Source organism: Providencia huaxiensis, from assembly GCF_002843235.3.
Lineage (GTDB): Bacteria > Pseudomonadota > Gammaproteobacteria > Enterobacterales > Enterobacteriaceae > Providencia > Providencia huaxiensis.
Genome location: NZ_CP031123.2, coordinates 3171938 through 3229608 on the forward strand (window position 1 = coordinate 3171938; position 57671 = coordinate 3229608).

A 57671-nucleotide genomic window follows, 5' to 3' on the forward strand; every position below is an offset into this window, starting at 1 on the left:
TCAAGGGCTGGCACCTCAAATGAAACACAGTGTGAATAAATGGTTTGGTAAAGATAATAAATTTATCATTGGGTACTTTTTAGACAAAAATGAAACACAATTTTATTACGTAGCTGGTTTTTCCTTCCCCTACTGGCCTCGAGGTATTTCTGTTCAACCCGCTGCTTTACATGATGTTTTGAAAATATTTAATGAATTTCACGATGTACCAAAATCAATGCTGTCATTAACTAAAAGCGTGACACTTTGGCCATTACACGAAAGAACAGCTGATTCAACGTGGAATAAAGGTAGGATAGTACTTATCGGAGATGCATGTCATCCGATGCGACCTCATATGATGTCGGGTGCTTCGATGGCAATTGAAGATGCGGCTATATTAGTTAAATGTCTACAACAGTACGGCATTGATAATTATTCATGCGCTTTTAATCAATATCAGAGTTACCGTATAGAACGCGTAGCGCTTGTACAAAAGTTATCAAGTACAAATACATGGCTAAAAAAGAAGACGGATACAGACTGGTTATTTAAATATAACGCGATAAGCCCCGAGCTACGCCTTTAACGCTTTTCCTTTCACCAAGTGAAACCCAGACTATTTAAATATGATATTTGTTACCACCTACAAGAAAGCTAATCGAACTTACTATTGGGTTTGAGTGTGCAAATATAAAGTGGGGAATTAATTGAGCTGAGTAGTAAGGCTTTGTCATTAAGCTTTTGTGCATTAAGAAATAGCCCATCATGGCTATCTGACATTTCCCGCATAAAATAGTCAAATATCACATCTGGCGATTCATCAATAGAAGAAGCGCTCGCTTCCCACTGACTAATAATATAATGACGTTCTATTGGGGAAACTCGTTTTGTCGTGTAACTAAATTTCACATAACGCTGCAAATACAGCCAGCCCGCTTTAGAATCAGTATAGCCTTCCACCACAATTGAGCCCTTTCCATTCGCGCCAAAATTGAAGTGAATATTGCCATTAACGTTTTCATCTTGCATATTCTCAAAACGCATAATGCCTTTTGTCGAGCACACTAATAAACCATCTTGTTTATTGGAAAAGAAGACCGACTGGGTATAAATCGTAACAATAATGAATAACAAAAAACTCAGTAAGCATAATACTTTTCCTGATATCTTCATGATGGTTTCCAAGAATAGTAAAAGTAGTTATCGCAATAGCTAAATGGGTTATCTTCATTGACTGCACAATGTGCAAGAAATACTCGACCCAATCCATTAGTCTGCAGTTTGTCCCCATAGAAAAAAACAAACCGTTCTTTCTCAACACACTCTAGATTTAAGTTATTTCTAACTTTATCAAAGTTTTGCACATAGTTTAGTGCGACAGTGTTATTGATCATTTTTTCATTCGATAATACATCACAACCAGAGTGCTCAAGCACCGTCATGTCAATTGGCACTGACGGTTGTTTTGATAAATAAGCCATGATAGCTAATAAAATAGAACATAATAAAAAAGCACCACTCGCAAGATACCAACAGATCTCTTTTTTTTCTGGCGTCAGTGCTGAATCTATTTTTTTGGGATCTGTAGGGACAGAGATAGGTTTGGAAGCTGGAGATAAAACAACCGCTGTTTCTTCTACGTCACTTAAGCTAGTTATTAATTCAGTTGGAGAAATTTTGATATCATCAATTAATTCAAGGGAAACATCGGAATTAAACTCTAATCGACCCCGAGCGACTGTCACAATAATATTTTCAATACCATATGGACGAAATGCTTTTCGTAATAGGCTGAGATATTGATTTAAATTACTGTTTGATGAGACTAACCCATTATCATCCCAAACTGCTTTTAATACCTCATCTCGAGAAACAACACCTCTGTGCTGAATAAAGTAAAACAATAATGCATTGGCAGTTATCGACAGCTGTGTATCCACCTCATCTTCTTTTAAAGATAAAGTGCCATCAACCGCATCATATAGAATGAAAGCATTGATTTTATATTTCACTATCGCCTCATGTGCTTATTTTATGAATAAAATTGCACTACCGTTATTATTGCTATTTTTACTTATGCGTTATTTTTACTTATGGAATTTGTTCAAATGATATTGTCGTTAACCGACTCACAATCGCATCACGCTCTTGCTGTGATAACGTTTCTCCCTCAGTCAATGACGAAAGCCACAACCCATCAGCCGCATAACGCACTAACGCGCCTAAATAACTGTTATCGAACTCATCCCCCTTTTCCAAATGGTTAATTACCCAATCTCGCCAGCACTGACGTAACACTGGCTCGGTTGGCATGGCTAAGGACAATAACGCGAGCTGAAAACTTTCATCAGATTCTTTTAATTCGCCAATATAGTGCAAATAAGCACGAGAAAAACGCCCGTAGGGATTTGGGTCATTATCCATAATGGTATGTATTCGCTCATCCATAATCCCCAACAATTGCAAAAACAGCGCATGAATAAGCTCTTGCTTCGTTGGGAAGTGATGCATCAACCCACCTTTGCTAACACCCGCTTCCCTTGCCACCGCATTAAGTGAGAGTGAAGAGATCCCTTCTCTGCCAGCAATAATGCGAGCAGCTTTCAATAGCTCCACTTGAAGCTTAATAGGATCTTTTTTTCTATGCTGAGCAGACTTATTCATGCGATGAATGATACCGACCAGTCGGTATGTTTCATTTTGACTAAAATCAAGTAACCCTGATTTGTTCATGGGTAAATCTAAATAGTGTAAGAGGACTCACAATATCGAATTATGATAAGTTGCAACTCCATAATTAATTTAAAAATATCAAATATTTTTGATGTTTAGTTATCTATATTAATTTCACTTAGTTTTGCACATCCTCAGATTATGATGTTTAATAGTGAGAGTGAAACAATGCTCTATTCAATAAATAGTGGTTTGCAGTATCCCTAATTAACTCCCCGTGAAAGAGGTTTTATCATGTCAAATCAATACAATATTGGTGTCATTGTGGGTAGTTTGCGCGCTGATTCATATAATTTAGTTGTCGCTAAGGCCATGACTAAATTATTCCCCACAAATTTCACGTTTAAATTTATCAATATTGGTGAACTCCCTCTCTATAACCAAGATGCAGACCAAAATGTGCCTCCTGTTGTGGCTAATTTCAAATCTCAAATTAAAGCCTGTGATGGCATTATTTTCGCCACCCCAGAATATAACCGCTCGGTACCTGGTGTATTGAAAAATGCAATAGACCAAGGCTCTCGCCCATGGGGAGATAACTCGTGGAATGCCATTCCAGCAGGTGTTCTTGGTGTTTCTATTGGCAATATCAGTACGGCAATTGCCCAACAGCACTTACGCAATAGCCTGACATTTTTAAACATGCCAACCATGAACCAGCCTGAATGTTTCCTAAAATGGTATGACGGTATGGTGGATGAGCAAGGCAATATTTCCCCAAAAAGCAAAGATTTCTTACAGCCGTGGGCCGATACCTTTGCCAAATTTGTTGCCCATAATGCAGTGAGTAAATAAGTCGCTGAGCAATAATGACGCGTATAAAAAAGGGCACTTCATTCTCAATCAGTGCCCTTTCTAGGAAACGTAAACGTAATGCTCAAGTCATTAACGCCCGGCTTTTAGCTTCTGAAAATACTCTTCGTACAAAATATTCGTGTTCCCAACATCGCTTTGCCATTCGCCTTTTTGGAGAACTTCTTCACTTGGGTAAAGTGATGGGTCGTTAGCAATTTCAGCCGGCAATAATTTTTTAGCTTCTAAGTTTGGAGTTGGGTAGCCAATAGATTCAGCTACTTGAGCCGCAATTTCTGGACGCAATAAGAAATTAATTAACTTATGGGCCCCTTCCACATTTTTGGCATTAGCAGGAATGGCTAAGCTGTCCATCCAGAAAATTCCGCCTTCTTTAGGCCACACCACTTCAATCGGCAAGCCAGCTTGCCTTGCAACGAATGCGGAGCCATTCCATAACATACCGACATCCACTTCCCCTTCAATAAAAGGTGTCGCTGGGTTGTCAGAGTTAAAGGCCAAAATATTTGGGCGTAATTTTTGTAGTTCTTTATACGCCTCTTCAATTTGTTTCGGGTCAGTGGTATTGCCTGAATAACCTAATTTATTGAGGGCCACTTGGAAAACTTCCCGTGCGTCATCCATCATCAGCAGGCTATTTTTATATTCAGGTTTCCAGAAATCAGCCCATGAAGTAACAGATTGTGGGTCAATCGCTTCACCATTAATACCAATCCCTGTCGCCCCCCAAATATAAGGCACTGAATAATCATTATTCGGGTCAAATTCTTTATGAATTAAATTTGGGTCAAGGTTTTTAAAATTGGTTAATTTACTTTGATCAATCTTTTGTAGCATCCCTTCTTTACTCATTTTGGCAATAAAGTAAGTAGAAGGCACCACCAAATCATAAGCACCGTCTTTATAGGTCTTTAGCTTGGTATACATGCTTTCGTTTGATTCATAGGTGGAGTAAATCACCTTGATGCCAGTTTCTTTGGTAAATTGCTCTAATAAACCGGGGGGAACATATTCTGTCCAGTTATAGAAATACAGTACGTCTTTGTTATCGTCAGCGGCAGTCGCCGTGCCAATACTTGCAGCCATTAAACCCGCTGCCAGTAGATAGGACCATTTTTTCATTACTGAGATTCCCTCAACAAAGTGTTTTTTATCCCTTAATGCACCAAGCAGCCGCTTGAATGATTTCGGGGTTATATCTAATAGGCTCAGTTGGAGCCCACCCTCTCGCCGAATGGCACTGAAAAAAGATGTTGCCCGATAAAAATGGGCAGCACCGTCGTTTAACGTATTACTTAGTTTTTTTTGAGTATTTATCCCGCATCACCCACTGGCTTAAACACACCAGTAAGAGGGACATAATCAACAGCACCGTTGCCAATGCGTTAACTTCTGGGGAAACCCCAACTTTTACCATGGAATATATTTTCAATGGCAAAATTTCATAACTTGGCCCCGTGACAAATGAGGAAACCACCACATCATCCATCGACAAGGTAAAACTGAGTAGCCAGCCGGCAACAACCGCAGGTAATGCCAAAGGTAAAATAATTTTACGCAAAATGGTAAATTCACCCGCTCCAAGGTCGCGCGCTGCTTCTAACATCTTCACATCAAAATCTTTCAGCCTTGCATAGACCGTCACCACGACAAACGGCAGGCAAAAGGTAATGTGCGAAAATAATAACGACCAAAAACCGAGCGAAACCCCAAGGATCATAAATAGAACCAATAACGAAATCGCCATAACGATATCCGGGGACATCATGACCACAAATAACATGCCACCGACGAAAGGTTTTCCTCTAAAACGATAGCGAAATAATGCGACGGCAGTGAGTGTGCCAATGGCTGTCGCGAAAGTCGCTGACAAAACCGCCATAGTTAATGAATGCCCCGCAGCTTCTAATAGGCTATCGTTATTACTCAGTAATTCATACCATTTAGTTGAAAACCCTTGCCACTGAATACCAAAACGTGACTCATTAAAGGAATTAACAATCAAAATAATGATTGGAATATAAAGATAAGCGTAGATGATGGCCATAAAGCCACCACGGAGAGTACGTCCGATCATTCTTCATATGCCTTTTTATTCAGAAGCTTAGCTGCTCGGTAATAGACATACAGCAATAACCCCATCATCGCTGTGAGGAAAATGCTGGTTGCGGCCCCGAATGGCCAATCACGAATATTTAAGAACTGGCTCTTAATCACGTTACCGATCAGTAGATTTTTCGCACCGCCCATTAAATCCGCTACATAAAACAGCCCCATTGCGGGTAATAAAACCAGCAAACAGCCTGCAATAATTCCTGGCATCGTTAACGGAATGATGATTTTCACAAACCGCTGAAATTTATTCGCACCGAGGTCTTTTGCAGCCTCTATATATGACTTATCCAATTTTTCAATACTTGAATACAGCGGCATCACCATAAATGGCAGCAATATATAGATAAGGCCTAATATGACGGCCTCCGGTGTATACATAATTTTCAACGGTTTATCGATAACACCAACCCACAGTAAAAAGTCATTTAAGTACCCTTTGGTACTGAGAAAAACTTTTAACCCGTAGATACGGATCAATGAATTGGTCCAAAATGGCACAATTAACAGAAACAGCATCAAAGGTTGTACCCGTTTAGGTAACCTTGCCAATATAAAGGCAAATGGATAGCCAATTACTAAACAGAAAAAAGTTGCGATCACCGCCATGTTGAGTGAGTGCAACATCACTTCTGCATACATCGGGTCAGACAAGCGAATGTAGTTATCCCACGTAAAAACTAAGTCAACTAAGTTGGTGTCGCTACGCGTCAAAAAGCTGGTGCCGATAATCATAATATTAGGCAAAAAGACGAATAGCAGCAGCCAGGCGACTACCCCGGTGATAATAACGTTCTGCAAAATTTTATGTTTACGAATGATCATCCAGAACTACCTCCCAGCTTTCAACCCAAGTCACAGCAACTTTTTGGTTAAGGGAGTGGTCGACATCGGGGTCATCTTCATTGAAGAATTCGCTCACCATGACAATTTTGCCATCTTCCATTTCAACCACTGAGTCTAACGTCATGCCTTTATAGTTACGTTCACGAACGTAGCCAATCAGCCCTGGATGGTTATCTGCATCATTTACTTCTTCAACGCGCAAGTCTTCAGGACGTAATAACACACTAACGTGTTGCCCTTCGTTGACAGAGAGCTCAGTGAAAATATCACATTCATGACCTTCAACATTGGCACGAATACGTTTATCATCAATGCGATACAATACTTTCGCATCAAAAATATTAATTTCACCAATGAATTGAGCAACAAATAGGTTTTTCGGTTCCTCATAGATTTCACGAGGTGTGCCGTCTTGCTCAATTCGCCCTTCACGCATCACAATGATCCGATCAGACATGGCTAAGGCTTCTTCTTGATCGTGAGTCACAAAAATAAACGTGATCCCCAGTTTTCGTTGAAGGGCTTTTAGCTCATTTTGCATTTGTTTGCGCAGTTTATAATCAAGCGCAGACAATGATTCATCCAGCAGTAGGACTTTCGGGCGATTCACTACCGCACGGGCTATCGCCACACGCTGTTGTTGGCCACCAGACAGTTGGTTGGGTCTACGCTCAGCAAAATCTTCTAGCTGCACCATACGTAAGGCTTGGTCGACACGCTTTTGAATTTCAGCCGCAGGCGTTTTTTGCATGCGTAGGCCAAAAGCAACGTTATCGAAAACCGTCATATGAGGAAATAAAGCGTAGCTCTGGAACACAGTGTTCACAAAACGCTGTTCTGCAGGAATATCTGTAATATCTTGACCATCAAGAATAATTTGACCGTCATCGGCATCTTCTAACCCAGCAATAAGACGTAAAACCGTCGTTTTGCCGCAACCAGAAGGCCCAAGAATGGTCAAAAACTCACCGTTCTGAATGGTTAAGTCAAGCTCAGAAATAATTTGTTTGCCATCAAAACCTTTACTTAAAGATTTTAATTCAATGAGTGGTGTCAGAGAGGTTGTCTCAGTCATTTATTTATACACTCTATCCCTAGGAATAATGCAGATAGAACCGCCACCGTTAAAGACTGTATAAGCTTGTCGGAGGTTTACTCTGTCGACTTAACGTGACATAAGCAAATTATTTTCCCCAGCAAAGCCCAAAACCAGTAGCGCCATTTAAACTTCATAAGGCATGCATGATAAACACTGTTTTTGTAAATTGAAAGCCATTTTCACAACTTCGTTTGCCTTTCATTATGAATTCTCAATAAATAAAACAGATTTTTGAGAAAAATAAGCAACATAGCGATATATAGAATTAATCCGCCTATATCTATAGATTTACATGATGCATTAGAGGGTGAAACTTAAGTCAAATACACTAAAATTCATAGGGTTATTACAATTCACAATAAAAATAATAATTATAAAATTAATAGTTTTTATTATTTTAAATTTTTTAATTAATGTATTCAGTGATATAAATCTTACTATTAGATGCACAAGAAAAATACAATAAAAACCGTATAACAAAATTATCAAGTTATGATGGTAATTATATTCAATAGGTATATATCGTGATTACACATGAAAAAATCAAATAACCGGTAACATCTATAACAAATAATTAAAGTTGCAGTTAATAATATTATTATGTGATTTAAATCTAATTTTCATTAATCCTTATCTTTTATCTCAATAAATTTAACCAACATCATATTATCCCCTGCATCCCTTTGAATATAATAATCAAATTAGTATAATCCCAAGCTGAACTGTAACTTTTAGTGATTTATTTTGTGATTTTTGTTTCATTATTGCACCTATAAATTTTACTTTGTATCTTTCGCGTTAAACCAATTAAAGAATAAACATAAGCCTGCGGGTGACTATTTTTGGAAATTCCACTGAAATTAATATGTGAGTGAGCAAAATGGCTAATAAAGAGTTTTTTTACCAAGAACCTTATCCATTATCTGAGGATAAAACCGAGTATTTCCAAGTCTCTGATAAATATGTTTCTGTAGAACAATTTGCGGGAAAGCAAATTTTAAAAGTTGAACCTGAAGCATTAACCCTCCTTGCCGAACACGCAATTTATGAATCTCAGTTTTTTTTAAGAGCCGCGCACCAGAAACAAGTCGCTGCTATCTTACATGACCCAGAAGCCAGCGAAAACGACAGATATGTTGCATTGCAGTTACTTCGCAATGCTGAAATTTCGGCAAAAGGTATATTACCAAACTGCCAAGATACGGGCACTGTCGCGGTTGTTGGGAAAAAAGGTCAACAAGTTTGGACAGACTGCGACGACGAAGAGTACCTCTCTCGAGGGATTTATAACGTCTTCCAACACGAAAACCTACGTTTTTCTCAAAATGCCCCGCTAGATATGTTTAATGAAGTCAATACTGGCACAAACCTACCTGCTCAGTTTGACATTTTTGCGACCACTGGCGATGAATATCATTTCCTGTTTGTTAACAAAGGCGGCGGTTCAGCAAATAAATCAGCACTTTACCAAGAAACAAAAGCAACATTAACTCCAGCTAAGTTAAAAAATTTCTTAATTGAAAAAATGCGGAATCTAGGCACAACAGCTTGCCCGCCTTATCATATTGCCTTTGTTATCGGTGGTACTTCTGCAGAAACAACCCTGAAAACCGCCAAACTTGCCTCTGCAAAATACTACGATAATCTGCCAACCACAGGTAATGAGTATGGCCGTGCCTTCCGTGATATAGAGCTAGAAAATGAGTTATTAGAAGCTTCACGTCATCTTGGTTTTGGCGCACAATTTGGTGGTAAATATTTTGCTCACGATGTTCGTGTTGTTCGTTTACCTCGCCACGGTGCCTCTTGCCCAATCGGCTTAGCTATTTCTTGCTCTGCTGATAGAAACATTAAAGCCAAAATAACCAAAAGCGGTTTATGGCTTGAAAAAATGGAGCACAACCCAGCCCAATACATTCCTGAGTCTATGCGTAATCAAGCTGAAGGAAAAGTAGTACATATTGACCTCAACCGCCCAATGAAAGACATTTTGGCTGAGCTGAGTAAACACCCTGTATCAACACGTGTTTCCCTCAGTGGGCCACTTATTATTGCTCGGGATATTGCGCATACGAAATTGAAAGAGCGTTTAGATAGCGGCGAAGAACTGCCTCAATACTTTAAAGATCACATGGTGTATTACGCAGGCCCAGCGAAGAAACCTGAAGATATGGTTTCCGGTTCTTTGGGCCCAACAACCGGTAATCGGATGGATCCTTATGTCGATCTATTCCAGTCCCACGGTGGCAGCATGCTAATGTTGGCGAAAGGTAACCGAACTCAATTGGTGACAGATGCCTGTAAAAAGCATGGTGGGTTCTATTTAGGCAGTATTGGTGGGTCCGCAGCAATACTTGCTCAAGAATATGTGAAAAGCCTAAATTGCCTTGAATATCCAGAACTTGGAATGGAAGCAATTTGGAAAATGGAAGTTGAAGGGTTACCTGCGTTCATTTTGGTTGATGACAAAGGAAATAACTTCTTTGAGCAAGTGCAAAATGAAACTTGCGGCAAATGTGTTAAATAGAGTTAGCCACTCTAGCGCAAAGGAGTGCGCTAACTTTCGTTAGCCGGTATGACGATGTAGCATAGCCATGCTGTTACACAATCATACAGTTACATAATCGCACAGTTATATAATCACACAGTTATATAATAAAAGAGTGGGCCAAAAGCCCACTCTTTTACTATCATTTTATACTATCATTTTAACTATCACTCACATCGATATATTACTGATATCAATAATAGTTAATTCGAACAATGGTTGAGGCGTTAAATCCACCCGTTTTCACCGTCCCCGCCTTTTTAATTGTTGCACTGTAATCACGGGTTACTGAAGTACTTCCTTGCGGTAGGCTACCAAAAAACTGGAAGTAATTGAATTTTATATTATTACTTTTATCGTCCATAATTATTAAGTTGGTGCCATTTTTTAAATCAATCGCATATTCACCATTCAGTGGATCAGTCGTTTCAAAATTGATATTCATAGAGAAATTATCAAGACAACCTCTTTTCACCGCTTGAACTTGAAAATCCTTTTTAAACTCTTTCCCTTGATTCAAGTCTGTAATCATTAGCTGGCCAAAATCAATTTGCTGTGACTCAGGGAAAACTTTAATATCTGCGCCGCACTTTAAGAAACGGATCCCCCGTAATCCAGATATCGAGTAGCGTAAGTTTTTCGCCCCTGGTGTCGTATTGATCCCACCGCTCCCATCAAATTGGAAAACTGTAAATTGATTATCACCCTCATAGTTACCTGATGGCGGTACAGTCCCTGTCACTTTGATATACAGTGTAAATGTCACCGTCACTGTCACGTTTTCGTTGCCACTGATTGGTTTTGTACCTAAACTCACTTTTTGTTTATCTCTCTCAAGCTGTTGGCCTTGATAGTTCGCACCGAGTAGTAAGCCAGTACCTAACTTTTGAGATGTTGGGTTAAAATACATATGAACAACGTCAACCATATTTCCAAGCACGTTGTCGCAAAAAACGGTGACTGTCAGTGGGTCAGATTGCCAAATAATTGTTCCGTCTGGTGTATCTGCCGGAATAGCTAATTGGCCAACAGGTACTGCAGGTTTAATAACCACTCCGGTTCCGGCTTCCACACAATCTAATGCAAAGGTTTTTGGGCTAATAAAAACGAATAGAAATACAATATAAAAACCATATTTTTGAATAAACCTGTGTATCATGATTTATACACCTTATAGGTAAGTAATATTTAAGGTAATTTGCGTTTTAATATTACCCACTGTTAATTCATTTCTGGGTAGATAACTCTCTAGCATGGAATAAATCGTAATTTGCTGGTTATCATCAAAATAGATTGGATAACTACGATATTCGCCATTAGGAACAATATTGCTATCTTTATCCATTAAGCGAATGCCGTAGCCATTTAGAATGGTTTTACCACCAAATAAATTGCGGTCTGTACTTGCAGTTGGCTCTGAAATAAACATGATCCTGACAACTGGATCCCTATCATCGCGATCGCGTTTTGGGAAAATGCAGTCATCAAATTTTAATTTGATTTCATGCTTAGGGCTTCTATCCCCAATTTCATTAAAATAATTCAGAGATATTGGGCCTAATTCAATATTTTGATCTATAGAGTAAAATGAAATTTTACAAGGCAATGCCACTACATTACCTGTAAAATTAAGATCACCTCTCATCATGCTACTATCTGCATAGCTTTGGCTTCCACATAGAGATAGCATGAAAAGACATATTGAAAAGTAGCAATTTCTCATATCTAAAATCCTATTGGCTCTCTTTTGACAGCTGGCAGGTCGACGCAGCGCATTGGTAAGTCAACATTTTCATCCCACCGTAATCATCCATATAGCCGGTATATAATTGATTAAAACCGCTTGTCGGCACGGAGACACTTTCCTTAGAAAGCGGAGCAATCATCACACTTTCAAAACCAGGGAAATTTTTCTGGTTGTTGTTACTAAGGTAACCCAGTGTCACGTAATATTTAGTTGGGTTTTCAATTAATAATTGTCCACCTGTATGCGTATATTTCAGCTCTTTAGCCCATACTTTGTCGCTATTATTTTCGATTTGAGGTGGCCGATAAAACATTTTTAGACGGCTTTGAATCGCAATCTGAACAACATTTTCTTTATCTGCAACAGGGGGAATTTCGCGTACATTTAAATAGAACAGCGATTCTCTATCTTGTGGAAGAGCATCAATTCCCTCTGTTTTAATAATTTTTATTTGGTTTTTAGCATTAGGCTCAACACGTTGCATCGGTGGTAAAACCGTAAAAGGTTCAGAAACCTTATTCCCTTTTTCATCTTCCATCCAAGATTGAGCTAAATAAGGCATTGTTTTACTTTGATTATTAATAACCAGACTTATTGATTTATCTTTGCCTGGAAAAATAATTCGTGTACGGTCAATATTGATCGCAGCAGACGCAACTTGCATGCCGACAAAAACTAATGAAAATCCTAAAGCTACTACATACTTTTTACTCATACATCATTCCTTTATTGGCAAGGGATCAGGACTTTACCCTGATTTTTTTCGGCAATATTAGGTAAATTCAAACTACATTGGTTTGCGCCCGCAGCCCATTTCACTATGTAGCTTTCTTCTGGATCCACACCCGTTAAATACGCAACGCCGCTATCAGCAATAATTCCAACTTCTCTTCCTGTGCTTGATTCAATCACACTGGTGCCAAGCGGTGGATAATTTCCATTATTCAAACGGATAATTGCTAAAATACGTTTTCCTTGATTCGCTTTTATTCTCTGATAACCAATTGACCCCTCAGTCAGGGTTTTACCAATAATGTTGTCATTGACATCTACATCATCAGGTAGTGTATTCATATCAATGTAAACATCTGAATTAGAAAAACTATTTAAGCTTGTCGCTACACCAATCCCAAATCGGTTTGTGACTGATTCGCCATTATCAATCGAAATCCCTGCAACATTGTCACTATCAATCATCACACGAGGCTCGTTGTTAGTCCCGTTGCGGTGCATGGCCGCACCGTATTTCGTTGCTGTCATGGAACCATACCAACTACCACCGACAGCACGATATGAGTTCACATTTTCAGTCGCATTAACATTTAATACGCCATAAGGTGATGAATATTGATAACTACCACTGATATTTGGTTCTGCGCGTCCAAGTTTGTGCTGATCACCACCAACACGCATACTCCAATAGTTGTTATTCTCGTTTGCACTGTAATAACCCACAGATTGACCAAAGCTATGGTCATTGTCTGCATACTGAGCGTCATAACTCACTGAAGCGCCATTTTCGAGTGGCACGGAGAAAGATAGATAAATTTGATTATCATCCGTCTCTTCATATTTAATTTTATTGAGTGATAATGTGCCGGAAATATTTTTAATTTGCCCAATACTAAATAACTTACTAAAACTCATCCCAAAGTTTGTTGTTGATTCACTATTCCAAAATTGGCGATGAGAAGCATTAAAATAGACAGTTAAATCCAGTGGGCTAATGTATTGATTAAAAGACGCGGTATAGACGTTTTTGTCACGTCTAAAATCAAGCACACCGTTAGCTGCATCAATGTATTGAGGCATCGTTAAGAATTCTTTTTCAGAAAATTTATAGCCTGCGAATGTTATCTGTGAATTAGTAGATTCAAAACGTTTAGAATAATTTAAACGATAGCTATTACCTGAATAAGATCCAAAATTATCTAAATTTGCATGGGTGCGAGTGATATCAACAGAGATAGCACCAAACATATTCATGTTTTGCCCTATCCCCAAGTTCATCGCTTGATAATTGTTATTATCTACCGTTGCAATTAACCCACCAAAGATGGATGTATCACCAAATAAACCATAGGAAACTTCTCCTACAATAAACTTAGGATCAATTTTCTGTGAGCGACCAAATGGGTCGGATTGCCCCATGGTAAATTTATAAAGTAGCTGCCCCTGACGCGTTAAAAATGGCAACGATGCCGCTGTCACTTGATAAGTGGTTTTTGAACCATCTTCTTCCTCAATGGTTACATCTAAAGTACCTTGTACCGCTTCAGTGATATCTTGAACATTAAATGGCCCTGGAGCGACTTTAACTTGCTTAATCACACGCCCATTCTGTGAAATAATCACCATCGCATTCGTTTTCGCAATACCGGTAACCTGAGGTGCATAACCGCGTAATGAAGGTGGAAGCATCCTGTTATCACTAAAAATAGACGCCCCTATAAAGCGAAAACTATCAAATAAGTCAGTCTTCAAATAAGACTCACCAAGTAAAACCTTTGCACCCATTTGAGGTAAAGCACGAAAAGCGTATAACTGAGTCCAATCAAACCGCTCATTCGTTTTACCTTGAGAACGATTATATTGATATTGATAGTCAGCACGAAAACGCCAAGCTCCTAAGTTAACACCAGCGGTACCGTTACTACTACCACTGAATGTTTCACTGTTATTTTTAGGCGCTGAGTAATTGACAAACAGGTTATAGTCGAGAAATGCGCCCGTAATCCCATTTTCCCATTGGGAAGGTGGAACCCAATACGGGTCATCATATTCAAGCCAAGCTTGAGGGATAGAAAATAAGATATTCTGATTCGCTTTATCAAAGCGATAGGTAATATCTAAATTTTTAGATAGTTCAACACACTGGCCATTATTATTTTGCAGAAGTTCTTCCTTTACCTTCTTTTTTAATGCAAAAATATTTACCATCTCTGGTGTAATACAGAGTGTTGAAGTATCTTTACTCTCTTCAATGAATTTAATTAAATACTGCCCAAATAACTTTCTACCATTCAATGTAATATCTGTTAAATATTCACCAGCAGGAATAAAATCGGGATTAGAAAACTGACTCAAATCAATATTATCTCTGTCCTTAGCATCAATAATATTCATATTAAATTCCACTGCATTCGCTATTCCCGAAACGGAAAATGCCAAAGCAATTGAAAATAATATTTTATTTATTTTAAACTGAGGCAATAGAGACATGATGTTCCCTGTCAAAAAATAAAAAAAGGAAAATAACAGGCAAATATATGCCTGTTATTTAAAATAAAAAATTACAGGTAGTTTAAAGCGTAAGTTGCTTGAGAAATAATGCTACCAGTTTCAACTTTGCTACCATTTGCTTCAACACGTGCACTGAATGCTAATTTATTTGGACCATCCGCTAATGGCATCTCAACGCTGGTATCACCAACTTTCATTGTTGCGCCATCTGCGTTGATTAAACGAACACCCACACCTTTAGAAGTACCAGTATTTGCCAGCAATTCTTTAGCTGTAGTATCTGGAGTACCAGTGAACGTTACTTTAACTTTGCTAACCGCAGGGAAGATAACTTTGTTGTCAGCATCTGTCACTGCACCTAAATCACAGTTTTCTAACTGGATATTGTATTGAACGCTTTGGCTATATTTGTTACCAGTTTCCAATACTTTATTTGCAACTTGGCCAAGGTCAACGTTGATTGTACCATCACCAGGGATTGAGCAAGGTGCATTAATCACTTTACCAGTAAAGTTGATGATGCCACTTCCTTGATCTACAGGTGCTGCGTGTGCAATACCAAATGAAGAAGCGATAATTGTAGCTAATGCAATTTTAGTTAATTTCATTTATATTTTCCTATAAAAAGACGACAGATGTACCAATCACCTAATAATCAATAAATTATTAAGTTGATATTTATTTACTGAGAGTGTAATGATAAATAAAATACAAGATCTAGGTTTTTACTAGATAAAAGTAAAAACACTACACCTTTATTAATTTAAATTATTAATTAATTTAAAAACATATAACTTTATTAATTTAATCTTGTAACCAGATTATTCTTATTTTTTAAATTAATTATTTTCTTTATTGATAAAAACATCATCGATAAAAAAACAAATCATTTCAGTTTCTAACGCATTAGCAAGCACGTGCAAATTCTCAATATTAATATTACACTCGCCTCTTTCATAGCGGGAAATTTGCTGCTGACTAACGCCAACAAGATTCGCTAATTCAATACCTGAAAGCCCTAAGTGCTTTCTTCTTTTTCTAATCTCTCTGCCTACTATCCGATTTACATTTATCATTAACAATAGCCCAAAATAACCTAAAATATTAAATGGCTAAATTATATTACAGATCAAAATCTTTAACATAATAAACTGCACTGATTATACACCGCTTATATATCCAAATCAAAATAGCAAGAACCAATTAAAACACGAAATTTGAGTTAATTATAGTTTTCAATATATAAAAGTAAAACTGTTTATAACGATCAATATAATAAATTAAAGCCATTGAAACCTATCAATATTTCATTATTTAAGCTTTGATTATCTTATAAGATAAAAATCACATTGTTCATATTAGTTACTATTTTTTATAAAACGAATTACACCATCTCAAGGTGTTGATTTTAAATCAAAAAAAATAATAACCATCACCAATGGTAACATCGGGAAATATGCCGTAAATTTAATTTCCAATAAAATAAAGGCATTTACTGTTGATTTAATATGGTATTCATTGATTAATAAGTATTTTTATGTATTTATTTTTATAAATTAATTTAATTTTTACATTTTTAATGTTTACTTCAAAAAAACAACTGACAATGGTTTTTTTTATTTTTATCATTTATTATGATTAGATTAATAGCAATTTTAACTTACTCACATTAAGGGTTTAGAATATAAAAAACTGAAATACCCTTTAAATTACTACTATTTAATCATGAATAGAGCAAGTTACTCATAATTAAAGTAAAAAAATGTCGATAGCCTTCATTAACACATATTTAGAGTAAAATAAAACAATTTATGACATAAATAACCTTTAAATAACAACAAGTTACATTTATTTCAAATTGTAACAAATCACAAATGTATATTGCAATTTTATAGAGTTAAAATGGAAAATAACAAAAATAAAACATAATAATATTAGCCTGGAGCATTACAAAATGAGTAATACAAGCATTTCACTTCGCAATTTCCCCAATAAATAGTCAAAATGACAAGAAAGACACCTATCATTATTACATTTTGCGCTCATAGCTTAAGTTAGTTTCTTGCCTTTAATGCTAAGAATAAAGGTTACTTACATGGCTAATTCACTAAATAAAGACACTTATTAAGATAAAATCACCCAAGCACCTTTAAGCAAAGTTGATAATATAAGAATATTAAAGCTAAATTAAAGATTTTTTTCGCATAATGTAACTATGAATCATCTTTTTAAGTTAACTTACCCGAAAAAAACACCTGTAACGAGTTAGTTAAACATTATATTCAACAACTTATAATAATAAAATACAAAAATAACTCATTATTTTTTGTTCGAACGACATATTTTTATCTCCTTAACCTAAGGAGATAAAAAGAATGCAAAGATACCCCCTACTTCACGCTGCAACAGTTCAGTTTCGACATCGCCCTAATGATAAGACCTATAACCTAGACCGTATTCATAACTTTATTACCCAAGTCGAACAACAAGACGTGAAAATAGTGGTGTTGCCTGAGATATGTATTACTGGTTATTGGCATGTGCCAAAGTTACCAGATGAGGCTTTTTCATGCCTTAAGTGAAACTTTAAGCTCAAATGACACTCGCTCAACATTGTGAACAAGCCCAATGGTGTATTGATGTGGTATGGCAGACTTCATTGCCTAAATTATGGCAAAACACCATCAATGAATTGATTGATGAAGTTTATAAAACATTTTCAAGAGAGAGCGAATAAGAATAATTCCGTAATTCCTCTCCGTAATTCCTATATATTAAATATTTGAACTCTGATATTTATTGTCATTATCATCGCAAGATAGGCACATATTGATATGTCTGGTAACCAGTCAATAACCCCCCTAAAAATCATTGCTTCTGGAGTTGCACTTCCTGAGCATAAAATTTACTCATCCATGTTGGATGAAAAATTAAATAAACCAAAAGGGTTTGTCGAAAAACATTCAGGTATCGAATACCGCTTCCATGCAACTCATACCGATTCACAAGCAGTATTAGCCGCACTAGCGATTCAAAATGCATTGCATGCGAACCATATCGCACCAAGCAGTATTGATATGCTAATCAATGCTTCAGCTATCCCAGTGCAAGCGCTACCGTGTTCAGCTGCGCATATCCTTGAACAATCGAATTTAAACCAAGGTATTGCCTGCTTTGATGTCAACTCCAGTTGCATCAGCTTCATCACTGCACTTCAGGTCGCGGCTGGGTTATTAGCCACCAGTACTTACCAACGCATCGCAATTGTTTCTGCAGATATCGCCTCGCGCGGTATTGACTGGCAAGATAAAGAATCATCGCTGATTTTTGGTGATGGCGCAGCTTGTGTTGTTGTGGAAAAAGGAGATGGAAATAGCGGAATTATTTCTTACACCCATACCACCTATACTGCAGGGATCGATTTTTGCGAAATTCGCGCAGGTGGCACAAGATGCAACCCGCGCTCAGGTATGACTGACGATGATTTTCTTTTTCATATGCAAGGGAAAAAACTGTTTCGCCTCGCGTCTTCTTTGATTGAAGATTTTATGCAACAGGTTTTCAGTGAATCGGGTTTACAGCTCAAACAAATTGGTACCGTTATTCCACACCAAGCCAGCCACCTTTCTTTAGAACATATGCGCCAACGTGTAGGCGTGACGACTGACCAACTGATTGATATTTACCGTCACCGCGGGAACCAAGTCGCGGCATCGATTCCTTCAGCACTGCACGAAGCGATTATCACAGGCCGTTTCTATGAACAACAAAGTGCGATGCTGATTGGTACTGCCGCCGGTTTAGCGTTGTGCGCCATGGTGTTGGTGCCATGAAGATCTTGGTAACAGGCGCAACAAGTGGCCTGGGACGTAATGCTAGCGAGTACTTACTTCAAAGAGGCATTAATGTCATCGCTTGTGGCCGAAACCTCCAGGCAGGGGAACAGTTAAGCCAATTAGGTGCAACATTTATTGCCTGTGAATTATCTGAACTTACCGTTCAAGAAGCAAAAATACTCATGGTGGGCTGTGATGCAATTTGGCATTGCGCTGCCCTTTCCTCGCCTTGGGGAAAACGCCAAGATTTTGAGAAAACAAACGTTCATGCAACTCAAATATTGGCTACCGCTGCGGGGGAAGCCAAAGTTTCACGCTTTATCCATATTTCCACCCCTGCCATCTATTTTAATTTCACCCACCAGCAAAATATTCCTGAGTCTACGGTTAATAAACATTTCGCTAACCAATACGCTAGAACAAAATATTTAGCCGAGACTATGATAGAACAGTGTGTTAGGCAGTTTCCAACAACGCGTTACACTATTTTGCGCCCTCGAGGCTTATTTGGCCCTCATGATCGCGTTTTGCTACCGCGTTTGCTTGCCCAAATAAAATCACGAAAAGGAAAGTTGGTCTTACCTAATGGGGGAAATAACCATTTTGACCTCACCTATGTGGGAAATGTGGTTCACAGCATGCAGCTGGCGACGTTCAAAGAAACACTCCCCAGTGGCGCCATTTATAATATTACGAACCAACAGCCTCAAGCACTTAAACAAACATTAAATCAGCTATTTAGTGAACTTAACTTAGATTGTGAAATTCGTTCAGCCCCTTACCCTTTACTGTATGCTATTGCCTGTCTATTAGAGACCATTGGCTATTTAACGGGAAAAGAGCCATTACTGACACGCTATAGCCTTGGAGCTGCCTATTTCACCATGACATTAGATAACCAAAAAGCCCAACAAGAGCTGGGTTACTATCCTTTATATAGCATGCAACAAGGCGTTCATTTAACTGCGAAATGGCTGAAACAACAGGAGAACCCATGCTAACTATTCATCAATATGAGGTGGGTTATTGCACACATCCAGGCTGTGTCGCATTAAAAGGTGCTAGTTTTAAATCCTGTAAATTCCCAGCAAGAGCATGGCTGATTGAAGATGAACACCAACGTTGGCTGTTTGATACCGGTTATGCCACCCATTTTTATGATCATACGCGCCATGGCATTATGCGGCTATACCGAACAGTTACCCCTGTGTATTTCGACAGCAAAGACGCCCTTGTCAATCAATTGGCTAGTGATGGCCTAAAACCTAATGATATCAATGGTGTGATTTTGTCCCATTTTCATGGCGACCATATCGCAGGGCTACGTGACTTCCCCATCATACCCATTATTTGTTCAGGGGATGGTTGGGCTAAAACTCGCCCTTTAACTGGGTTTGCTGCATTGAAAAATGCCTTTGTCAGTGGTCTATTACCTGACGACTTCGAACAACGTACTGTATTTTATGAAGGTTTCCCCAAGGTCGCGTTACCCAATGAATTGCAAGTTTTAGGCGAAGGCTATGCCGTCAATCAGCAGAAAACGTTACTCATTGTCCCTCTCCCTGGGCATGCTGCAGGACATATTGGTTTGTGTGTACTAACTAACTCAGGCTGGATATTGCTCGCAGGCGATGCGGCTTGGTCTCCCACTAATTATCGTGAATTACGCGGCCCTATGGCAATTGCCAATATCATCATGGATGATAAGCAAGCTTATTATGAAACACTAAATAAATTGCATGAGATTGATAAACGCAATGTGGTTATCCAACTGTGCCATGAAGGGGATTTATTGTGATCCTCTCGATGCTCTGGCATTACTGGCGCGCACGCCGTTTAAAATTTAAAACTCGGGATGAACTAGAAGCCCATCAACAACGACATTTGGCACAATTCAAGCGCAACGTATTAACCAAAAGCCCCTATTTTCAGCCTTATATTCATCAAGAGTTACATGATTTCCCCATTATGAATAAGCAAATCATGATGGATAATTTTGATGAAATGAATACCGCCGGGCTTTCTAGTCAAAAACTTCTAGAATGTGCGCAAAAAAGTGAGCAATCTCGGGATTTTGCCCCTAAAGTGGGGCGCTACAGTGTCGGGTTATCCTCTGGAACTTCAGGCCGTCGAGGTCTGTTCGTTGTTAGCCCAGAAGAACAAAATGTCTGGTCTGGCAGTATGTTAGCTAAAATGTTACCTAAAGGCTTGTTTAGTGGTGAACGCGTTGCACTGTTTTTACGTGCCAATAATAACCTGTATGAAAGTGTCAATAACCGTTGGATTTCACTACGTTTTTATGACCTTTTTGCAGATTTTGACCTACAACTCGCTGCGCTTGAACAATATCAACCTTCCATCATCGTTGCGCCAGCCCAAGTGTTATGCGCGATTGCTGATGCCATCAGCCAACAAAAAATTCAATTAAATACACAAAAAGTGATTTCTGTCGCTGAGGTATTAGAGCCTCATGACAAACAAAAATTACAAGGGTGCTTCCCCAATGTCGGGGAAGTCTACCAAGCAACGGAAGGGTTTTTAGGCTGTACTTGTTCCCATGGTACTTTGCACTTAAATGAAGCGTTTGTGCATATTGAGCCTAATTGGCTTGATAATGACCGTTTTTCGCCGATTATCACGGATTTCACCCGTAAAACACAGCCTATTGTTCGCTATCAACTGGATGATGTGTTAGTGGTGAAAAAAAATGCCTGCCCCTGTGGCTCTCCTGAAATGGCGATTGAACGCATTGAGGGCCGCTGTGATGACTTGCTGCAACTTCCAGGCTATAACGGCAAAATTGTGACGATTTTCGCTGATCCCTGTGCTCGGGTTATTGTGAATCACTTACCTGTTACTGCCGATTTCCGCTTAACACAGCAAGGAAACTCATTATATTTACAGGCTGAATGTTCTCCTACGGAGCTGTCCCATTGCCAACAACAACTGGTAAGCTATTTTGCAAACCAACACGTTGATATTACTCAATTAGATTGGCAATTATCATCAGCTGCTATTATGCAAACACTCTCGGTTAAAAAGCGACGCATAACCCGTAAGGAAGCGAAATGAGTAGCAAAGAATTATTCACTCGCTTTATTTATTGCCTGCTCGGCTGGGGAACCGTTGGTATTGTTTATCAATATACCGGGCAAATAACGGGGCAGGCTCATATTTTGTCCCCCAGTGAGATTGATAATGCCGTGCCATTTTCACCCGACGCCATCTGGCTTTATCTCTCATTTTTCCTGTTTATCCCACTTGGGTATTTTCTCAGCCCTCTAAGAAAGGCTCGCTCACTCATGTATGCCATGCAGCTCTGTGCGCTGGTTTCTGGGGCGGTCTATCTGTGGTATCCCACGACCATGCTGTACCACGATTACGACTTTTCAACCTTATCTGGGCGGGTTTTGTCTGCATTGATTGATATTGATAGCCCACAAAATTTACTCCCTTCTCTACATGTCTCATTGACTCTCGTCGTACTGAATGCATTATGGTCAACACAACAAAAATTTCGCACGGTTCTCGCCGTGATTTGGGCCATTGCTATTTGTGTCTCTGTATTGGTGTTAAAACGCCATTTATTTATTGATGTTGTCACTGGCGCACTCACCGCTTGTGGAGCATTAGTGATTGTTCACACTGCGAAGTTTGTCTTAAAGAGAAACACTAATGAATGAATTAACCTTTCCGATTGTTTTCATGTTAGCGGTCGTAGTCGCAGAAGGTTTAGTGATCGCTAAAACACAAAAAGGCACCGTTAGCTGGCAAGAATTGGTATTCAACCTCAATTCCGGCCATATCATGTTATGGTTATTCAGAGGGTTAGAGATTTTCTGTTACGGCTTTGTCGTGACCCACTACTCATTCAACCTCGTTGAAAACTGGCCAACCGCACTGGTGTGGGTGTTTGCGATTTTGGCTTGGGACTTTGGTTTTTACTGGCTACACCGTTTGCACCATACCTACCGTGTTTTATGGGCCGTTCATGTGGTACATCACCAAGGGGAACACTATAATCTATCATTAGGTGTGCGTAATTCTTGGTACTCATCACTGACATCAATCCCATTCTTTATGTTACTGGCGCTAATGGGGATCCCCTTAGAGGTGTTTATCACCGTTTCAATATTGCACTATACCATTCAGTTTTTTAACCACAGTGCGCTGATCCCTCGTTTGGGTTGGTTAGAGAAATTCATGGTAACGCCACAACACCACCGAGTTCATCATGTCAAGGAAGGGCATTATTCCAACCGTAATTTTGGTGGCAGTTTTATTTTTTGGGACAAACTGTTTGGTACATTTTCCAAATTGCCTGAAACTGAGCACCATTTTGGTATCAAAGGGGCTCCCGCATCTGAAAACCCGTTTATTGATAGTAATTTACCTTTTTGGCGTATCATTAAACGCCGCAGTCAGCCCAAGGCAAAACCCGCGCCATTATTTCGTGTAAACCAAATCGCATTAGTAATGGGAACGCTCCTCCTATTTAGCCTAGTTATTGGTTATGTCTATATTTATGGCTATGGTTACCAAGGGACGACTCAACAACAAGTAATTTTATTTATCTTATTAGCCTTAGGTACCGTGGCACTATCCGGTATTTCAGATGGCCGTAAAATTGGCCTGTTGAGCTGGTTTTTCATCGCTTGCTTGCTATTAATTTGCATTTTATTTATTTGGCAATGGACAACCCCATTTTGGGTTATTTTTACCAGTGCTCTGTGGTTGCATAGTTTATTAATGTTAATCGGTATAGGCCGAAAACCCATACAGGTGAGTGATGTCTTCTGAGCCGCTAAGGCCGTTAGGCTACCAACATCGCCATGACCAAGCGTTCCAAAAAGCATTGAACATGGCGGCCAAACACTATTTACAACAGCGGGCTGATCACCGATTCGCTGACACACGTTTTTATTTAAAAAGTCTGGTTTTAATCTTGTGCTGCTTAGGCAGCTACGGCATAGCGTTATGTGTTAATGTGTCTTGGGCGTTTTTTATTTTTTACCCTCTATTTATTTGCTTCGCATTGTTATTGGCGATTAATTTAGTTCACGATGCTTCCCATAATGCGATTTTTAAACAGGCCAAAGCCAATTATTGGCTCAATTTTTGGGTCACTATTCCGTTGGGTTTAGACCCTGAATGTTGGCGAGTCAGGCATATTATTTTTCACCATGCGCACACCAATATTCGCCATTATGATTTAGATATCGAAGAAAATTTCGTCTTACGCCAAACCCCTTATCAGCGCTGGTACCCGTTTATGCGAGCTCAGCATCTGTATTGGCCATTAATTGCCGCAATGACTTTCCCTGCACTGATTTGGTTCTTTGATTGGATGGACAGATTTCATTTGACGCGCGTCGCCCCTCATATGCGCCATCAAGGCCGTCGTGGTATTGGGGCATTTTTATTGGCTAAGTTACTGCATTTGATTGTTGCAATAGTCATACCTGCGTTTGTTATTACTGATATCAGTTTAGGGACCTTGCTGCTCACTTACTTATTTAGCCAAATGTTTGCCTCTCTCATATTTGTTGTATTGATACTTGGCACCCATTGGGCGAAAGCAACTTTTTATACGCCTCCCAAAGAAGGCAATATGCCACATGGTTTTTATACTCACACGTTTTCAACCACTTATGATTGGCAAACCACGCCTCGTTGGCTAACCTATTGGTTAGGCGGGTTAAACTTACATCTTACACACCATTTATTTCCCAATTGGAACCACCGCCATTACCCTGCCCTTGCTAAGATTATTGAGCAAACCGCCAAACAGTTTTCGATGGATTATCATTGTATTAGCGCAAAAGAATTGTTTGTTTACCAACAGCAGTTTTTAAAAGAGATGGGAACGGGCAAGAAAGCGGATGAGCACTGAGCCAAAAACCCAGTGCTTAGTTCACTACATTGATTATCTATCGATAATAATATTTTGATTTATCACGCTTTTTTCACTATTACCCACCATCTGAGCAAATTTCTCTAATGGGTCAGTCCGAAAAGCATACAAACGTTTGAGCGCAAAAGGGTTATCCCCCAATTTGACTTTTCCTTGAATGGTCGTGACGGCAAGGTGTAGCCCCGCATCTTTAGCCGCATCCATCGCTGATTGGTTATAACCACCAAATGGATATGCAAGGTAACGCTGCTCAGGTTCGAAACGACTTAAAACTCTTATCGACCGTTTAAAATCCAACATGATCGTATGTTCTTTCCGGCTAAATAAAATGGGTGAATTATGGTTATCTAAACGATGTAAAAAGTGAGTATGAGATTGGATATTAAAAACGTCTCGACTATCTTTGATTTCTTGCTTATTCATAAATTGCAAGTCATGCGCTGACCATTTTTGTGGCTGTGTTTTGATGCGTGAAGAAATAATAAACAACGTCGCCTGCTGGCGGTTATGCCTTAAAATCGGTAATGCATAGCGATAAACTGATTTTAAACCATCATCAAATGTCAGCACGACGGCTTTACCAGGTAGGTTAGCGGATTTATTCAGATAATCTTCCACATCGGCAAGCGAAAGTGTTTGGTAACCCGCCTGTTTTAAATAATTCATTTGTTCTCGAAATGCTTCTACCGATGTCGTCGTGGATGTTTCACGGAAATGCTTATTTTCACTATCTTTGAGAATATGGTGATAAGTTAAAATTGGAATGCCTTTATCTAATGCGACATCATCTAAACGCACATAACCCAGCCTATCCCCTATACGGATGGTTAGCCAAGCACTCTTTTCTCCTGCTTTATCCGTTTTAATCATCCGAGCTAACACAGGGTAGCGCAGGTTTTCCCATAAAGAGGCAATTTGCTTACGATTACCCTGAGTTGAGTTATATACCGCTGTTTTTTGGTGTGTGACCAAATAATCATAAATAGGATTTTGTAAGTCATTTAGCCTATCTACTTCAGGGACATAACGCGGTTTTTGGTTAGAAAACGATATTGTTTTTACAAATGCGTAGTCATTGCCAAACTGCATCGCGCAATAATCCCCTGAGGGAGAATAAGCGTAAAAACCGTGTTCTGCGTTAAGTTCTGCGACAGCGCGCATTTCTCCAGCAATCATCGCAAAAATAATTTCAGGCTGTTTCGTTTGCACTAGCTTTGGTGGGATGTCTGCCAACTGCCAATCGTCAGCGTTGTTGACGGTCTCAGAAGCCAAAGATTGGGGAAGATAATTCGTAAATAAAATACAAAGCAATAAAAGAAATCGTCTAGACATGTTTTATCCACTATAACGCTGGGTTTCCGTAATTATTCTAAACCGACTCTAGATTGAACCCCATACCCTGATAAAAATTTTTATTATTCCCTGCCACCCATTATTTTCGCCCACCAAGCTGTTATACCAATTTTAAAAATATGACCTAACCTATCACACAGAATAAAGAGATCTAGCTCATATTTATCAGTAAAAAGCACCATACAGGCACAATCTGTAAATCATTTGACAGTTTAATCCATTTCCCGCTGCTAGATTGGCATTCAACCACCTTACAACACCTGGGAACAACAATGAAAATAAAAGAAATTAGTACTTTTATCATGCACGTACCTGTCACTAATGACCTAATTGGTGACTCAACTCACAGCATTACCCATTGGGGGATGCCGGGTGTCATGATCAAAACAGAATGTGGGTTAGTCGGTTATGGCCATACAGGGACACATGCCGACATCACCACTGACCGTTTAATCACCACTATTATGGAAGATGTTTTCGGCCCAATGTTACTCGGCGAAGACCCAACAGAAGTGCGCTATTTACATCGAAAACTCACTCGCAGCTCAACCAATATCTGGGTAGGTCGTGGTGGTTTGATGCAAATGGCGATTTCTGCCATCGATATCGCCCTTTGGGACCTTAAAGCTAAAGCCGCAGAGCAGCCACTATGGCAACTGTTTGGCGGTTCAAAACACAATAAAGTTAACGCCTATAACACTGACTGCGGTTGGTTGGTGCGTAGCCAAGAAGACTTAGTCGATGATTGTAAAAAAATGATCTTCGAAGAAGGTTTCAAAGCAATAAAAATGAAGATTGGCAAACCCGACCCACGCGAAGATCTTCAGCGTATTGAAGCAGTTCGCAACGCAATTGGCGACGATATCGACCTAATGGTCGATGCAAACGGTAAATGGGATATCAGTATTGCCAAGCAATATGGCCACCGTTTAAATGATTTTAATATTAAGTGGTTTGAAGAACCATTATGGCATGATGATGTCGCCAGCCATAAACAGCTTGCCGCTTATATGGACACACCTATCGCATTAGGTGAATTACTTTATCACAATGATTCATTCAAAGAATTTGTCTTGGCGGGTGCCGTTGATTATTTACAGCCTGATGCAACACGCTGTGGCGGTTTAACGGCGGTATGGGAAATTGCTGACTTAGGTATGGCCTTTAATTTACCCGTGACACCACACCATGGCGATATGATGCAGGCACAATTGCATCTGGTAATGGCACATCCAGCTTGTTCTTTACTGGAATTTATTCCATGGACACTGGATTGCTTTGTTGACCCAGTCGAAGTCATTGATGGTGTTTATACCACACCAACCGCGCCTGGGGCAGGTACAACGTTAAAACCTGAAGCATTAGCTAAATTTAACGTGAAATAATGATCATTCCCTTTTTCAATATTTCATTTCTAACAACATGAAAAAGGGAAATTAATAACAAGAATTATTCATTTTAAATTACTTATTTACACTCTAAATAATTCATGGTGCAGTCAACAACACCGCAACTTGAAGTATGACGAGTACATTAGCTCTATACTCTACTCTGCTGGTTATTCAGCGGCGGGCTAAACACATAATAAAAATGAATAGATAACATTACTATCTTACAAAAAACTGGGGTGAACCATGTCCACCAATACGGATCATTTATCATCGGCTACCAGCAAAGCAATACGAAAAATAATACCTATGGTGGTATTAATGTTCATATTGGCTTATTTAGACCGTTCAAATATTGGTTTTGCAAAACAAGAGTTTCAATTAACAACTGGATTAAGTGACGCTGCATACGCATTTGGTGCAGGGATCTTTTTTATCGGCTATGCACTGTTTGAAGTGCCAAGTAATATTCTGTTGTACCGCATTGGTGCTCGGGTATGGCTATCGCGCATTATGGTCACATGGGGGCTAGTCTCTGCCGCCATGATGTTTGCCCATGATGAAACCACCTTTATTGTGCTGCGTTTCTTACTCGGTGTCAGTGAAGCCGGCTTCTTCCCGGGGGTTATTCTGTATTTAACCTTCTGGTTCCCACAAAATATCCGTGCGCGGGTGACAGGCTACTTCTTATTTGGTGCACCACTGGCGTTTATCATTGGCGGCCCATTATCCGGCTCATTATTGTCGTTAGAAGGAACTTCATTTGCCTTCGGTTTATACGGCTGGCAGTTAATGTTTGTCGTAGAAGGCTTATTAGCGTCTATCGTCGGGATTTGGGTATTCTTTTACCTTGATGACCGCCCTGAAAAAGCCAAGTGGCTGACAGCTGAGGAAAAAAGTGCACTTTCCGCTAAATTAGCCTTGGAAGAAGATGCCAAAGCAGGCCATAGCCCGAAAGGCGCCCTGAGTGCGCTATTAGATATGCGCGTTCTCTACCTGTGTCTGATTTGGTTTACCGTTCAAGTATGTGGCTATGGGATTTATTTCTTCTTACCAACCCAAATCGGTACGTTGTTGGGCAGTAAAGTCGGCATACTTGTAGGCTTTGTTACCGCCATTCCACCACTGTGCGCTGCAATTGCCGTTTACTATGTTCCACGTATTTCAGAACGTCTCAAAGAACGTCGTAAAGTGGCCGCTATTACCTTTATGTTAGGGGCTGCGGGCATTGCGGTTTCTGGTTTATTCGATAGCATTCCAGTCATTGCGATTATTGCCCTGTGTGTGGCAGCGGCTGGCCACTTAGCTATGCAACCGCTGTATTGGAGCTTCCCATCGGCATACTTAGGCGGCACCGCAGCTGCATCGGGTATTGCGTTGATTAACTCAGTGGGTAACTTAGGTGGTTTTGTGGCACCAAACTTACGAGTTTGGGCTGAGGCTACCTTTGAGTCTGCCCGTGCAGGGCTCTATTTTATCGCGTTAGTCGCCTTTATTGGGGGTCTGTTGATTTTGACATTAAAAAGATTAGGTATTGAAAAACGATTTGAAGATTAATTAATTATCTTTTAAATCCCTCCCGAGCCGCATCAATGGCTCGGGTTTTCTATTACCCTATTTCTTATTTATGAGGTTTACTCGAATATTACAGCGGTTCATGATTGAACATAACCCTACCAAATGTCATGATAAAGTTAGCTAATCATGCAGGGAGCATTCAGATGAACATTGCGGTACAAAACAGCCAATTAGTTCTAACGCATGAAAATATTCTTGAAATATTAAAAACAAATAGTTGGTTTAGTAACTTACCTGATTATTTGATTTCCATCTTAATGACATGCGCCACATTGCGTTTTTATCCAGATGGTGAAATGGTTCACTACCAAGGTGACCCTGCCCGTGGTCTATATGCGGTGCTCCAAGGTTCAGTAAAAGTAAGTTCAATTTCCTCAGATGGCCGTGAATGTGTATTTCGCTATCTTTCACCAGGCAATTGGTTTGGCGAAATTGCCATGCTAGATAAATCAGCGCGCACCCATGATGCCAAAGCGATTAGCCCAACCATTTTACTGACGATATCACCGAAAGACTTAACCATGATCTTGGAAAAACACCCCGTTTTTTACCAATTTCTGAATATTTTGCTCTGTAAAGTGATCCGTAATGCCTTTACCATTATCAATGACAGTGCCTTATTGTCCGTTTCAGCCCGACTCGCCAAACGCTTATTGAGCTTAGCAGAAGGCTATGGTGAGCCCCATGAAAAGGGAATTCAATTGAGCCTATACCTGACACAAGATGACTTGGCGACCATCATTAATACCACACGGCAAACTATCAATAAGCGTTTAGTCGCATGGGAAAAACTAGGCTGGATTGATGCAAAATACGGGAAAATTATTTTAGTTAACCTCCCCGCGCTGAAGCAGATATCTGAAGATGATGAGGAATAACTAGCTGTTATCATCCATCGTTGGGCTATCGGCAAAGAAGTAGCGATCCATGGTGAACTCGAAGTCATCACTAGTCGCGTTGAATAACATTTTTTTGGTATTTTCCAAATGTTGCCACATGGCTTGCCGCGCCCCTTTTGGGTCTCGACGCGCTAGTGCCTGCAAAATTTGGTCGTGCTCATCACACCAGCTCTCAATCGAACGGTTATCAATGTGCTCATGAAGTTTGAGCCAGTATGGGTTACGTAAGCGTTGGCTCCACATTTGCTCAACAATCACCACCATCGCACTGTTATGGGTCGACGCGGCAATTTGCATGTGAAAGGCAAGATCCCATGTTGAGTCACGAAAACGATCCTCTTTGCGAGCATGCTTTTGAATATCAACTAGTTTTAAAATATCTTCTTTAGTGGCTTGGGTCGCGGCAAACTCGGCGATATGGCTTTCAATCAGTTGCCTTGCTTGTAAGAGTTCAAATGGCCCACAACGACTAAATTCTAATCCGGTTTCTGTATTGACTGAGTTATTAGACCGATTATTGATGACATGTATGCCAGATCCTTTGCGTACATCCACATAGCCTTCCACTTCTAACATAATGATGGCTTCGCGGATCACCGTACGGCTCACCTTCATTTCGTCAGCAAGTAACCGTTCCGCAGGTAATTTAGTGCCAACTGGGTATTCGTCATTTTCGATACGTTCTTTGACCAGAGCCGCAACTTGTTGGTATAGGCGCGGTTCACTCTCTTGTGAGCTCATTATTTTCTCCTTTCACATAACCACCCGACTCGTTGGCCACTAATGCCTCACAGTATAACGAAATTTTTCGACGATGGGTGAAATAGAACTTCACTAATAAATAAATCGCAATAAATTGGTATAACATCTTTTAAAGTTATAAACCAGATCGTATAATGAATGAAATTTAGACAACAAAAGATCATTCATACTTTTTGTGGCTGATCACGCTTAATCCGATTTCCAGTTCAGGGAACGCAATATGATAAAAGATATAATTAAAATACATCCCAATGACAATGTCGCCATTACTTTAGTTAACCGGCAAGCAGGGGAAACCATTACTGTTGCAGAGCAATCAGTGACATTAAAACAAGATGTTGACCGAGGGCATAAAATCGCCCTGAACCCGATTGAAACCGGCAAAAATATTGTTAAATATGGCGCTCCCATCGGCCATGCAACGACTACCATAACAGCTGGAGAACATGTTCATACTCATAATACCGCTACCAATTTAAGTGCTTTAAATGAATATGAGTACCACCCTGAGCACAACACAATTACCGCTACACGGCCGGATCCAGACGTGCAAATCTATCGCCGAACAAACGGTGATGTGGCTATCCGTAATGAAATTTGGGTGATCCCAACGGTTGGCTGTGTTAATGCGCTGGCGAGAAAAATGATCGAACGCTTTAATAAACAACATAATGGCGCTTCTGATATTGATGGTGTTTATCTTTATAACCATACTTTAGGCTGTTCCCAGCTCGGTGATGACCATTTAACAACCCGTACTATTTTACAAGATATGGTTAAGCACCCTAACGCAGGTGGCGTACTCGTCATCGGTTTAGGCTGTGAAAACAATCAAGTCGCCGCTTTTAAAGAAACACTAGGTGACTATGATGATGAACGCGTCAAATTTATGGTTTGCCAACAATTAGATGATGAAATTGAAGCCGGTGTCGAGCACCTTAATGCACTTTATCAATTCGTACAGCAGGACAAACGCGAGGCGGGTAAGCTAAGCGAAGTAAAATTTGGTCTTGAATGTGGTGGCTCTGATGGCCTTTCAGGGATCACAGCTAACCCATTGTTAGGCTGTTTTTCTGATTTTTTAGTCAGCCATAACGGAACGACGGTGTTAACCGAAGTGCCTGAAATGTTTGGTGCTGAACAAATTCTAATGAACCACTGCCATGATGAGCTGACGTTTGAGAAAACGGTCAATATGATCAATGACTTCAAACAGTATTTTATTGCTCATGACCAGCCAATTTATGAAAACCCATCTCCAGGCAATAAAGCAGGAGGAATTTCGACACTTGAAGAAAAATCCCTCGGCTGCACACAAAAGGCGGGTACTAGCCAAGTAATGGATGTTTTAAAATATGGAGAGCGCCTGACAACCCCAGGGTTCAATTTGTTAAGCGCACCGGGTAATGATGCCATTGCCACCAGTGCCTTAGGCGCAGCTGGCTGCCACATGGTATTATTTACGACAGGTCGAGGTACGCCCTATGGGGGATTTGTTCCCACCATGAAAATTGCGACCAATAATGAGTTAGCTGCCAAAAAACCCCATTGGATTGATTTTAATGCAGGCGCCTTATTAACAGGAAAATCCATGGATCAATTATTAGATGACTTCATTCAGCTTGTTGTCAAAACCGTTAATGGTGAACACACTAAAAATGAAATCAATGATTTCCGTGAATTAGCGATTTTTAAAATGGGCGTCACACTTTAAAAACAAACTGTCCCCTATTGCTTAGGTAACTATTAAGCAATAGGGATATAGCTAACTATTTATATTTGTTAGTCTTTTCTTACTAACCTTACTTTCTCGCCTGAGCCATAACCCCATTTATCGTGACACACCCCCAATAAAGAAAAGTCACCATTTCCCTATTTTTAAGATATGGTAGGATCCGTTTCGTGATGGCGAATTTTAATTTATTAGCAGGGTAAATAATGATAGACCTAAAACTTAGAGAGGCCAGAGACAGCCTTTCCACCAAAGAAAAACAAGTTGCTGAGTACATTATTGCTAATAAGAAAAACATGCAAAGTATTAGCATTCAATCCCTCGCCCAAGAAAATAAGGTCAGTACCACCACTATTTTGCGCCTATGTCATAAATTGGGCTACCAAGGTTTTAGCGACCTAAAAATTGATTTAATTTCATCGATTAATCACAAGTCTTACGGCACCCTGCTGCAAGAAGATATTGATCTTAATGACTCAATGGAAACCGTTAATCACAAAGTAGGACTGATTGAGAAATCATCCATAGAAGAAACGTGTGCTCTGGTTAATTTAAATGCCTTTACGCAAGCAAATGAATTAATTAGTAAGAGTAAAAAAATTGTCATTTATGGTGCAGGAAGTAGCGGATTAGTTGCAAAAGAATTTGAATATCAACTAATTAAAATAAAAAAAGATGTCAATTGCCACCTTGATTACAGCATCCAATTCAGTATTGTGAATACGTTAGATCAAAACGATCTTGTCATTGTCATTTCTCATTCCGGTGAAAACCACGAGTGCATCAAGCTACTTACCCTTGCGCGTGAATTACATGTTCCAACCATTGCTATCACTAAAATGGGACAAAGTTCGGTGTCATCGCTAGCAGAAACTATCTTGCACACTATTTCCACTGAACATGTTTCAAGGCTCATTCCTATTCGTTCAAAAATTTCACAACTGACTGTAATTAATATGCTGATTACTAATCTATTTATTAAACAGTATGATGAAAGAATTCAAAAACAAATTAGCACTCGTGCAGAGCGCTTTTCTCGCTTAAATAGCAATAACTAGTCCTTTTTTCTTCTTAGTATCTTCTACGTGGCTCTAAGTAGCCACTTCGATCTTGCTCACAAAAATGATCCTTTCTAATAGGCGCCCCTTTTCATTCCTCTTTTTTGTGATATTGTTACTTTAAAATAAATATATAAAAGTAATTTTATTACTAAAAGAAGAAAGATAAGGGGAAAAAATGAGCTCTCAGATACCTATCATTCTGGCCAGCCATGGGCCTTTTGCACAAGGGTTATTGGAATGTGCAGAAATGCTAATTGGCGATCAAGAAGATATCAGCGTGATTTCGATTCAAAGAGAAAGCAATATTAATGAGGTAAAAAAGCATTTATTTGAAACATATCAAAATGTTAATAAAGGTGATGGCGTTTTAATTTTAGTGGATTTATTAGGTGGATCTCCTTGCAACCTAGCCAGCGAGCTCGTTATTACCCAAAATGATGTTGTGCTGTACTGCGGGATCAATGTGCCTACTTTTCTCGAAATACTCAGTAACCGAGACCTCCCTTTACATGAACTTCATCAAATCATTAATGATGTATTCCCTGGCAGTTGCATCAATGTCGGTGAACAACTTAAACCATTAACACAAAACGATAGCGAACTTTAGGAGAACCCCATGCCAATTAATGTTGCTCGGATTGATGACAGACTTATTCACGGCCAAGTTATTACCACTTGGGTTAAAAACTTTGATATTGAGCAGGTGATTATCGTTAATGACAAAGTTGCCAATGACACCGTTCAACAATCAGTTCTGACTATGGCGGCTCCACCAGATCTCAAAGTCGTCGTTTTTGGTGTCGATAAATTCATTGAGGTCTTAAAAAAAGCAGAAATTAAACGTCGCACCATGTTGCTGTTTACTAACAGCATTGATGTAAACAAACTCGTCGAAAGTGGCTTAAAACTGGAAAAATTGAATGTTGGTGGAATGCGTATGCAAGAAGGCCGTCGTAATTTATCCCGTGCAGTTGCCGTCACACCAGAAGAAGAACACGCCTTTAGGTCACTGATCAACAATAACGTTGCCGTTGAAATTCAAATGGTTCCTAAAGACCCCATTGTTGAATTGAAAACATTACTCAATTAATTCATTTAGTCATGCTTATTTTCACTTAATAAGTGAGGAGCCTATTATGTTGGTAGAGGCCATTTTAATTGCGATTTGGGCCGGTATTTGCTCATTGGATGATGTCGGTCCGCAAATGCTAAGACGCCCACTGCTCACCGGTACTGTGGCCGGTATTATCATGGGTGATATGGTTCAAGGACTCGCCATTAGCGCCACCTTAGAATTGATGTGGATGGGGATTGGTAACGTTGGGGCTTATTCCGCACCCGATATCATCGCCGGTTCTATCATTGGAGTTGCACTCGGTATTGCTTCCAATGGTGGAATTGCAGCAGGTATCGCCCTTGCCGTACCTGTCTCTATTTTATGTCAGCAATTACTGATTATCTGGCGCTCTTTTGCCAGTTTCTTAAATGTTTGGGCAAGTAAATCCATTCTTGATGGAAACTACAGCGGCCTAACCAAAGTCCATTATTTCTCGACACCACTGTGGTTTTTTATTCGCGCCATTCCCTGCTTTATTGCCGTTTATTTTGGTAGTGACTTAGTCAATAGCATATTAAATGCTGTGCCTGAAAGTATTTTAACAGGTATGGGGGTTGCATCTAAGCTGATCCCTGCGGTCGGTATCTGTATTCTGTTATTAATGCTGCTGAAAGGCAGAATGTGGTTTTTCTTTCTGCTCGGCTTCATGCTTACAACCTATTTAAAACTGCCAATTATCCCAATTACATTTATCGCTCTGGCATTTGCTGTGCTTTATGACATGGCATTCGCCAGCAGTTTGCGCCAAACACCAGATGAAAAAGCTACACCAGCCGCCCATAAAAATGAAGAAGAGGAATATGACTTATGAGTGAAATAACCCCCTCTGAAAATAAGAAACTCACGAAAAAAGAACTCAATGGTATGTTTTGGCGAATTCAAACCATGTCATTCTCATACAACTACGAAAAACTGCAAACTATTGGTTTTGCACATTGTATGGTACCCGTTCTCGATAAGCTTTATGAAAAAGCTGACCAAGAAACGCGTATTAAAGCCATGCAACGCCATTTTGAATTCTTTAACACACAAATTAACGCAGGCGCATTAATTCTTGGTGTGACCGCAGCATTAGAAGAAAAAACAACAGAAGAAGAAAAAGAGGCTGTTGTTTCTGTAAAAGCTGGTTTGATGGGGCCATTTGCAGGTCTCGGTGATAGCTTATTAAAATTTACGTGGCTACCTATTTGCGGCAGCATCGGAGCTGCATTTGCACTGCAAGGTAATATTATTGGCCCAATATTAATGTTTATTTTGTTTAATATCGTCAATATCGGTACCAAATATTTCTTTATTCATTATGGCTATAACAAAGGCGTTGATTTAATCGAACAATCGAAAAAATCAAATATTATTCAGCGAATTACTAATATGGCGAACGTTGTCGGGGTCATGGTCCTCGGCTCTTTAATTGCCACGACCGTCAAACTTTCCACACCGCTAACCATCGCCGTTGGTGAGCAATCTATCAAAGTACAAGAGATGTTTGACAAGGTAATACCTAACTTACTCACCCTTCTCTTTGCGCTTGGTATTTTCTTCCTTGTTCGTAAATTTCAAGGGAAACATACCGTTGCATTAATTGTCGCCATTATGGTTTTAGGTGTTGTTTGTTCTGTATTCGGAATTTTAGGATGATAAAGGGAAATATATGGAAATCGAAATCAATAGAGTGAGTGAATCAACACTCGAAATAAAATTTAGTGAAGTTCCATCCTCCCCTCTGGCATTATATTGGACGGACAAACCTGATACTCAGGTTTGTCCTGAGAATTTCATTACGGATAAAATAGAGAATACAATTACAGTTCAAGACCCATTAAAGGCGAAACAGCGTATCTATTTTATTTTACAAAATGCCAATGGATGTAAATTATTCGCTGAAAGAACATTGCCTATTGAGGGGTTAAATAACTTCCGTGACTTTGGAGGTTATACCACAACAGACGGAAAACAGGTGAAATGGGGAATGCTATATCGTTCTAACCATCTGTTTAATCTTAGTGAACAAGCAGTAAATTACATCTCCCATTTAGGGATAAACAGTATCATCGATTACCGTACTCAAAATGAAATTAACAAATCTCCTAATTGCCATGTTGGTGAAAAGAAAACGTATCATCTCGATGCTACGGCTCAAACCGCTGAATTAGCAGCACAATTTGCCGCATCACCGGATAATGAAGACAAAGCATTAATCGAAAGTGTTATCCAACATATTCCTAAAGAGATGATTAACGGCGATGGGTTGCAAATATTGGAGCAATATCGCCAATTTGTGGTAAGTGATAAGTCAAAAGCTGCCTTCAAACAAATGATCGAAGTTTTACTCGATAGCCACAATGCCCCAAATATTCAGCATTGCCGAGGAGGAAAAGACCGAACGGGTTATGGTGCACTACTTGTACTTGCTATGCTAGGTGTTCCAAAAAAAGCCATCGTTGACGACTATATGCTTACTCATTTTAATCGGCTTGAACGTAACGAAATTAAAATGGCGGGATATCGCAAAATAACCCAAGACCAAAATGTACTGGATTATTTACTTTCTCTAATTGATACTCAAGAATCATTTATTTTAGAGGTCTTTAATACAATGGAAGAAATATCTGGCTCTGTTGAAAGGTATATTAAAGATGAACTTAAATTCACAGATAATGATATTAATCAGCTTAGAGAAATATACTTAGTTTAAAAACATTTAATTAATCAAAAAACAACCACAGGTTTAACTAAATAAACCTGAGTGATGGCTGTATTTAAAAAACAGTAAAATAGCCACATAGCATATTCATTGTGGCTATTTTATAAACGAAGAAATCCGTTATTGATCATAAAATCAATAATTGCTCTCGTTTGCCAATTCTATTTAATTAATTTTTTAACCGCTTTATTTTTGCCCGTAATACGCATTTTTACCGTGCTTACGTAAATAGTGTTTATCTAATAATACTTGTTGCATGGAACCTATTTGTGAACTTAATTGACGGGTAAATAAATTCATATAGGCAATTTCTTCTAACACTACGGCATTATGCACCGCATTATCGGGGCTTGTTCCCCAAGCAAATGGCCCATGGCTATTCACTAATACGGCTGGAATATCTTTTGCTGACAGGCCTTTTTCCTTGAAGGTTTCAATAATCACATGACCCGTTTCTCTTTCATAATCGCCTTCAATTTCACTTGCTGTCATTTTACGGGTACAAGGGATTTCACCATAGAAATAATCGGCATGGGTTGTCCCTAAAGCACTCAATGGCAGGCCTGCTTGAGCCCAAATAGTCGCATGGCGAGAGTGAGTATGGACAATACCGCCAATTTCAGGGAATGCTTGGTACAGCGCCAAATGCGTGTCGGTATCCGAAGAAGGCCGATATTTCCCTTCTACCACTTTTCCGCTTTCCAACGAGACCACCACCATGTCTTCTGCTTTCATGGTTTCATAATCAACGCCAGAAGGTTTTATCACCATTAACCCAGCTTCACGGTCAATACCACTCACATTCCCCCAAGTAAAGGTCACTAGGTTATGTTTGGGTAAGGCAAGGTTTGCTTCAAAGACTTGTTGTTTCAATTTTTCTAACATAACAACTCCCTAGCTTTATTAAATATGCTTTAATATCAACAACAAAAATTTATTATCATGATGTTTTCTGTGTGTTGATAACCTATATCTACCTATTAAGGTAAACAGATTTAGGCCATTTAAAAAGCACCTCACTTTACAAACTCGCAACAAAACAGACCAACTCGGACGCATTCGGGCATAGACAGTCAAGAAAACACATAAATAGGATGTGGTTAGTTGACCGAATTAGCCCAATACTTTTTGTTTAATACCATAAAAGTAAAAAGATACCGCAAATATAGTGATGCAAGTCTAGTTATCGTGTAACTAAGTGGAATTGAATTCATAAAATACCGATCGCAATCACTTTAATCGGCTTTGTTTTTTTCAAAAAGAGATAACTTGAATCCAATCACGACAAAAAAAAAGCAATACGGGCAGAATAAATATCGTGGAAAGAATAGGAGTTAAATATGTTACAAGCCGAACGCCATAAATTAATTTGTTCTCATGTTTCGCAGAATGGCTCGGCGCTAGTGCGTGATTTAGCTCAATTATGTCTCGTTTCTCAAGAAACTATCCGTCGTGATTTAACGGCTCTTGAACGTGAAAATAGGATCATCCGTAGTTTTGGGGGAGCAGTTGCCATCGACCAAGAAGAAATGCCGATGGTGAATGTGATGCCTTCTTCGGTCAAGCTCAGTCAAATGGTTGATGGTGCAGAGTCTTTTCGCAAAAGAACCGAAGAGCACCCTGATGCCAAGATGAAGATTTCGAAGGCTGCACTAAAATTAATTCAGCCTGGTGACTGTATTATGTTAGATAACAGCAGTACTTGCTGGTTTCTCGCACGGCAAATACCTGATATCGACATTACGGTAGTGACAAACTCGGTCAAGATTATCCAAGCGTTGGCCTGCCGTGACCGAGTACGCGTCATTGGTATTGGTGGGGAATATTCAGAACGTCATGATGATTTTCATGGCCCAATTGCAGAAAGTATTATTCGTAGCTTTCAGATAAAAACCTTATTTCTTTCATGCCAAGGATTTAATATCGAAAATGGTATTCGTGATGGCAGTGAAATAAACTCAAAATTAAAAAATATTATGTTACAGGTTTCTGAAAATAAAGTTTTGCTCGCGGATAATAGTAAATTAGGAAAGTATGCATTTAGTCAAGTTTGTACATTTGATGATATCGACGTATTAATCACAAACAAACTAAATGATAATAATTTTCAAAAACAATTTTCCAACCTTAGAATTATCGAGTGCGATAAATAATTTATAAATATAAAAATCATGTAACTATGATGTAAGTAAAAAAACAAGTTCTATTTTATTTTCTGTATTAAATAAGTGCAGGGATGTTATTTATTCATAATTCCTTGGCACTTAATTATAGGCATACCTAAATATGAGAAATTCATTATTTCTAAATAATGAATTTCTTGATTTAGTATCCATCTACACTAAGGAATACAACTATGAACATGAAGAAGCTAGTTTTACCTTGTTTAATGAGCGTTGCACTATTTTCAAATGTCGCGATGGCTGAATCACAAAAAGCACAAAAGCCCTTTACCATGGGTGTCGTCGTTAAAGTCGGTGGTATTCCTTGGTTTAATGTAATGGAACAAGGTATTACTGAAGAAGGCAAAAAACTCGGTGTAAATGCCTTCCAAGTTGGCCCAACAACGGCTGACCCAGCGGAACAAGTTCGTGCTATCGAAGATTTAATCGCGAAAAAAGTGGATGTCATTGGCGTTGTCCCTAACGACGCTAAAGTGCTTGAGCCTGTATTAAAACGCGCCCAAGACGCTGGAATTAAAGTTATTACCCACGAATCACCAAATCAAAAAAATGCAGATTGGGACTTTGAATTACTTGATACCCAAAGCATGGGTGCTAACCATATGAGAGATATGGCGGCCTGTATGGGTGAAGAAGGCAAATACGCCATGTTTGTGGGAAGCCTGACAGTACCATTAGTGAATGAATGGGCCGACGCGGCAATTGCTTACCAAAAAGCGAACTACCCGAAAATGCAAATGGTCGATGACCGCTTTGGTGTTGCCGAATCCGTTGATGACTCAATGCGTACAGCTAATGACTTGTTATCTAAGCATAAAGACTTAAAAGGCATCATGTCATTTGGTTCACAAGGCCCTATCGGTGCAGGACGAGCCATTGATAAACGCCGTAAAAATGACGAAACCTGTGTATTCGGAACGTTCACACCAGGTCAAGGCATCAAGTTACTGGAAAAAGGTGCAATTGATGGCGGCTATATTTCTAATCCAAAAGTCGCAGGACAAGTATTTGTACAAGTCGCAACAGCCATGATGAATGGTGAAGAAATTAAAGATGGCGTGTCTATTGGTGATATGGGTGAAATCAAAGTCAGTGGTAACACGATTTTAAGTGATAACCCTGTTAATTTGAATATTGAAAATACGAAAAAATTGGTTGAAGTCGGTCTGTAATTTCACATTATCAAAATAATGTTTAAAACAAAAATACAATATTTATCAAGATATTAAATTTTATGTTCTTTGAGTTCGAGTCGCCTGCACTAGCGCAGCGGCTCGCGCTCATTACGAACAAGCCAACACCAATTTATTTGCAGTAGGAATTGTACTTATGACAAGCACCTCAAAAGCTGACAAATCCGATCCACTCATTACCTTGCGCGACCTTTCCAAAAGCTTCGGTGGTCACCGTGCATTACGCAATATCGATTTGACGCTCAACAAAGGTGAAGTGCACTGTTTAGCGGGCACCAATGGGTGTGGGAAAAGCACATTAATTAAAACTATCAGTGGTGTCTATGCCCCTGATGACGGTAGTAAAATTGAAATTGATGGGAAAAGTTATCACCGATTGACGCCCGATAAAGCGCGTGAATTAGGCGTACAAGTTATCTACCAAGATTTGTCATTATTTCCAAATTTAACCGTTGCTGAAAATATCGCCTTTGAGCTAAACCTCAAAGGCTATTTTGGCTGGTTTCGCAAAAAACAACTGCGCGAAAAAGCCTTAGAAATCCTCAATGAACTGGCTTTCACCATTGACCCCGACACACCTGTGCAATTTTTACCCATTGCTCAACGTCAACAGGTTGCTATCTGCCGCGCCCTAGTCGCCGATGCACGTTTGGTGATTATGGATGAACCAACGGCTTCATTGACCCGTACAGAAGTCAACCAACTACTCTCAACGGTTAATTACCTAAAAGATAAGGGAATTACCGTTGTTTTTGTGAGTCATCGACTAGAAGAAGTCAAAGAGATCTCTGACCGCATCACCGTGATCCGCGATGGTCAAAAAATTGGCACATGGCCTGCTGAAGGCTTAACTACCCGCAAAATTACTGAGTTAATGACTGGCTTAGATATTGTCCATGAACGTAAGCCACCTAATAACGCGGAAGACCGACGCACGGTACTAGAGCTAAAAAACCTCAGCCGAGCTGGGCAATATCGTGATATCAACTTAAATCTAAAACGCGGCGAAGTATTAGGCTTATGTGGTTTACTTGGCTCAGGCCGCACTGAATTAGCGCTATCGTTGTTTGGCATTACCCACCCAGATAGTGGTGAATTACTCATCGAAGGCAAACCTGTTAAGTTAAGAAACAACACCGACGCCATTAAGCGCGGCATTGGTTATGTCTCCGAAGACCGCCTGACTTTAGGTGCAATTTTACAGCAATCCATCGCAGACAATATGGTGATTTCGATTCTCGATCGCCTCAAAACTCCTTTACATTTAATTGATGAAAAACAGTGCCAAGAAATTGTGCAAGAGTGGATAGCCGACTTAGATATTAAAGTCACTGACCCCAATAATGCCCTTTCAACACTTTCAGGCGGTAACCAACAAAAAGTGGTACTTGCTAAATGGATTTTAACACGTCCTAAAGTACTCATTTTAGACTCACCGACTGTTGGCGTCGATATTGGCGCAAAAGACAGTATTTACAAACTCATTCACCGTTTGTCAGGTGTCGGTATCTCTATTCTATTAATTACCGATGAAGCCTCCGAAGCGTATTACAATTGCGACCGAATTTTACATATGAAACAAGGCTCTATCGTCAAAGAAATTGAGACAGATTCCATCAATGAGCAACAATTGGAGGAAATCATCAATGGCTAACTGGCAAAAATTACGACCACAATCTGTCGAAGGCTGGCTGACTTGGGTCATTCTTATCATGGTGGTGTTCTTCACATTGATGAGCCCGCAATTTCTAACTATTCAAAATTTACTCGACCTCAGTGAAAGCTACGCCGTTACAGGTATTTTCGCCTTAGGTTTATTTGTGGTTCTCGTCACTGGGGGCATTGATATTTCGTTTGCCGCAGTGGCTTCCGTAGTGCAATACGTGATCGCCACTTGGCTATTGCAAGGTTTTATTGCAAGCCCTGCCGTCAGTATCACATTGGCGATTATCATCGGTATCGCTTTTGGCTTAATCAACGCTATATTAATTTATTCGCTGAATGTTGTGTCAATTATCATCACCATCAGTATGCAATCACTGCTGTTCGGAATGCTGATGTGGCTAACCAACGGACACAGTATTTATGACTTACCTGATTGGTGGGTAGACCCTGTGACTATCCTGCCTTTTGAAGTGGATGGTGAATATTACCAAGTTGGCTTGCCGTTAATTGTGATGCTTGGCATTGCCTTCTTAACGTGGATTTTAATGAATAAAACGCACATCGGCCGTCAGCTATATGCCGTTGGTGGCAGCCAAGAATCTGCGTCTCGTATTGGTATCCGTGTTTCAGTGATTTACCTGTTTGCTTACGGCTACCTTGGCGCGATGGCAGCGATTGGCGGTATGTTGCAAACCTACCGAATGAGTGAAGTGGTACCGAGTGCCCTTGTGGGCGGAGAGCTAGATGTGCTTGCCGCGGCTGTACTGGGTGGCGCCAGTTTATCCGGTGGGCGAGGCTCAGTGATAGGCACACTCATGGGCGTTTTCCTGATTGGTATCTTGAAAAACGGCCTTAACCTGATTGGTGTTTCAAACTACTTCGTCAATATCGTCATCGGGCTGGTTATTCTCATTGCGATTTGTATTACCCACTACAAAAAACGTAAAGAGACGGACGTAGGTTTTGTTTAACAGGAATATCACCATGAGAAAAAATCTTTTTTTTAAAATTGATGGCTCTGTTATCGGACTGCTTTCAATCTTTGTTTTGGCTATCGCTGCGTTTAGTATCGCCATGCCAGGGCACTTTTTTACCCAAAATACCTTTTTAAGCATCACGTTTCAGTTACCTGAGTTGGGCTTACTCACCTTTGCCATGTTTGTTCCTATGTTAAGTGGCGGGTTAAACCTTGCCATTATTAGCACTGCTAACTTAACGGGGCTCTTTATGGCTTGGGTGTTTATCAATTACCTCCCAGTGGATGCCAGCACTGGCACACAGCTAATGTGGTTGGTCTTCGCATTAATCGGCGCAACCGTGATTGCGGTCATTATCGGTAGCTTAACAGGGCTGATGATTTCCCATATCGGAGCCCACCCGATCTTAGTGACCCTCGGTACAATGACGATTATCAGCGGCATTGGTGTTTACCTCACCAAAGGAGCCGCACTGAGTGGCATGCCACCCATTGTTCGTGCCATTGGTTCCGATACTGTGCTTGGGGTGCCAATTGCGATGATTATCTTCATTGTTACCGCAATTCTCTTAGCGCTGTTTCTAGGCTGTACGCGCTTAGGTAAAAATATCTATATGAGTGGCAGTAATATCAATGCAACGTGGTTCAGCGGTATTCGTACCGACCGTGTCATGATTGCGATATACACCATTTCTAGCCTGTTATGTGTATTAGCTGGGCTCATCATGATGGCTCGCTTTAACTCTGCACGTATGGGCTACGGGGATTCCTATTTACTGCTCACCATTCTTGCCATCGTATTAGGTGGAACTAACCCATTTGGGGGAGTTGGTAAGGTTAGCCGAGTGTTCTGTGCCTTATTGGTTTTACAGGTCATTGCGACAGGTTTAAGTCTGCTAGGTGTAAGCCTGCACTTTAACCTCGCAGTTTGGGGGATCACGCTCATCTTGGCATTAGCATTCAAGTTCTTCAAAGAAAAATGGAGTGCTAAACGTGCGATGAACCGTAACCAACGCCTTAATAAAGCATCGACACAAAGTTAATTTTTCAAGGGGAAAACCATGCGTAAGCATCCAATTGGTATTTATGAAAAAGCATTACCGAAAAACAGCAGTTGGTTAGAAAAATTAGTCATCGCAAAATCTGCGGGTTATGATTTTGTGGAAATGTCAGTAGATGAAACTGACGAACGTCTGGCTCGATTAGACTGGAGCATCGCTGAGCGTCTGGAAGTTGTGAAAGCGATACAAGAAACAGGTATTCGCATTCCAAGTATGTGTTTATCTGGTCACCGCCGCTTTCCTTTTGGTAGCCATGATGAAGCCACTCGTATGATGGCCTACTCCTTAATGGAAAAAGCCATTAAGCTCGCTCAAGACTTAGGCATTCGCACTATTCAGCTCGCAGGATATGACGTTTACTATGAAGAGCAAGATGCCGAGACGATTGCCAATTTCGAAAAAGGCATGCAGTGGGTCAGCGAAATTGCGGCCGCTTCTCAAGTGATGTGCGCAGTGGAAATCATGGATACGCCATTTATGAATTCCATTAGCAAATGGCAAACGCTTTCCGATAAAATTCGCTCGCCTTGGTTCAAGGTGTATCCTGATGTCGGTAACTTAACGGCATGGGGTAATGATGTCGAAAAAGAATTCACCCAAGGAATTGAACACGTCGCAGCCATTCACTTAAAAGATACATATGCGGTGACTGAAACCTGTAAAGGCCAATTTCGTGATGTCCCTTTCGGTGAAGGCTGCGTAGATTTTGTTAATTTATTCAAATTATTAAAACGTTTAAATTACCGCGGTTCCTTCCTGATTGAAATGTGGACAGAAAAAGCCGATGAGCCACTGATTGAAATTATCAAAGCCCGTCATTGGATGGAAGACAAAATGCAACAAGCTGGCTGGTATAACGCCTAAAGGAGCCGATAATGAATGCATTTTTTATGGGTGTTGACCTTGGTGGTACCGTCATCAAAGCGGGTATCTATACCGCAGAAGGCCAAGAAATTACGGTTGCTGAGCACTCTTTTCCCACTGAAAGCCCACAGGCGGGTTTTAGTGAACGCAACATGGAAATGTTATGGGAAGCGACTTGCAGCGTGATCCGCAAAGCGATTCAAAATAGCCAGCTCAGTGCCGCCCAAATTTCCGGTGTCAGTTTCTCTTCCCACGGTAAAGGGCTTTATTTGCTCAATAGCCAAGGAAAGCCAGTTAGAAATGGGATTGTGTCATCTGATTCACGCGCTCAATCCATTGTTGATGAATGGCACCAAAACGGTACTGCGGATAAAGCTTACCCATTGAGTTTGCAGCAATTATGGGCTTCTCATCCCGTGGCACTACTGCGTTGGCTAAAACAACACGAGCCTGATAATTATCGCGATACTCAGCATGTTTTGATGGTTCATGACTATATTCGCTATCGCTTAACCGACCAAATTGCCTGCGAAGAAACCAATATTTCTGGCAGCCAATTATTTAACCAAATCCAGTCGAGTTATGACCCTAAACTATGCCAACTGTTTGGTATTGATGAGGCAAATGACAAACTAGCTCCCGTGATTAACTCGGCCCAATTAGCGGGTACCGTAACCCACAAAGCTGCCGCAGAATCTGGACTGGTGGAAGGAACCCCTGTATTTGGTGGCTTCTTTGATGTAGTCGGCGCAGCGTTAGCATCTGGGGTGAGTCAAAAAGATAAACTCAGTGCGGTAGCAGGCACTTGGACTATTTCAACGCGTGTCTTTGATGAAATTGTGCCTTCTGATTACCCATACGTTTGGAGTAAATACTGCATCCCAGGCACCTATTTTGTCCATGAAGGCAGCCCGACCTCAGCCAGTAACCTCGCATGGTTTACTCGGCACTTCTTCAATCAGCGTTTGCAAGATTATGACGTACTGAATCACTGCGTGGCTGAAGGGGCAACACGGCAAAATGATATTCTGTTTTTCCCTTGGCTGTACGGTTCTAACTACCACAGTAATTTGCACGGTGGCCTACTCGGTTTGAGCTCACACCATACAGATGCTGATATTGTTTATGCTATCTATCAAGGGATTGTATTCTCACATTTGTTGCATCAAGACCGTATTGTTGGCCTTGATAATACAACCGAATCCATTCGGTTCACGGGTGGCCCAACACAATCACCACTGTGGATGCAAATGTTCTGTGATGCCAGTAACTTGCCGTTAGATGTCGTCAACGTGCAGCAATCAGGTTGCCAAGCCGCTGCACTTTGTGCCGCAGTCGGAACAGGTTATTATTCAGGTTTTGATGTCGCTATTGCGGCAAGTACCCCAAAAATCACCACTTATCAACCGAATGCAATTAGCCATCAACAGCTACGTGACAAATTTGCTCGTTTTAAAGCAGTTGCCGATGCATTGAGCCAATAATTTATTGAATAAAAATAATAAAGGCAGAACTTATAACTCAGTTCTGCCTTACTTTTTCTAGACTAATAAATTATCGTTCTTGATTGCAGTAAGAAATGAATTAGCGCCCTTTCTTTTAGCCCGTTAAAGCCCAAAACGTCCCATGAGCAAAACTATTAAAAATGATGCTTTGACGAAATCACATACTCTGTGAAAAACCTATCTGAACTTTTTATTACACCCATTACATCAAAAGTTGTGACAGTGATCGTTAATTAAACATTTATCGCCATTTGGTTAGTGATATAGCTCTGATTTTGCTCTTTCGTCACTAGAAAGCATTATGGAACCGGTTCCATAATAAGTCATTCGCAATGACAAATGGGTTAAATACCCTTCAATCAGACAGAGGAAAGTCATGAGCAAAGACATTATCATTGTTACTGCCGCCTACGGTGCACAAACCGTAAAACAATTAGGGGGCCAACAAGCTTTATTCGATATTATTCAAAGCAGCCACGCGGATGGTGCTGAGATCCGTCAAGAACTATTGCTACCAAGCGATAATTTTTTTGATATTGCCAAAGGACTGCAATCAAGACAGCTCACTGCGGTTTATTCCGTGCCAGACACGCTATTCCAACAGCATACCTCTATCGCAATCACTAAACTGCAAGGCTATTTTGAAGATGCCAAACAACTTAATGCTCGCTTTTTAAAACTATCACTCGGTGAATTACCAGAAAATTATGATTTATCCGAAGTCATTAACCTTCTCAATCAATACACCACACAGTTAGTGATCGAGAATGACCAAACCGAGGTTGGCGGTCACATTGCGCCTCTTGAACGTTTTTTTGCTGATGTAAAACACCAAAATCTACCTATAAAAATGGCATTTGATATGGCGAATTGGTATTGGCATCAAGAAGATCCGTTAAAAGCCGCACATATTTTTGCCCCCCAAGTCGCTTACATTCACGTTAAAGCCTGCCAATTACGTGGCAATAAATGCGTTGCAGTAGCACTTGATGACAGCGATGGCACATGGAAAGAAGTGCTAAACGCGCTCCCGAATGACGTTCCTTGTGGTATCGAGTTTCCACTCGAAGACCACGATTTACGCGCAGTCACTGAATACTATGTTTCTCTGTTGAAGGAGATTTAACATCATGAAAAATCAATTAGATGTTATCACTCTTGGTGAAGCCATGATGATGTTTGTGGCAACACAAACAGGGGAATTGCACGAAGTTGAAAGTTTCGTCCGTCGCGCAGCCGGTGCTGAGCTGAATGTCGCCATCGGCCTGTCTCGCCTAGGGTTAAGAAGTGGCTGGATAAGCCGACTTGGCGATGACTCCTTCGGGCGTTTTATTCAAGCCACTTTGGATAAAGAACAACTAGATACTCAATGCGTTACAGTGGACTCTCGTTACCCAACGGGCTTCCAACTTAAATCTAAAGCCGAAAATGGAACCGATCCCATCGTGGAGTATTTCCGTAAAGGATCAGCAGCCAGCCATTTAGATCTCACTGACTTTAATGAAGCGTATTTTCTGTCTGCCCGTCATTTACATTTAAGTGGCGTGGCAGCCGCACTTTCGCCCACCAGCTATCAACTTTCACTGTATGCAGCAAAATGGATGCGAAATGTAGGTAAAACACTGTCATTTGACCCCAATTTGCGCCCATCCCTATGGAAAAGTGAACAGGAAATGGTCGAACAGCTCAACCAACTCGCGTTCCAAGCTAATTGGGTCTTACCCGGCTTAAAAGAAGGCAAAATCCTGACGGGCTTCGACCAACCCGAGTCTATTGCTGATTTTTATCTCGCTCAAGGTGTCGAAGTGGTTGTGATTAAAACCGGGGAACACGGAGCATATTATAAAACGGCAAATAACCAACAGGGCATAGCACCTGCCGTTCATGTGAAACACGTCATTGATACCGTCGGAGCTGGTGATGGTTTCGCCGTTGGCGTTATTAGCGCCTTACTTGAAGGTTTGACATTACCACAAGCTGTTGCAAGAGGTAATTTTGTTGGAGCAAGAGCCATTCAAGTTATTGGCGACAGTGAAGGTTTACCAACTCAGGCACAACTGCAGCATGAAATGGCATTACTGTCTGCAGCCACCACTAAAGCGGTATGTTAAAAGGAAATCGATTATGACAATGAATACTCCAGCAGCGTCACGTTGGTGGCGCATCATGCCAATCGTGTTTATCACCTATAGCCTTGCCTACTTAGACAGAGCCAACTACAGTTTTGCCGCTGCCGCAGGGATCAACGCGGACTTAGGGATTACCAAAGGGATGTCGTCCCTACTCGGCTCATTATTTTTCCTTGGCTATTTCTTTTTCCAAATACCGGGGGCTATTTATGCAGAAAAGCGCAGTGTCCGTAAACTCATTTTTGCTTGTATCTTCCTATGGGGCTTATTCGCTAGTTTAACTGGCATGGTGAGCAATATCCCAATGCTAGTGATTATTCGCTTTAGCCTAGGGGTCGTCGAAGCCGCGGTCATGCCTGCGATGCTTATCTATATCAGTAACTGGTTTACCCAATCAGAGCGCTCTCGCGCCAATACTTTTTTAATTCTAGGCAACCCCGTTACGGTACTGTGGATGTCCGTGCTATCCGGTTATCTCATTCAAGCCTTCGGTTGGCGTGAAATGTTTATCATTGAAGGAGTGCCTGCGATTTTATGGGCCTTTTTCTGGTGGAGAACAGCACGAGATAAGCCAAACCAAGTCAATTGGTTAAGCCAATCAGAAAAAGAGACATTAGATAAGATCCTGAGTGACGAACAGAAAAACATCAAACCCGTTCGTAATTACCGTGAAGCCTTCAAGTCTCGTAATGTGATTTTACTCTGCGCTCAATATTTCTGTTGGAGCATTGGGGTGTATGGCTTTGTGCTGTGGTTGCCATCCATTATTCGTGGCGCATCCAACCTCGGGATGGTAGAAACAGGTTGGCTTTCCGCAGTCCCATACCTTGCAGCAACGATGGCTATGATCTTAGTTTCATGGGCATCTGACCGAATGCATAACCGCAAATTATTTGTCTGGCCAATGCTTTTGCTCGGTGCGGTGTGTTTCCTCGGTTCATACTTACTCGGTAGCACGAATTTCTGGTTCTCTTATACCTTATTAGTGATTGCAGGTGCTGCAATGTACGCCCCATACGGGCCCTTCTTCGCTATCATTCCTGAAATGTTGCCAAAGAACGTTGCTGGTGGTGCAATGGCATTAATCAATAGTATGGGCGCATTAGGTTCATTCTTTGGTTCATGGTTTGTGGGTTACTTAAATGGGGCGACAGGTAGCCCAAGTGCCTCGTATATGTTTATGGGGATCGCATTGTTAGCTTCGGTTTTCTTTACCCTGATTGTTAAACCAAACCAAGAGCAAAAGAGTGATGCCGTCATCACAGAGCATGCTTAAAAGGGACACCATGAAAAAGAATATTGTTTTATATAAATCCATTCCCGCAGATCAACTTGAGCGGCTACAGCAGCACTTTAATGTCACTGCATTTGATAGCATTACCCCTGAGAATCTCGCTTGCTTTAAACAAGCTTTGACGAGTGCTGACGGCATTATTGGTGCTAGTTACCCTATCACAGCAGATGACATTGCCAATGCACCAAATTTGAAAGCCGCGTCGACCATTTCGGTTGGTGTCGACCAATTTGATATTGACGCCATGAATGCCAGAAAAATTGCATTGATGCATACCCCCAATGTATTAACCGAAACCACCGCGGATACCATTTTTACATTAGTGCTTTGCAGTGCGCGACGCATTATCGAAATGGCTGAGATGGTCAAAAACGGCCAATGGACCCAAAGTATTGGTGAAAATGCATACGGCAGCAATGTGCATGGTAAAACGATTGGTATACTCGGAATGGGGCGTATTGGCTATGCTGTCGCTAAACGTGCTCACTTAGGCTTCGGAATGCCAGTTCTCTATTACAATAACCATATCCACTCCGATGCAGAAAACCAGCTTAACGCACGCCGTTGTGACCTCGATTCATTACTCGCGGAATCTGATTTTGTCTGTGTTGTACTGCCATTATTACCTTCAACCGAAAAATTGATCGGCAAAAATGAGTTGGAAAAAATGAAACCCAGTGCGTTTTTGATCAACGGTTCAAGAGGTCGAATTATTGATGAGGCCGCGCTGACCGATGCATTAGAAATGGGCATAATTCGTGGAGCGGGTTTAGATGTGTTTGAGGTGGAGCCGCTTCCAAGCAACTCTAAGCTACTCACGCTGCCAAATGTGGTTGCTCTGCCGCATATCGGTTCTGCCACCCATGAAACCCGTTATGCTATGGTCGAATGTGCCGTTGATAACCTAATAGCGGCTTTAAAGGGTGACCTAAGCCAAAACTGTGTTAACCCTGAAACAGCAAAATAACTCAGAACCTAAAGAACCCTAATTTGTTAGGGTTCTTTGCCTATTTACCCATCAATGCTCATGAGCACGTCCCGGTCGAGCAACACTGCTTCGTTCACACTCCGTCAGAAATTGGATAGAATTCAGTTTACTGGTCGATGGCGCTAAATAATATAACCCCACTGTTTTTTGAGTTGGTGAGTAAATTTCCAACATGCCATTGACATCAGAATAATAATCACCTTTATTTATCACGATGTTAAAGTCTTTTATTTTCTCAACACGTCGCTGCTCTGTACTTTTCACTAGCGGATAACTCATATACTCATAGCCAACAAAATCAACAATATTGACCTGACCATTATTGAAAAAGACTTGTACCTTACTTGCCCCTGTTGGAAAGGTAAATTTGCCGTTACGTTCTAATGTGATGTGATTATAACTTTGGTCTACTTGGCAGGTATACTCTTTGACCTGACTTCTGGTGCTACAACCCGCTAAAACAAGGCTAGCTAGCAATAATATCCCTATCTTTTTCATATGTTCCCTATGCTCTCAAAATGGTTATAATTTAGTCTACACACCAGTATACATGTAATAAACCTTAAGCTAAATTGGTAAATGGTAACCAAATTTTAAGAGCCGTTAAAAACTACAATGTCGTTGATTTACGGATCAGTAGTTCCCCATTAAATAAGTATTGCACTGGGGGTTTATCTGGGTCTTCCAGCTTTTCTAGCAAGCACTCCACCGCCTTGTGCCCCATTTCCGCTGTCGGTTGTGACACCGAAGTCACCCCTTGCCCAGCTAATGCAGCCCATTCGAGGTTATCGAAACTTAAAAAACCAATATCTGTCCCCCAACGTAGCCCTTGCTTATTCATGACATATGCCAACTGCAAGGTCAGCACGCCATTGGCGGCGACAATCACTTTGCGCATACCACGATGTGCCGTACAAAAATCAGCAACGATGGCTTCTAATTTTGCCGGGTCAGGCAAGGTCACTTCATGAAATTCGCTTTGAATATGTTGATGGCTCTGCGATAACGCTTGGAATGTCTGTAAACGCTCCTGACGTGCGCTGTTATACACAATGGGCTCAGTCACGAAGCAAATCGCTTCAAATCCTTGTTCAATCAGATGATTAAAGGCCATTTGTGCAGAAGCGGGGTTATCTAACCCAACCATATCACTGGGAAAGTTATCGATTTTTCTATCTAATAAGACAAAAGGAAGCGTGGTTTCTTTCAACACATCAATGAATTGCTCATTAACACCCGCTGAATTTATAATAAGCCCATCCACGCGGTAACCTTTTAGTAGCTGAATAAATTGGCATTCACGCTCAATGCTATTATTGGCATTGCAAACCACTGTCATAAAACCTTGTTTGATTGACTCGGCTTCCACCCCTTTTAGGACTTCAACAGAGAATGGGTTACCGATATCGGCAATAATCAAGCCAATCAAGCCTGTCCGCCCATGTTTCAAGCTACGTGCCATTTGGTTGGGGCGATAGTTTAATTCACGGATGGCACTTTCAATACGTTGACGCAAATTATCTGAAAGCAAATGGAATTCACCATTCAAATAACGTGAGATACTGGTTTTCCCTGCCTGAGCTTTGGCAGCGACATCTTTGATCGTGGCAACTTTTTGCGTTTTCGGGGCCATAGCTTGCGGTTTTCCCATTCTCTAAAAACATCACCAAGTGGTTATCTTACTCGAGTAAGCGTCATTTTACTTGTGATATTGCGTTAACTTGCTGTTTTAACCATTGAATAAAAATATCTGCCTTCGGATTACGTTTATCATTAAGCATCGCAAAATAGTGGCGTTGTTCGCACTTCAGCGAAATGTCGCCAAATGGCATTACTAGTTCTTGCCGCTTAAGACGTTTTTCAACCAATTGTTTACGCCCCATGGCTACACCTGCATGGTTCATGGCGGCAACAATCGCTAGATCAGAACGATCAAAACATAAGTTTCGGCGATGAGGAAACAACGTTAATTGGTAATACTCACTCCACGCCTTCCATTCATCATAGTCAGAGTTACTGCTCCATGCTTGCCTATCATGCAATAAAGTACAATTTTTCAATTGGTGCATATTATTAAGTAAATCATGCTGTTCTGCATATTGTGGGCTACAAACTGGGACAATTGATTCTGACATTAAATCTTCACAATATAAGTTTGGCCGAGTGATATCATCATAATAAATAGCAACATCAATACCATAACCTCGAAAATTAACGTCATCGTTCCCTGTTAATAGATTCAATTGAATCGAGGGGTATTGATGAGCAAAATCCGCAATTTTGGGAATTAACCAGCACTGAGCGATGGATGGTCGCGAATATACCGTAAGTTCACCCGAGATTTCTTGGTTCTTGATATCAATGATTTCTTGGTTAATATCATCCAAATTTTTGCGTAAAGCCCAGTAAATCCGCTCACCATCAACCGTCAATTCAATGCGCCGATGAAAACGTTCAAATAATTTAAACCCCAATTCCCCTTCTAGGGTGTTAATTCGGTGGCTAACTGCACTAGGCGTTAACGCCAGTTCCTGTGCCGCCAATGCAAAAGAGCAGTGCCGTGCCGCCGCTTCAAAGGTATGTAGACGCGATAGCTGATAACTTGATAACCGTTTATTCCACTGAATAAATCCAGATTGCTCAAATTGATTGAAATGTGCTGACACAACGCCTCCGATAAAAACAATGACCCCCAATGATCTCTACAATACCCATTTTAAGATGAATTAGGGTGACTCAAATGCACTAATCTCCATTTTATATGACTAATATCACACCCTTGAGTTAATTTAGCTCATCTAAACCATATGTTTCATCGTTTGTCACCTTTGAATATTTATTATCCAATAGAAGAACAACAACAAGATGATCAGGGGTAGGATATGGACTCTACAATGTGGATGATTGGTACTTTAGTTATCAGTATTTTACTAATCATCGTTTCAATTATTAAATTTAAGTTTCATCCCTTTTTAGCACTTTTACTCGCCAGCTTCTTTGTCGGTATCTCCATGCAAATGAACCCATTAGAGATGGTCAGCGCCATCGAAAATGGCATTGGCGGTACGCTTGGTTTTTTAGCCGCCATTATTGGGTTGGGTACCATACTCGGCAAAATGATGGAAATTTCAGGTGCCGCTGAACGCATCGGGGTCACTTTACAAAAAAGCCGCTGGTTGACGCCTGACGTTACCATGGTGCTAATTGGGTTAATCTGCGGTATTACGCTGTTTGTTGAGGTTGGTGTGGTGTTACTGATCCCACTCGCATTTTCCATTGCCAAAAGAACCAATACCTCGTTATTAAAACTGGCTATCCCATTATGCACCGCTCTGATGGCCGTCCATTGCATCGTACCGCCACACCCTGCTGCCCTATTTGTCACAAATGAATTGGGAGCTGACATTGGCACGGTGATTGTCGCAGGGTTAGCGGTAGGCTTAGTCGCCTCATTAGTTGGTGGGCCACTGTTCCTCAAATTCTTAGGTGACCGCTTACCATTTAAAACTGTGCCGGAAGCCTTCTCTGACCTTGAAGTACGTGAAGAAAAAGACTTACCTTCTTTAGGTGCCACACTGTTCACGGTGTTACTGCCAATTGCTCTCATGTTAATCAAGACAGCCGCTGACTTGAACATGAGCAAAGACAGCCAGTTATTTACCTTATTACAGTTTATTGGTAACCCAATAACCGCTATGTTTATTGCTGCTTTTGTCGCTTATTACATGTTAGGTATTCGACGTAATATGGGTATGAGCGTATTACTCAGCAAAACCGAAGAGAGTTTTAGCTCAATTGCTAATATCTTATTGATTATCGGGGCAGGTGGGGCATTTAACGGCATCTTAAAAGGCAGTGGATTGAGCGACTCCTTAGCGATGGTGTTATCGGGCATTGATATGCACCCCATCTTGCTGGCCTGGCTGGTCGCCATTATTCTTCATGCCGCTGTCGGTTCTGCCACCGTTGCGATGATGGGCGCAACCGCGATTGTGGCTCCATTAATGCCAATGTACCCACACATTAGCCCAGAAATCATGACATTAGCCATTGGCTCCGGCGCAATTGGCTGCACTATCGTCACTGACTCGTTGTTCTGGCTAGTTAAACAGTACTGTAATGCCACTTTAGCCGAAACATTCCGTTTTTATAGTGTCGCCACGTTGATTGCGTCTTTCGTCGCGCTGGCAGGGACTTTTGCACTTTCATTTGTGATTTAAAAGAGAGTAATTATGACTCAGATAAATGTTGATAAGTTAATTGCTGACTACCCTTTAGTTCAGGACTTAATCGATTTAAAGCCAATTGCGTGGTTCAACCCAAATGTCACGACAACACAAGCGGGTTTGCCTTATGTCGGGCTAACCATTGAAGATGTGCAAGACGCAGAAGCGCGATTAAACCGCTTTGCGCCTTATTTGATGAAAGCCTTTCCTGAAACCCAAGCCACACAAGGGATCATAGAATCCGAAGTGGTCACTATTCCACAGATGCAAGCCGCTCTTGCAGCTCGCTACCAAACGCCAATTACCGGGAAAATATTACTTAAAAAAGATAGCCACCTGCCAATTTCAGGGTCAATCAAAGCTCGGGGCGGCATCTATGAAGTCCTCACCCATGCGGAAAAACTCGCCTTAGCAGCCGGTATTTTATCAACAGACGATAATTACGAAATTTTATTTTCTGAACAATTTCGTCAATTCTTTAGCCAATACCGCATCGCGGTAGGCTCAACCGGCAACCTTGGCATGTCTATCGGCATTATGAGCGCTAAACTCGGTTTTAGTGTCAGTGTGCATATGTCCGCTGATGCCAGACAGTGGAAAAAAGACAAATTGCGTTCACATGGCGTGAATGTGGTGGAATACGAGCAAGATTACAGCATTGCCGTCGAACAAGGCCGTAAAGAAGCCGAAAAAGACCCGAACTGCTTTTTTATTGATGATGAAAACTCTACCACCTTATTTTTAGGTTATGCCGTGGCAGGCTTGCGCTTGAAAAAGCAATTTGCAGACCAAGGTGTTACCGTAGATAACGACCACCCGCTGTTTGTCTATTTACCCTGCGGTGTCGGGGGTGGTCCCGGTGGTGTCGCTTTCGGGCTAAAACTCGCCTTTGGGGATGCCGTCCACTGCTTATTCGCTGAACCAACCCACTCACCTTGTATGCTGCTAGGAGTACATACTGGCCTGCATGATGGAGTCTCTGTTCAAGAAATTGGTATCGATAATATCACCGCCGCAGACGGCCTTGCGGTTGGCCGTGCATCAGGCTTTGTAGGACGCGCAATGGAGCGGTTAATTGATGGTTATTACACCATCGAAGATAGCGAAATGTATAACCTGTTAGGCTTACTCAACCAGACAGAGTCTATTAAATTAGAACCGTCGGCCTTGGCGGGTATGACTGGCTGCGTGCATGTCACGCAAAACACCGATTATTTGCAATCAAAAGCACTCACACCAACGAAACTGGCTAACGCAACACATCTGGTATGGGCAACGGGTGGTGGTATGGTTCCTGCAGATGAAATGCAAAAATATTTATCACAAGCCAATCTAAACTAATAATTAACATGTTCAAAGCCCTCTTACATTCAATGATATGAGGGCTTTGATAAAAACTCGGGATCCCAAGCTTGGTCAGTTCGGGTGAATACCCAATGCGAATTGTAGATCGGCAAGCGTTATCATCAACATCATAGAGTCAAGTGGTGAAGGGACGAAACCAATGTGCTCATAGAACCGTTTAGCATTGTCCGTTAATGCGTGAACCACAACCCCTCGAATGCCCACCAGCCCAGAAGCCTGAATAACACGATGACAGGCATCTTTAACTAACCCCCTACCAACTCCAAGACCCTTCGCCCTTGTATCTACAGCTAGCCTGCCGAGTAAGATGACGGGAATGTCAGAGGGCATGTTGCGGCGAAATCGCCCAGCGGCTTGATTGGTGCTCACAACCCCGGTGGACAAGGCATAGTAACCCATTACTTGGTTATCCGAAGTGGTCACAAAAGTGCGCGAGGCCCCTGAGTTTTGATAACTCATTGCCCGGTTTTTTAACCAGAGATCCAATGCCTCTTCACCAGAGGAAAACCCTTCCAGTAAATGGCCTGTTTTTAGTGGTTCTGGCGCTGTTAGCTTCAATGTCATTCCTCCCAAGGGGATTTAGACATCATCGTTTTCCTCAATGCCTCATTACTACTCGGCGCGGCATCAAGCTGGCTGATAAATTCTTGGTAAACCTCGGCGCTGACGTTAATCACCCGCAGATCGGCCAGTGTTTCTTCAGCTGCACGCCGCGCTGCTTCCAGAACAAATTCGGTACGGTTTTTTCCCACAGC

The 57671-nt window shown here is 40.7% G+C and carries 56 protein-coding genes (2 of these 56 running past the window's edge); 35 read left to right on the top strand and 21 right to left on the bottom strand.

What is annotated here, in order from left to right; translation table 11 throughout:
• Positions 1-568: the 3' portion of an FAD-dependent monooxygenase gene (locus CYG50_RS16295; RefSeq protein ID WP_102138030.1), read on the top strand. 572 nt of this gene lie to the left of the window's left edge; only the last 568 of its 1140 coding nucleotides appear in the window; the start codon falls outside the window, past its left edge; its stop codon occupies positions 566-568.
• Between the two features lie 68 nt (positions 569-636).
• Here the strand turns inward: CYG50_RS16295 and CYG50_RS16300 are convergent, their stop codons facing one another.
• The 3 genes from CYG50_RS16300 to CYG50_RS16310 form a co-directional block, all read right to left on the bottom strand.
• Positions 637-1155 carry a FidL-like protein gene (locus tag CYG50_RS16300; RefSeq protein ID WP_102138031.1) on the bottom strand — a complete coding sequence of 173 codons (519 nt, stop codon included), beginning with the start codon at positions 1153-1155 and terminating at the stop codon, positions 637-639.
• Entirely contained in the window at positions 1152-1994 is an 843-nt protein-coding gene (locus CYG50_RS16305; protein WP_102138032.1) for a transcriptional regulator, read from the bottom strand. Before CYG50_RS16305 ends, CYG50_RS16300 begins: the two co-directional genes overlap by 4 nt.
• Positions 1995-2073: 79 nt before the next feature.
• Positions 2074-2646 carry a TetR/AcrR family transcriptional regulator gene (locus CYG50_RS16310; RefSeq protein WP_102138256.1) on the bottom strand — a complete coding sequence of 191 codons (573 nt, stop codon included), beginning with the start codon at positions 2644-2646 and terminating at the stop codon, positions 2074-2076.
• Positions 2647-2949: 303 nt separating this feature from the next.
• Here CYG50_RS16310 and CYG50_RS16315 point away from each other — a divergent pair, with 303 nt between their 5' ends.
• Entirely contained in the window at positions 2950-3510 is a 561-nt protein-coding gene (locus CYG50_RS16315) for an NADPH-dependent FMN reductase (protein WP_102138033.1), read from the top strand.
• Between the two features lie 90 nt (positions 3511-3600).
• Here the strand turns inward: CYG50_RS16315 and potD are convergent, their stop codons facing one another.
• The 4 genes from potD to potA form a co-directional block, all read right to left on the bottom strand.
• Positions 3601-4650 (bottom strand): spermidine/putrescine ABC transporter substrate-binding protein PotD, encoded by a 1050-nt coding sequence (gene potD, locus CYG50_RS16320; RefSeq protein ID WP_102138034.1) that lies wholly within the window; start codon positions 4648-4650, stop codon positions 3601-3603.
• Positions 4651-4819: 169 nt separating this feature from the next.
• A complete protein-coding gene (gene potC, locus CYG50_RS16325) occupies positions 4820-5605 on the bottom strand; it encodes a spermidine/putrescine ABC transporter permease PotC (RefSeq protein WP_102138035.1) in 786 nt (261 codons plus the stop codon).
• The gene (gene potB, locus CYG50_RS16330) at positions 5602-6465 is read right to left on the bottom strand and encodes a spermidine/putrescine ABC transporter permease PotB (protein WP_102138036.1); all 864 of its coding nucleotides are present in this window, start codon (positions 6463-6465) and stop codon (positions 5602-5604) included. Before potB ends, potC begins: the two co-directional genes overlap by 4 nt.
• On the bottom strand, positions 6452-7561 hold the full coding sequence (gene potA / locus CYG50_RS16335) for a spermidine/putrescine ABC transporter ATP-binding protein PotA (RefSeq protein ID WP_102138037.1): 1110 nt from the start codon (positions 7559-7561) through the stop codon (positions 6452-6454). Before potA ends, potB begins: the two co-directional genes overlap by 14 nt.
• Before the next feature lie 904 nt (positions 7562-8465).
• Between potA and CYG50_RS16340 the strand changes: the two genes are divergently transcribed.
• Entirely contained in the window at positions 8466-10112 is a 1647-nt protein-coding gene (locus CYG50_RS16340; RefSeq protein ID WP_102138038.1) for a fumarate hydratase, read from the top strand.
• 214 nt (positions 10113-10326) lie between these two features.
• Here the strand turns inward: CYG50_RS16340 and CYG50_RS23545 are convergent, their stop codons facing one another.
• From CYG50_RS23545 to CYG50_RS16370, 6 genes are all read right to left on the bottom strand, one after another.
• Positions 10327-11292: a fimbrial protein gene (locus CYG50_RS23545; RefSeq protein ID WP_102138039.1), complete on the bottom strand. Its 966-nt coding sequence runs from the start codon at positions 11290-11292 to the stop codon at positions 10327-10329.
• 12 nt (positions 11293-11304) lie between these two features.
• Positions 11305-11781, bottom strand: a complete 477-nt coding sequence (locus CYG50_RS16350) for a fimbrial protein (protein WP_229597484.1) — start codon at positions 11779-11781, stop codon at positions 11305-11307.
• A gap of 85 nt (positions 11782-11866) precedes the next feature.
• On the bottom strand, positions 11867-12595 hold the full coding sequence (locus tag CYG50_RS16355) for a fimbrial biogenesis chaperone (RefSeq protein WP_102138041.1): 729 nt from the start codon (positions 12593-12595) through the stop codon (positions 11867-11869).
• A gap of 11 nt (positions 12596-12606) precedes the next feature.
• Positions 12607-15102, bottom strand: coding sequence for a fimbria/pilus outer membrane usher protein (locus CYG50_RS16360; RefSeq protein ID WP_102138042.1), 2496 nt, complete (start codon positions 15100-15102; stop codon positions 12607-12609).
• A 71-nt stretch (positions 15103-15173) separates the two neighbouring features.
• Positions 15174-15731 carry a fimbrial protein gene (locus tag CYG50_RS16365; RefSeq protein ID WP_102138043.1) on the bottom strand — a complete coding sequence of 186 codons (558 nt, stop codon included), beginning with the start codon at positions 15729-15731 and terminating at the stop codon, positions 15174-15176.
• 231 nt (positions 15732-15962) lie between these two features.
• On the bottom strand, positions 15963-16199 hold the full coding sequence (locus tag CYG50_RS16370) for a helix-turn-helix domain-containing protein (RefSeq protein WP_004907928.1): 237 nt from the start codon (positions 16197-16199) through the stop codon (positions 15963-15965).
• Between the two features lie 1299 nt (positions 16200-17498).
• Here CYG50_RS16370 and CYG50_RS16375 point away from each other — a divergent pair.
• From CYG50_RS16375 to CYG50_RS16415, 9 genes are all read left to right on the top strand, one after another.
• A complete protein-coding gene (locus CYG50_RS16375; RefSeq protein ID WP_102138044.1) occupies positions 17499-17705 on the top strand; it encodes a nitrilase-related carbon-nitrogen hydrolase in 207 nt (68 codons plus the stop codon).
• Positions 17706-17719: 14 nt separating this feature from the next.
• Positions 17720-17860 carry a hypothetical protein gene (locus CYG50_RS16380; protein ID WP_181489896.1) on the top strand — a complete coding sequence of 47 codons (141 nt, stop codon included), beginning with the start codon at positions 17720-17722 and terminating at the stop codon, positions 17858-17860.
• Positions 17861-17957: 97 nt separating this feature from the next.
• Positions 17958-18956, top strand: a complete 999-nt coding sequence (locus tag CYG50_RS16385; protein ID WP_102138045.1) for a 3-oxoacyl-[acyl-carrier-protein] synthase III C-terminal domain-containing protein — start codon at positions 17958-17960, stop codon at positions 18954-18956.
• Complete coding sequence (locus CYG50_RS16390; protein ID WP_102138046.1) at positions 18953-19960, top strand: NAD-dependent epimerase/dehydratase family protein; 1008 nt, start codon at positions 18953-18955, stop codon at positions 19958-19960. Before CYG50_RS16385 ends, CYG50_RS16390 begins: the two co-directional genes overlap by 4 nt.
• On the top strand, positions 19954-20757 hold the full coding sequence (locus CYG50_RS16395; protein ID WP_102138047.1) for an MBL fold metallo-hydrolase: 804 nt from the start codon (positions 19954-19956) through the stop codon (positions 20755-20757). Before CYG50_RS16390 ends, CYG50_RS16395 begins: the two co-directional genes overlap by 7 nt.
• A complete protein-coding gene (locus CYG50_RS16400) occupies positions 20751-22031 on the top strand; it encodes a F390 synthetase-related protein (protein ID WP_181490176.1) in 1281 nt (426 codons plus the stop codon). The genes CYG50_RS16395 and CYG50_RS16400 overlap by 7 nt, the downstream gene beginning before the upstream one ends.
• Positions 22028-22642: a phosphatase PAP2 family protein gene (locus CYG50_RS16405; RefSeq protein WP_102138049.1), complete on the top strand. Its 615-nt coding sequence runs from the start codon at positions 22028-22030 to the stop codon at positions 22640-22642. Before CYG50_RS16400 ends, CYG50_RS16405 begins: the two co-directional genes overlap by 4 nt.
• Positions 22635-23759, top strand: a complete 1125-nt coding sequence (locus CYG50_RS16410; RefSeq protein ID WP_102138050.1) for a sterol desaturase family protein — start codon at positions 22635-22637, stop codon at positions 23757-23759. The genes CYG50_RS16405 and CYG50_RS16410 overlap by 8 nt, the downstream gene beginning before the upstream one ends.
• On the top strand, positions 23749-24852 hold the full coding sequence (locus CYG50_RS16415) for a fatty acid desaturase family protein (RefSeq protein ID WP_102138051.1): 1104 nt from the start codon (positions 23749-23751) through the stop codon (positions 24850-24852). Before CYG50_RS16410 ends, CYG50_RS16415 begins: the two co-directional genes overlap by 11 nt.
• A gap of 33 nt (positions 24853-24885) precedes the next feature.
• Here CYG50_RS16415 and CYG50_RS16420 read toward each other — a convergent pair whose 3' ends face one another.
• Positions 24886-26205: a polysaccharide deacetylase family protein gene (locus CYG50_RS16420; RefSeq protein WP_102138052.1), complete on the bottom strand. Its 1320-nt coding sequence runs from the start codon at positions 26203-26205 to the stop codon at positions 24886-24888.
• 293 nt (positions 26206-26498) lie between these two features.
• Here CYG50_RS16420 and CYG50_RS16425 point away from each other — a divergent pair, with 293 nt between their 5' ends.
• The 3 genes from CYG50_RS16425 to CYG50_RS16435 all read left to right on the top strand — a co-directional run bounded on the left by CYG50_RS16425 (position 26499) and on the right by CYG50_RS16435 (position 30070).
• The gene (locus tag CYG50_RS16425) at positions 26499-27611 is read left to right on the top strand and encodes a mandelate racemase/muconate lactonizing enzyme family protein (RefSeq protein WP_102138053.1); all 1113 of its coding nucleotides are present in this window, start codon (positions 26499-26501) and stop codon (positions 27609-27611) included.
• Between the two features lie 249 nt (positions 27612-27860).
• Complete coding sequence (locus CYG50_RS16430) at positions 27861-29171, top strand: MFS transporter (protein ID WP_102138054.1); 1311 nt, start codon at positions 27861-27863, stop codon at positions 29169-29171.
• A 164-nt stretch (positions 29172-29335) separates the two neighbouring features.
• Positions 29336-30070 carry a Crp/Fnr family transcriptional regulator gene (locus CYG50_RS16435; protein WP_229597485.1) on the top strand — a complete coding sequence of 245 codons (735 nt, stop codon included), beginning with the start codon at positions 29336-29338 and terminating at the stop codon, positions 30068-30070.
• Here CYG50_RS16435 and exuR read toward each other — a convergent pair whose 3' ends face one another.
• Positions 30071-30832, bottom strand: a complete 762-nt coding sequence (exuR, locus tag CYG50_RS16440) for a transcriptional regulator ExuR (RefSeq protein ID WP_102138056.1) — start codon at positions 30830-30832, stop codon at positions 30071-30073.
• Between the two features lie 241 nt (positions 30833-31073).
• On the opposite strand from exuR, the gene CYG50_RS16445 reads away from it, so the two are divergent.
• The 7 genes from CYG50_RS16445 to CYG50_RS16475 all read left to right on the top strand — a co-directional run bounded on the left by CYG50_RS16445 (position 31074) and on the right by CYG50_RS16475 (position 37458).
• Positions 31074-32567, top strand: coding sequence for a UxaA family hydrolase (locus CYG50_RS16445; RefSeq protein WP_102138057.1), 1494 nt, complete (start codon positions 31074-31076; stop codon positions 32565-32567).
• A gap of 224 nt (positions 32568-32791) precedes the next feature.
• Entirely contained in the window at positions 32792-33643 is an 852-nt protein-coding gene (locus CYG50_RS16450; protein WP_102138058.1) for a MurR/RpiR family transcriptional regulator, read from the top strand.
• 178 nt (positions 33644-33821) lie between these two features.
• Positions 33822-34253, top strand: a complete 432-nt coding sequence (locus CYG50_RS16455) for a PTS sugar transporter subunit IIA (RefSeq protein WP_102138059.1) — start codon at positions 33822-33824, stop codon at positions 34251-34253.
• 9 nt (positions 34254-34262) lie between these two features.
• Positions 34263-34736 carry a PTS sugar transporter subunit IIB gene (locus CYG50_RS16460; RefSeq protein ID WP_102138060.1) on the top strand — a complete coding sequence of 158 codons (474 nt, stop codon included), beginning with the start codon at positions 34263-34265 and terminating at the stop codon, positions 34734-34736.
• A gap of 46 nt (positions 34737-34782) precedes the next feature.
• The gene (locus CYG50_RS16465) at positions 34783-35574 is read left to right on the top strand and encodes a PTS mannose/fructose/sorbose/N-acetylgalactosamine transporter subunit IIC (RefSeq protein WP_102138061.1); all 792 of its coding nucleotides are present in this window, start codon (positions 34783-34785) and stop codon (positions 35572-35574) included.
• Positions 35571-36401 (top strand): PTS system mannose/fructose/sorbose family transporter subunit IID, encoded by an 831-nt coding sequence (locus CYG50_RS16470; RefSeq protein WP_102138062.1) that lies wholly within the window; start codon positions 35571-35573, stop codon positions 36399-36401. The genes CYG50_RS16465 and CYG50_RS16470 overlap by 4 nt, the downstream gene beginning before the upstream one ends.
• Positions 36402-36414: 13 nt before the next feature.
• A complete protein-coding gene (locus CYG50_RS16475) occupies positions 36415-37458 on the top strand; it encodes a tyrosine-protein phosphatase (RefSeq protein ID WP_102138063.1) in 1044 nt (347 codons plus the stop codon).
• 195 nt (positions 37459-37653) lie between these two features.
• Here the strand turns inward: CYG50_RS16475 and araD are convergent, their stop codons facing one another.
• On the bottom strand, positions 37654-38352 hold the full coding sequence (gene araD / locus CYG50_RS16480; protein WP_102138064.1) for an L-ribulose-5-phosphate 4-epimerase: 699 nt from the start codon (positions 38350-38352) through the stop codon (positions 37654-37656).
• 455 nt (positions 38353-38807) lie between these two features.
• Between araD and CYG50_RS16485 the strand changes: the two genes are divergently transcribed.
• The 11 genes from CYG50_RS16485 to CYG50_RS16535 all read left to right on the top strand — a co-directional run bounded on the left by CYG50_RS16485 (position 38808) and on the right by CYG50_RS16535 (position 51304).
• The gene (locus CYG50_RS16485) at positions 38808-39620 is read left to right on the top strand and encodes a DeoR/GlpR family DNA-binding transcription regulator (RefSeq protein ID WP_102138065.1); all 813 of its coding nucleotides are present in this window, start codon (positions 38808-38810) and stop codon (positions 39618-39620) included.
• Between the two features lie 209 nt (positions 39621-39829).
• The gene (locus CYG50_RS16490) at positions 39830-40822 is read left to right on the top strand and encodes a substrate-binding domain-containing protein (protein WP_036958239.1); all 993 of its coding nucleotides are present in this window, start codon (positions 39830-39832) and stop codon (positions 40820-40822) included.
• A 157-nt stretch (positions 40823-40979) separates the two neighbouring features.
• Positions 40980-42497, top strand: coding sequence for a sugar ABC transporter ATP-binding protein (locus tag CYG50_RS16495; RefSeq protein WP_102138066.1), 1518 nt, complete (start codon positions 40980-40982; stop codon positions 42495-42497).
• Positions 42490-43479 (top strand): ABC transporter permease, encoded by a 990-nt coding sequence (locus CYG50_RS16500; protein WP_004259203.1) that lies wholly within the window; start codon positions 42490-42492, stop codon positions 43477-43479. The genes CYG50_RS16495 and CYG50_RS16500 overlap by 8 nt, the downstream gene beginning before the upstream one ends.
• Positions 43480-43492: 13 nt before the next feature.
• Entirely contained in the window at positions 43493-44527 is a 1035-nt protein-coding gene (locus CYG50_RS16505; RefSeq protein WP_102138067.1) for an ABC transporter permease, read from the top strand.
• 18 nt (positions 44528-44545) lie between these two features.
• Positions 44546-45409, top strand: coding sequence for an L-ribulose-5-phosphate 3-epimerase (locus CYG50_RS16510; protein ID WP_102138068.1), 864 nt, complete (start codon positions 44546-44548; stop codon positions 45407-45409).
• Positions 45410-45420: 11 nt separating this feature from the next.
• A complete protein-coding gene (locus CYG50_RS16515) occupies positions 45421-46893 on the top strand; it encodes an FGGY-family carbohydrate kinase (RefSeq protein ID WP_102138069.1) in 1473 nt (490 codons plus the stop codon).
• Between the two features lie 397 nt (positions 46894-47290).
• Positions 47291-48040, top strand: a complete 750-nt coding sequence (locus CYG50_RS16520) for a sugar phosphate isomerase/epimerase family protein (RefSeq protein WP_102138070.1) — start codon at positions 47291-47293, stop codon at positions 48038-48040.
• Between the two features lie 4 nt (positions 48041-48044).
• Positions 48045-49025 carry a sugar kinase gene (locus CYG50_RS16525; protein WP_102138071.1) on the top strand — a complete coding sequence of 327 codons (981 nt, stop codon included), beginning with the start codon at positions 48045-48047 and terminating at the stop codon, positions 49023-49025.
• Positions 49026-49038: 13 nt separating this feature from the next.
• Positions 49039-50319, top strand: coding sequence for an MFS transporter (locus tag CYG50_RS16530; protein WP_102138072.1), 1281 nt, complete (start codon positions 49039-49041; stop codon positions 50317-50319).
• Positions 50320-50329: 10 nt separating this feature from the next.
• On the top strand, positions 50330-51304 hold the full coding sequence (locus tag CYG50_RS16535) for an NAD(P)-dependent oxidoreductase (protein WP_102138073.1): 975 nt from the start codon (positions 50330-50332) through the stop codon (positions 51302-51304).
• A gap of 51 nt (positions 51305-51355) precedes the next feature.
• On the opposite strand, the gene CYG50_RS16540 is transcribed toward CYG50_RS16535, so the two are convergent.
• The 3 genes from CYG50_RS16540 to dsdC form a co-directional block, all read right to left on the bottom strand.
• A complete protein-coding gene (locus CYG50_RS16540; RefSeq protein WP_102138074.1) occupies positions 51356-51823 on the bottom strand; it encodes a hypothetical protein in 468 nt (155 codons plus the stop codon).
• A 112-nt stretch (positions 51824-51935) separates the two neighbouring features.
• A complete protein-coding gene (locus tag CYG50_RS16545; protein WP_231068752.1) occupies positions 51936-52958 on the bottom strand; it encodes a LacI family DNA-binding transcriptional regulator in 1023 nt (340 codons plus the stop codon).
• Between the two features lie 61 nt (positions 52959-53019).
• On the bottom strand, positions 53020-53991 hold the full coding sequence (dsdC, locus tag CYG50_RS16550; RefSeq protein WP_102138076.1) for a DNA-binding transcriptional regulator DsdC: 972 nt from the start codon (positions 53989-53991) through the stop codon (positions 53020-53022).
• Between the two features lie 216 nt (positions 53992-54207).
• Here dsdC and dsdX point away from each other — a divergent pair, with 216 nt between their 5' ends.
• Together dsdX and dsdA are read left to right on the top strand one after the other, a co-directional pair.
• Positions 54208-55545, top strand: coding sequence for a D-serine transporter DsdX (gene dsdX, locus CYG50_RS16555; protein WP_102138077.1), 1338 nt, complete (start codon positions 54208-54210; stop codon positions 55543-55545).
• 12 nt (positions 55546-55557) lie between these two features.
• Positions 55558-56892: a D-serine ammonia-lyase gene (gene dsdA / locus CYG50_RS16560; RefSeq protein ID WP_102138078.1), complete on the top strand. Its 1335-nt coding sequence runs from the start codon at positions 55558-55560 to the stop codon at positions 56890-56892.
• Between the two features lie 75 nt (positions 56893-56967).
• On the opposite strand, the gene CYG50_RS16565 is transcribed toward dsdA, so the two are convergent.
• Positions 56968-57480, bottom strand: a complete 513-nt coding sequence (locus tag CYG50_RS16565) for a GNAT family N-acetyltransferase (RefSeq protein WP_102138079.1) — start codon at positions 57478-57480, stop codon at positions 56968-56970.
• A protein-coding gene (locus CYG50_RS16570) for a type II toxin-antitoxin system TacA family antitoxin (protein ID WP_102138080.1) crosses the window boundary here: on the bottom strand, positions 57477-57671 show its 3' portion. Its footprint extends 93 nt past the window's final position; only the last 195 of its 288 coding nucleotides appear in the window; its start codon lies beyond the right edge, outside the window; the stop codon is at positions 57477-57479. The genes CYG50_RS16565 and CYG50_RS16570 overlap by 4 nt, the downstream gene beginning before the upstream one ends.

Coding starts and splice junctions, on each gene's coding strand:
- CYG50_RS16530 (WP_102138072.1), top strand. CDS start 49,039: ATGACAATGAATACTCCAGCAGCGTCACGTTGGTGGCGCATCATGCCA.
- CYG50_RS16535 (WP_102138073.1), top strand. CDS start 50,330: ATGAAAAAGAATATTGTTTTATATAAATCCATTCCCGCAGATCAACTT.
- CYG50_RS16315 (WP_102138033.1), top strand. CDS start 2,950: ATGTCAAATCAATACAATATTGGTGTCATTGTGGGTAGTTTGCGCGCT.
- CYG50_RS16445 (WP_102138057.1), top strand. CDS start 31,074: ATGATAAAAGATATAATTAAAATACATCCCAATGACAATGTCGCCATT.
- CYG50_RS16425 (WP_102138053.1), top strand. CDS start 26,499: ATGAAAATAAAAGAAATTAGTACTTTTATCATGCACGTACCTGTCACT.
- CYG50_RS16470 (WP_102138062.1), top strand. CDS start 35,571: ATGAGTGAAATAACCCCCTCTGAAAATAAGAAACTCACGAAAAAAGAA.
- CYG50_RS16360 (WP_102138042.1), bottom strand. CDS start 15,102: ATGTCTCTATTGCCTCAGTTTAAAATAAATAAAATATTATTTTCAATT.
- CYG50_RS16375 (WP_102138044.1), top strand. CDS start 17,499: ATGCAAAGATACCCCCTACTTCACGCTGCAACAGTTCAGTTTCGACAT.
- CYG50_RS16405 (WP_102138049.1), top strand. CDS start 22,028: ATGAGTAGCAAAGAATTATTCACTCGCTTTATTTATTGCCTGCTCGGC.
- potC (WP_102138035.1), bottom strand. CDS start 5,605: ATGATCGGACGTACTCTCCGTGGTGGCTTTATGGCCATCATCTACGCT.
- dsdX (WP_102138077.1), top strand. CDS start 54,208: ATGGACTCTACAATGTGGATGATTGGTACTTTAGTTATCAGTATTTTA.
- CYG50_RS16415 (WP_102138051.1), top strand. CDS start 23,749: ATGTCTTCTGAGCCGCTAAGGCCGTTAGGCTACCAACATCGCCATGAC.
- CYG50_RS16310 (WP_102138256.1), bottom strand. CDS start 2,646: ATGAATAAGTCTGCTCAGCATAGAAAAAAAGATCCTATTAAGCTTCAA.
- CYG50_RS16545 (WP_231068752.1), bottom strand. CDS start 52,958: ATGGCCCCGAAAACGCAAAAAGTTGCCACGATCAAAGATGTCGCTGCC.
- CYG50_RS16525 (WP_102138071.1), top strand. CDS start 48,045: ATGAAAAATCAATTAGATGTTATCACTCTTGGTGAAGCCATGATGATG.
- CYG50_RS16490 (WP_036958239.1), top strand. CDS start 39,830: ATGAAGAAGCTAGTTTTACCTTGTTTAATGAGCGTTGCACTATTTTCA.
- CYG50_RS16510 (WP_102138068.1), top strand. CDS start 44,546: ATGCGTAAGCATCCAATTGGTATTTATGAAAAAGCATTACCGAAAAAC.
- CYG50_RS16455 (WP_102138059.1), top strand. CDS start 33,822: ATGAGCTCTCAGATACCTATCATTCTGGCCAGCCATGGGCCTTTTGCA.
- potD (WP_102138034.1), bottom strand. CDS start 4,650: ATGAAAAAATGGTCCTATCTACTGGCAGCGGGTTTAATGGCTGCAAGT.
- CYG50_RS16370 (WP_004907928.1), bottom strand. CDS start 16,199: ATGATAAATGTAAATCGGATAGTAGGCAGAGAGATTAGAAAAAGAAGA.
- CYG50_RS16450 (WP_102138058.1), top strand. CDS start 32,792: ATGATAGACCTAAAACTTAGAGAGGCCAGAGACAGCCTTTCCACCAAA.
- CYG50_RS16385 (WP_102138045.1), top strand. CDS start 17,958: ATGTCTGGTAACCAGTCAATAACCCCCCTAAAAATCATTGCTTCTGGA.
- CYG50_RS16350 (WP_229597484.1), bottom strand. CDS start 11,781: ATGATGAGAGGTGATCTTAATTTTACAGGTAATGTAGTGGCATTGCCT.
- CYG50_RS16460 (WP_102138060.1), top strand. CDS start 34,263: ATGCCAATTAATGTTGCTCGGATTGATGACAGACTTATTCACGGCCAA.
- CYG50_RS16465 (WP_102138061.1), top strand. CDS start 34,783: ATGTTGGTAGAGGCCATTTTAATTGCGATTTGGGCCGGTATTTGCTCA.
- exuR (WP_102138056.1), bottom strand. CDS start 30,832: ATGAGCTCACAAGAGAGTGAACCGCGCCTATACCAACAAGTTGCGGCT.
- CYG50_RS16395 (WP_102138047.1), top strand. CDS start 19,954: ATGCTAACTATTCATCAATATGAGGTGGGTTATTGCACACATCCAGGC.
- CYG50_RS23545 (WP_102138039.1), bottom strand. CDS start 11,292: ATGATACACAGGTTTATTCAAAAATATGGTTTTTATATTGTATTTCTA.
- CYG50_RS16435 (WP_229597485.1), top strand. CDS start 29,336: ATGAACATTGCGGTACAAAACAGCCAATTAGTTCTAACGCATGAAAAT.
- CYG50_RS16380 (WP_181489896.1), top strand. CDS start 17,720: ATGACACTCGCTCAACATTGTGAACAAGCCCAATGGTGTATTGATGTG.
- CYG50_RS16390 (WP_102138046.1), top strand. CDS start 18,953: ATGAAGATCTTGGTAACAGGCGCAACAAGTGGCCTGGGACGTAATGCT.
- potA (WP_102138037.1), bottom strand. CDS start 7,561: ATGACTGAGACAACCTCTCTGACACCACTCATTGAATTAAAATCTTTA.
- CYG50_RS16485 (WP_102138065.1), top strand. CDS start 38,808: ATGTTACAAGCCGAACGCCATAAATTAATTTGTTCTCATGTTTCGCAG.
- potB (WP_102138036.1), bottom strand. CDS start 6,465: ATGATCATTCGTAAACATAAAATTTTGCAGAACGTTATTATCACCGGG.
- CYG50_RS16355 (WP_102138041.1), bottom strand. CDS start 12,595: ATGAGTAAAAAGTATGTAGTAGCTTTAGGATTTTCATTAGTTTTTGTC.
- CYG50_RS16300 (WP_102138031.1), bottom strand. CDS start 1,155: ATGAAGATATCAGGAAAAGTATTATGCTTACTGAGTTTTTTGTTATTC.
- araD (WP_102138064.1), bottom strand. CDS start 38,352: ATGTTAGAAAAATTGAAACAACAAGTCTTTGAAGCAAACCTTGCCTTA.
- CYG50_RS16515 (WP_102138069.1), top strand. CDS start 45,421: ATGAATGCATTTTTTATGGGTGTTGACCTTGGTGGTACCGTCATCAAA.
- CYG50_RS16340 (WP_102138038.1), top strand. CDS start 8,466: ATGGCTAATAAAGAGTTTTTTTACCAAGAACCTTATCCATTATCTGAG.
- CYG50_RS16540 (WP_102138074.1), bottom strand. CDS start 51,823: ATGAAAAAGATAGGGATATTATTGCTAGCTAGCCTTGTTTTAGCGGGT.
- CYG50_RS16475 (WP_102138063.1), top strand. CDS start 36,415: ATGGAAATCGAAATCAATAGAGTGAGTGAATCAACACTCGAAATAAAA.
- CYG50_RS16410 (WP_102138050.1), top strand. CDS start 22,635: ATGAATGAATTAACCTTTCCGATTGTTTTCATGTTAGCGGTCGTAGTC.
- CYG50_RS16420 (WP_102138052.1), bottom strand. CDS start 26,205: ATGTCTAGACGATTTCTTTTATTGCTTTGTATTTTATTTACGAATTAT.
- CYG50_RS16365 (WP_102138043.1), bottom strand. CDS start 15,731: ATGAAATTAACTAAAATTGCATTAGCTACAATTATCGCTTCTTCATTT.
- CYG50_RS16520 (WP_102138070.1), top strand. CDS start 47,291: ATGAGCAAAGACATTATCATTGTTACTGCCGCCTACGGTGCACAAACC.
- CYG50_RS16500 (WP_004259203.1), top strand. CDS start 42,490: ATGGCTAACTGGCAAAAATTACGACCACAATCTGTCGAAGGCTGGCTG.
- CYG50_RS16505 (WP_102138067.1), top strand. CDS start 43,493: ATGAGAAAAAATCTTTTTTTTAAAATTGATGGCTCTGTTATCGGACTG.
- CYG50_RS16430 (WP_102138054.1), top strand. CDS start 27,861: ATGTCCACCAATACGGATCATTTATCATCGGCTACCAGCAAAGCAATA.
- CYG50_RS16495 (WP_102138066.1), top strand. CDS start 40,980: ATGACAAGCACCTCAAAAGCTGACAAATCCGATCCACTCATTACCTTG.
- dsdA (WP_102138078.1), top strand. CDS start 55,558: ATGACTCAGATAAATGTTGATAAGTTAATTGCTGACTACCCTTTAGTT.
- CYG50_RS16565 (WP_102138079.1), bottom strand. CDS start 57,480: ATGACATTGAAGCTAACAGCGCCAGAACCACTAAAAACAGGCCATTTA.